Genomic DNA, 56,540 nt, shown 5'->3' with positions numbered 1-56,540 from the left:
CCGCCCGGTCCCCCGGACGCGCCGGGCCGGGTCCACCGCGTCGAGGCACTCGACGGGCAGGGTCGTCGGGTGGCGACGATCCCCGAGGAGCAGGACCGCCGGCGCACCCTGCTGCGCCGCAGCCCGGTCAGCAGGCGCGCGGCGCTGCGCGGCGCGACCGGTGCGGCGGCCGCGTTGGCGCTGACCGCGGGTCCCTGGGCGCAGCTGGCGCGGGCGCAGGAACGGGTGGGTGTCGTCGGGCGCCACCTCGCCTTCGGCGACGACCCGCGCACCACGATGGCGATCGCCGCGGAGCTGGTCGACCGGCCGGGGGGAGCGGTGGCCGTCGAGCTGGGGCTGGACCCGGCGTACGGCGCGACGCTCCCGGTGGACGTCCGCAACCTCGTGAACTCCGGGCACTCCGAGCAGTACTTCGCGCACGCCGCGGCCACCGGCTTGGCGCCCGGGACGGAGTACCACTACCGCTTCCGGCTGGCGGACGGCCGCACCACGCCCGACGCCACCTTCCGCACCGCCCCGGGCGCGGGCGACCGCAGCCCGTTCGTCTTCACCGCGTTCGCCGACCAGGGCGTGAACACCGGAGGCGGGGAGGGCGCCAACCGGTATCCGGGGGACCGCGGAGACGTCGGCAAGCCCGCCGACGCGCTGACCGCGCTGGTCGCGGAGACCAGACCCGCCTTCCACCTGCTGGCCGGGGACATCTGCTACGCCGACCGCCCGGCCGTGGGCTCGTTCGACCCGGGGCTGTGGACCGCCTACTTCACCGCCGTCGAGCGCAGCGCCGCGCAGACGCCCTGGATGTTCGCCACCGGCAACCACGACATGGAGCCGAGCTACGACGACGGCGACGCGGGCCACGGCTACGGCGGCCACGCCGCCCGGCTGGCCCTGCCGACGACGGGCCCGTCGGGCTGCCCGTCGGTCTACGTGTTCACCCACGGCTGCGTCGGGGTCGTGAGCGTCGACGCCAACGACCTCTCCGCCGAGATCGACGACAACGCGGGCTACAGCGACGGCGCCCAGGTGCGCTGGCTGGAAGGGACGCTGTCCGCGCTGCGGGCCGACCCGGCGATCACCTTCGTCGTGGTGTTCTTCCACCACTGCGCCTACTCCACCAGCGAGGCCCACGCCTCCGACGGCGGAGTGCGCGAGGCCCTGACCCCGCTGTTCGACCGCTTCCGCGTGGACCTGGCCGTACAGGGCCACAACCACCAGTACGAGCGCACGGACCCGATCCGCGGCGGCCGGGCGACCCGCGCCGCCCCGGACGGGGAGACCGTGCGGCCCGAGACCGACGGCACGACCTACCTGTGCGTCGGCTCGGGCGGGCGCAACAGCAACGGCTGGCTCGACGACGCGGGCGACAGCCACCGCGGCACCCCCGGGGAGGACCGGGAGATCCGCAGCCGGGTGCACGGCGGGGAGGACGAGTCCGTCACCTGGTCGCGGGTCCGCTACCGGGGCTACGCGTTCCTGCGGGTCGAGGTCACGCCCGGCACACCGGGCGGCACCGCCACGATGGCCGTGCACGCCGTCACCGACGGCGGCGAGGAGATCGACCGCGTGGACCTCGCGCGCCCGGTGCCCGCCCTCTGGACACCCGTCTGACCTGGTCAGCAGGTGGGTTCGGTCACCCCGGGTGGCGCAGGTCGATCAGTACCGGGCAGACTGGACGGGCACCGCAGGGGAGTATCCCGCTCGCGGTGGCGTCGTCAGCACGCGGAAGGGCCCGCCGCCCGGGATCCACAATCAGGCGGACCCGGAAACCGGCGCCACTGATCCGCAGTCGCGGAGGGGAGAGACCTCGGGGCAGTTCCATGCTGCCCTCGAGAACCCTGGAGCCCTCGTCGTGAACGTGCCCGTCTGGTTGTGGATCGCCACCATCGGTGGCCTCCTCGCCGTCATCCTGGCCGACCTGTTCCTGGTCGACCACAAGCCCCACGCGGTGACGATCAAGGAAGCCACCCGCTGGGTGCTCTTCTACGTCGCGCTCGCCGTGCTCTTCGGCCTCGGCATCTGGTACTTCGCGGGCGGCCAGTTCGCCGGCGAGTTCTTCGCCGGGTACATCACCGAGTACTCGCTCTCGGTGGACAACCTGTTCGTCTTCGTCCTGATCATGTCCAGCTTCGCCGTGCCCGCCATCCACCAGCACCGGGTGCTGTTGGTGGGCATCGTGATCGCGCTCGTCCTGCGCGGCGCATTCATCGCCGTCGGCGCCGCCGCGATCAACGCCCTGAGCTGGATCTTCTACCTGTTCGCCGCGTTCTTGATCTACACCGCGGTCAACATGGTCCGCCAGGGCATGGGCGGCGAGGACGAGGAGTGGTCCGAGCCCCGCGTCGTCGGCTGGGTGCGCAGGCTCTTCCCCGTCACCGACGAGTACCACGGCTCCCGCACCACCGTGAAGCTCGACGGCAAGCGCTGGGTCACCCCCATGCTGATCGTGATGATCGCGATCGGGCTCACCGACCTGCTCTTCGCGCTGGACTCCATCCCGGCCATCTTCGGGCTCACCCAGGAGCCCTACCTCGTCTTCACGGCGAACGCCTTCGCCCTGATGGGGCTGCGCCAGCTGTACTTCCTGCTCGGCGGGCTGCTGAAGAAGCTGATCTACCTGTCGTACGGCCTCGCCGTGATCCTCGCGTTCATCGGCGTGAAGCTGGTGCTGCACGCGCTGCACGAGAACGAGCTGCCCTTCCTCAACGGCGGCGAGCCCATCCCGGTGCCGGAGGTCGGCATCGCGCTGTCCCTCACGGTGATCGTCGCGGTGCTCGCGATCACCACGGTCGTCAGCCTGGTGGCGGTGCGGCGCAACCCGGCGCTCGCCGAGGGCCACGGCGGGACGGTCTCCGTCCCCGTCGCGCACGACGCGGCCGAGGCCGCCGAGATGGACCGGCACGACCGCGAGGTCGACGAGCGCCAGGCCGCCCTCGACGCCCGGCACGGGGGCTGAGATGGACATCCCCTTCTGGGTCTGGCTCGTCACCATCGGCGTGACGATCGCGTTCTTCGTCTTCGAGTTCGTCGCGCACGTCCGCACCCCGCACGAGCCGACGATGCGGGAGTCCGCCCTGTGGTCGGCCTTCTACATCGGCCTGGCCGTGGTGTTCGGCGTCGGGATCGGGCTGGTCAGCGGCTGGAACTTCGGCGGCGAGTACTTCGCCGGGTACCTCACCGAGAAGGCTCTCTCGGTGGACAACCTGTTCGTGTTCCTGCTGGTGATGAGCGGGTTCGCGGTGCCGAAGGCCTACCAGCAGAAGGTGCTGCTGATCGGCATCGTGATCGCGCTGGTCATGCGCGGCGGGTTCATCGCCGTGGGTGCGGCGCTGATCGAGAACTTCTCCTGGATCTTCTACCTGTTCGGCGCTCTGCTGCTGGTGCTGGCCTGGCGCCAGCTCCAGCACGACGACGGTGCGGACCCGGGCGACAACGCCATCACCCGCTGGTCGCGGCGCGTGTTCAACGTGACGGACGACTTCCGCGGGGATCGGCTGACGGTGAAGGAGGGCGGCAAGCGCTGGGTCACTCCGCTGTTCATCACGGTCGTCGCCATCGGCTTCGTGGACCTGATCTTCGCCGTCGACTCGATCCCGGCCATCTACGGCCTCACCGAGGAGGCGTACATCGTCTTCACAGCGAACGCCTTCGCCCTGATGGGCCTGCGCCAGCTGTACTTCCTGCTCGGCGGGGTGCTGGAGCGGCTGGTCTACCTCGCGCAGGGGCTGGCGTTCATCCTGGCCTTCATCGGCGTGAAGCTCATCTTCCACGCGCTGCACGTCAACGAGCTGCCGTTCATCAACGGCGGGGAGCCCGTGCTGTGGGTCCCGGAGATCCCGACGTGGCTCTCGCTCGTCGTCATCGCGGCCGCGATCGCCGTGGCGACGGTGGCCAGCCTGGCGAAGACCGGCGGAAAGCTGACGAGCGAGAAGTAGCCGTGCGCGGCGATCGTCGCCAGGGCGACGATCGCCGCTCACAGGTGGTGCAGGTCCACCCGGAGCTCGCCGTCGACCGCGGTCGCCGTCATCCACGTGTGCGTGGGTCGGCGGCGGCGGTCCGTGGGGGAGCCGGGGTTCAGCAGGCGCAGGCCGGTGGCCGCGGTCGACTCCCAGGGGATGTGGCTGTGGCCGAAGACCAGCACGTCCACGTCCGGGAAGCGGGCGGCCATCCGCCGCTCCCGGCCCTGCGCGGCGCCGGTCTCGTGGGTGACCGCGAAGCGGAGGCCGCCCGCCTCGAAGCGGGCGACCTCGGGGAGCCGCGCGCGCAGCTCGGGCCCGTCGTTGTTGCCCCAGACGCCGACGACCCGGGGTGCGCGCTCCTCGAGGGAGTCGAGCAGCCCCGGGTCCATCCAGTCACCCGCGTGGACCACCAGGTCGCACGCGTCGACGGCCTCCCACAGCCGGGCGGGCAGGTCCTTCGCCCGCACCGGCAGATGGGTGTCGGAGACGAGGACGAGCCTCACCGTACGGCGACGAGGTCCACCACGAAGATCAGCGTCTCGCCGCCCTTGATCACGCCGCCCGCGCCGCGGTCGCCGTAGCCCAGGTGCGGCGGGATCACGATGCGCCGGCGGCCGCCGACCTTCATGCCCTGCACGCCCTGGTCCCAGCCCTGGATGACCTGGCCGGCGCCGAGCCCGAAGTCCAGGGTCTGACCGCGGTTGTAGGAGGCGTCGAACTCCTCGCCGGTGGAGTGCGCGACCCCGACGTAGTGCACGGAGATCCGGTTGCCCGCCTTCGCCTCCGGGCCGTCGCCGACGGTGATGTCGGTGATCTCGAGGTCGGTGGGGGCGGGGCCGTCGATCGGGTCGACGTCGGGCTTCTGCGGGGCCACGGCGGGTCCTCCTGGAGTTCGTCCTGCGGTCGGCCGCCCACCCTGCCAGACCCGACCGTCCGGACGTGGCGCGCCCCCGCACCGACGGGGTAGGGAGGGGCATGCAGATCCGATCCCTCCACCGCTTCCCGGTCAAGTCGATGCAGGGCGAGGAGGTCGAGTCGCTCGCGCTGCTGCCGGGCGGGGCGCTCGGCGACCGCGCCTACGCCGTCGTCGACGCCGAGGACGGCACCGTCGCCAGCGCGAAGTACCCGCGCAAGTGGGGGGCGCTGCTCGGGTGCTCGGCCGCCTTCCTCGGCGACCCCACCCCGGACGGGCCCCCGCCGCCGGTCGCCGTCACGCTGCCGGACGGCCGGGTGCTCGAGTCCGGCGAGGCGCTCGACGCCGCCCTGTCCGACCTGCTCGGACGGCGGGTCGTGCTCTCCGCCGACCCGGTGGCGGGCGCGGAGTTCGAGGAGCAGTGGCCGCAGATCGAGGGCCTGGCACCGCAGAGGTTCATCGACGACACCACCGTGGAGCACAGCGACGGCGAGGCCGTCAGCCGGATCGCCACGGCGGGGCTGACGCCGTCGGACTCCTTCCTCGACCTCGGCGTCCTGCACCTGATGACGACCTCGACCCTGGCCGCGCTGTCCGCGGCGGCGCCCGAGTCCGTGTTCGACCTGCGCCGCTACCGGCCGAACCTGCTGCTGGACACCGGCACGGAGCCGGGGTTCGTCGAGGACGAGTGGGTCGGGCGCACGCTCGCCGCGGCGGACGCGCGCATCACCGTGACCATGCCGACCATGCGCTGCGTGATGACGACGCTCGCCCAGCCCGGCGTCCCCGAGGACCGGAACACGCTGCGCACCATCGCGAGGAGCAACCGCCGCGCGATCCCCGGCCTCGGCACGTGGGCCTGCGCGGGCGCCTACGCCGACGTCGACGCCCCGGGGACCGTGCGCGTGGGGGAGCGGCTGACCTGAGCCGGCGGTAGGTTCCCTCGTGCAATGACGAGCACCGAGACCTACACCCCCGACCCCCGCCGGTGGCGGGCGCTGAGCGTCACCCTCGCGGCGGGGTTCATGTCCCTGCTCGACGTCAGCATCGTGTCCGTGGCCCTGCCGTCGATCCAGCAGGGCCTCGGGACGAACCCGGCGGGTGCGCAGTGGGTCGTGTCGGGCTACGCGCTGACCTTCGGGCTGGCGCTCGTCCCGGCGGGCCGCCTCGGGGACGCGTTCGGCCGCCGTCGGATGTTCCTGATCGCGCTGACCGCGTTCGTGCTGTTCAGCGCCGCGTGCGGGGCCGCCCCGACGATCGGGCTGCTGGTCGTGGCGCGGCTGTTGCAGGGGCTGGCGGCGGGTTGTCTGGCCCCGCAGAACTCGGGGCTCATCCAGAACCTGTTCCGCGGCGCCGAGCGCGGCCGGGCGTTCGGGTTCTTCGGCGCCACCGTGGGGATCTCGACGGCCGCGGGCCCGATCGTCGGCGGCCTGCTGCTGGCCGCGTTCGGGGAGCCCGACGGCTGGCGCTGGATCTTCTACGTCAACGTCCCGATCGGTGTCCTCGCCGTGGTCCTGGCGGCGCGGCTGGTCCCGAGGGTCGGCACCGGCGGGGACCGCAAGCCGATCGACTGGACGGGCGCGGCGCTGCTCGGGGCGGCAGTGCTCGCGCTGCTGTTCCCGCTGGTCCAGGCCGAGTCCGGGGGAGTGGCGCGGTACTGGTGGCTGTTCCCGATCGGCGCGGTGCCGGCCGGGGCGTTCCTGTGGTGGGAGCGCCGGGAGCTGCAGCGACGGCAGGAGCCGCTGCTGGACCTGCGGCTGATCACCGAGACCTCCGGCTACGCCTCCGGGGCGTTGATCGGGATGGTCTACTTCACCGGCTTCTCGGGCGTGTGGATCGTGTTCGCGCAGTTCTTCCAGAGCGGGCTCGGGTACACGCCGCTGCAGTCGGGGCTCTCCGTCACGGCGTTCGCGGTCGGGTCGGCGGTGTCCGCGGTCGTGGCGGGCAAGCTCGTCGAGCGCTACGGGCGCAGGCTCACCGTGTTCGGGTTGTCCCTGGTCACCCTCGGGATCGCGGCCGCGGCGGTGATCCTGCTGCTCGTGCCCGGGGACGTCGCCGGGCTGTGCGTGGCGCCCGCGCTGCTGGTCGCCGGGATCGGCGGCGGGTTCGTGATCTCCCCGAACATCACCATGACCCTGCGGAACGTCCCGGTCCGCATGGCGGGCTCGGCGGGCGGCGCGCTGCAGACCGGCCAGCGGGTCGGCGCGGCGATCGGGACCGCGCTCGTCGCGGGCGTGTTCTACGGCGTCCTGGCCGCGGCCGGGAACTCCTACCCGGCCGCGATCGCGGGGGCGCTGGCCCTCGCGGTGCTGACGACGGTCGTCGCGCTCGCCGTCGCCGTCGCCGACCTGCGCCACGCGGGCGGCGGCACCGTCCCCGAGCCGAGCGAGCACCACGTCTCGCACGACTGATCCACCCGTCGGGAGCGGGGCGGTCGGAGATCGACCGCCCCACTCCTCAGACGTGGATCACGCCCCCAGCGACCGCTTGAGGAAGTCCACCTGCAGGAGCAGCAGGTTCTCCGCGACGACCTCCTGGGGCGTCATGTGCGTGACGCCGGAGAGCGGCAGCACCTCGTGCGCCCGGCCGGCGGCCAGCAGGGCACTCGACAGCTGGAGCGTGTGCGCCGCGACCACGTTGTCGTCCGCGAGGCCGTGGATCAGCATCAGCGGGCGGTGGGTGCCCTCGGCCGCCGCGTCGGGGAACAGCGAGGACCGGTCGTACGCGGTCGACGGCGGCAGCCCCAGGTACCGCTCGGTGTAGTGGGTGTCGTAGAGCGCCCAGTCCGTGACCGGGGCGCCCGCCACGGCGGCGTGGAAGACGTCCGGGCGGCGCAGCACGGCGAGCGCCGCCAGGTAGCCGCCGAAGGACCAGCCGCGGATGCCGACCCGGTCCAGATCGAGGTCCGGGTGCTCGACGGCCAGTGCCTGCAGTGCCTCGACCTGGTCGTCGAGCACGGGCTGGGCCAGGTCGAGGTGCACCGCGCGCTCGAACTCCGGCCCGCGCCCCGGCGTGCCCCGCCCGTCGACCACCACCACCGCGAAGCCCTGCTCGGCGAACCACTGGCTGGTCAGGTGGGCACCCCTGGCCTGGACCACGCGCTGGGCGTGCGGGCCGCCGTAGGGGTCCATCAGGACCGGCAGCGGGGTGCCGGGCTCCCACCAGCTCGGCAGCAGCAGCGCGGTGGCGAGCTCGCGGGAGCCCAGGCGGTGCAGGGTGATCCGCGGTTCCAGCTCCGGGACGATCGCGTGCGAGGTCAGCGGCCTGCCGGACACCGTCGTCCGGGTGGGGGTGGTGAGGTCGGTGGAGCTCAGCACGAGCGTGCCGCCCGCCCGGGTGCCGGAGTGCAGCCCGGTGGCGGGGGACAGGCGCTCCAGACCCTCCGCGGACCAGCTCCACACCGCGGTGGAGGTGGGCTCCTCCGAGGCGGTGAACAGCACGGCGTCGTCCACCCCGAGCACGGCCCGGACCAGGAGCGACGGCGGCGTCACCGGCTCGCCCGCGACGAGGAGCCTGCGCGCGTCGTCGACCTGCACGAGGCGTCCGTCGTCGGTCCGTGCGGGCACGCCCGGGACGATCTCCACCCAGACCGGGTCGGTGCGCTCGTCGAGCGGGGTCGTGGCGCCGGTGGCCGGGTCGACGGCGACGGTCCGCAGGGCCCGCTGGTCCCGCGGCTGGGTCTGGATCATCAGGCCGTGGGCGTCCCACACGACGTCGACCAGGTACTCGTCGGCGAACGGGACGGGGGTGCGGGTCCCGTCGAGCCCCACGATCTCGAGCGTGACGGCGGCGTTCGGGGTCCCCGCGGCGGGGTAGGCGACCTTTGTGGGCTCGCGGTCCGGGTGCGCCGGGTCGCTGATCCACCACGTCCGCACGGGCGACTCGTCCACCCGCGCGACGGCGAGCTGCTCGCCCGACGGCGACCACCAGAACCCGCGCATCCGGCCCATCTCCTCGGCCGCGGCGAAGTCCGCCAGACCGTGGGTGACCCCGGGCTCCGCGGCCACGGTGGTGGTGCGGCCCGTATCGATCTCGTGGACGTGCAGCGCGCCGCCCGCCACGTAGGCGATCCGCTCCCCGGTGGGGTCCAGCCGCGGGTCGACGACCGCGCCCTCGGTCTCGATCAGCCGCGGCGCGAGACCCCCGGCGAAGTCGGCGAGGAACAGCCTGCCGGACAGCGGGAACACGGCGCGGGTCAGCGCGCGGTCGGTGGCGTAGGACACGATCCCGCCCGCCTGCTCGCGGGCGCGTTCGCGGCGGGCCCGCTCCTCGGCGGGGAGGTCCTCGTCTCCTCCGTGGCCTGCGTCCAGCTCGTGGGGGTCGACGACGAGCCGCTCCTCCGCCGTCGCGACCTCGTAGGACCACAGGCGGGTCACCGGGTCGGTGCCGGAGCCGCTGCGCAGGAACGCGACCCGGCCGCCGTCGGGGGAGACGGTGGCCCCGCGCGGTGCGCCGAGGGTGAAGCGGCGGGTGCGGGCGTGCAGTCGGGGGAAGCTGTCCGTGCTCACGCGCGCAGTCTGCCGCAGGCGCGCCGGACCCGATCGCGGGACGGCGCCGAGCGGGCGGACGCACCCACGTGTCACCCGGGCGGAGGAACCGGCGTCCGCTCGTCCCACCGCCGCCACCACCCGCCCCACGACCCGTCGCCGCGGGGCCACCGATCCGTTGCCCACACATCCCCACCAACGGAGGTGTGAAGGATGATCAACGTGTCGTTGTCCGGACGGGCCCTCGCGGCCGCCCGCTCGGTGGACCCGCTCGTGTCGCCCGCGGCGGTGCACGCCGCGGTAGAGATCGCGGTGGCCGAGCAGCTGCGGGAGGTGGCCACCTGGCCCGCCGAGCGGATCCGTGCCAAGGCGGACGCCATCACGGCGCCCCAGTCGGGCTAGTGCCCCGTGCGACAAGGTTCGGCACCGAACTCGGCGGCCCAGCCGCACGCGGGCGGCGTTGCCGGCCCGCGCAGTACGCCCGGTACGGCCTGCGGACCGGCGGCCTTGCCCGCGAGCGGCTGGACCACCGATTCCGGCACCAACCTTCTCGCACGGGGCACTAGTTCACGCAGGGCACCCCGGCGGCGTCGAGCACCGGCCGGTTCGTCCACGGGTCGGCGGGCTGGGCCGTCGTCGTGGGCGCCGGGGCGGTGGTCTCGGTGGGTCCGCTCGCGCGGATCCGCGACGGGTCCGGGGTGGTCGGCGAGCCGGTCTCGCCCGCCCGCGCGTCGGAGTACAGGACGGTGTGGGTGAACTGGCGCACGGCCGCGTCGTCGACCTCGACGGCCACGCCGTCCGCGGGCGTGCGCAGGTCCGGACGCAGGGTGGGGATGGTGCGGAACACGACGTCCCCGCCCGCCACCGTGCCGAGCTGCCCGACCAGCTGCTGCAGGTCCCACCCGGTGTCGAGCACCACGTAGCGGGTGATCACGCCGATCAGGGCGGAGACCTGCGCCGGGTCGGTGAGCGTGCCGGTGCTGAGCACCTGGTGGGTCAGCCCGGCGAGGTAGGCCTGCTGGCGGGTGACCCGGTCGAGGTCCCCGCCGTCGAGCCCGTGGCGCTGGCGGACGAACGCGAGCGCGCTGTCCCCGGTCACCGTCTGCGGGCCCGCGGGCAGGTCGACGCCGGAGTAGGCCCGGTCGTCCACCGGGGCGTTCAGGCACACCGGCACCCCACCGAGGGTGTCGGTCAGCTCGACGAACCCGGCCAGGTTCACCTCGGCGTAGTGGTCGACGGTCACCCCCGAGACCTGCTCGACGGTCGCCACCAGCGCCGCCCGGCCCGCCTCGCGCCCGGCCCGGTCTAGCTCGGCACCGGCCACGCCCTGCGCCCGCAGCCGGGCCTCCGCGGCCCGGTAGGCACGCCCGTACGCCGAATTGATCTTGTGTCGCCCGCTGCCGTCCGCGAGCTCCACGTACGAGTCCCGGGGGAAGGACACCGAGACCACGGGCGCGCCCGCATCGGCGGGCACCCGGACCAGCATGATCGTGTCGGTGTGCAGCTCGCCCGCGTCGTCGCCCGCGTGGATGCGGGCCAGCAGCTCCGGGGGCAGCGGGTCGCCGTGGGCGTCGGTGCGGCTGTCCATGCCGACCAGCAGGGCGGTGTAGCTGCGCCGGGGCTGCGGGGTGGGGTCGGCCGGTCGCGTGGCGAGGACGTCGCTCGTGGTGCGATCGTCGTCCAGCGTGCGGGTCAGCGACCAGACGTAGCCGGTGCCGGCGAGGACGCCTGCGGCCAGGAGCGCGACGGCGGAGCGGCCGAGGGTCGACGCGACGCGGCGGACGCGGGATCGGTCCATCTGTCCTCTCAGGGGCGGGTGCACCGTGGATCCCGGTTCCTGATCCCGACGGTGCGACCCGACCGGAGGAGTCTGGTGTGTGCGGACCTTACGACGATTCGCGCCCCGCCGCCCCGCCGACCACCCGTCCGGAGCAGCAGCGGCGTCCGCACCGCCGACGCCGGTCGCCGCCGCACGGCGCCACTCGGGCCGTGCCGACGCGCGGGCAAACTCGTTCGGGTGAACACGCTCCCGCGGAGTAACCAACGGTCGCTGCGCCTACCAGACTGATGCCCGCACGCACGGATCGGGGTAGGGGGATGCGACGGGTGAGCACGCACAGGGCGTCGACGAGCACCAGCGGCGGGTTCCGGGCCGTCTCGAAGCCATCCTCGCCTCCCGTGCCCTCTCCGCGGGCAGGCTCCCCGGCCACGGTGGGGGAGCAGGCCGCGCGCCAGGGGTGGGCGCCCGCGCCGCGGTCGAGCCCCGCGCACACCCCGCCGCGCGGACAGCGGGCCGTGCCGGGCGGCGACGGCACCGCACTGCGGGTGCTGCGCGCGGTGACCTACGTCCTGGTCTCGGTCGCGAGCCTGCTGTTCATCCTGCTCGTGGCCTGGGGCGTGGTCTCCTACCTGCGGCTGAGCACGGAACTTCCTCGCCTGTTCGGCGGCTGAGCCGTACCCTCGACGTCATGAGACCAGGGGGTGTGCTGCTGCCCGCCACGCGGTCGACGCGCCACCCGGTGCCGCGTCCGACCCGCGGGGCGGCGCTGTCCCCGCGCCTGCGCGCCCTGCCCACCGTGAACGCCGCCGTCGCGCCCTCCGGGGGCCCGGAGCGGCCCAGCGAGCGGCAGCGCCGCCGCGTCGCGGAGCAGGCCGCCGTGGGCGAGGGCTGGACCCCGCCCACGGACCTCGAGCCGGTCGTCCCCGCCCAGGCCGTCGACCTGGACTGAGACCCCCGGGTCACCAGCCGCGCTCGCGCCATTCGGCGAGGTGGGGGCGCTGCTCGCCGAGGGTCGAGTCGTCACCGTGGCCGGGGTAGAACCACGTGTCGTCCGGGAGCTCGGCGAACACGCGGGACTCCAGGTCGTCCATCAGCTGGACGTGGTCCTCCACGGTCTGGGTGCGGCCGTGCCCGCCGGGGAACAGCGAGTCTCCGGTGAACAGGTGCGGGCGGTCGGGGCCGCGGTAGAGCAGCGCGATCGACCCGGGTGTGTGGCCGCGGAGGTGGATGACCTCCAGCTGGATCTCGCCGAACTCGACGACGTCTCCCTGGCCGACGAGCTCGTCCATCGGGATCGGGAGCTCGCCCGCGTCCTCCGGGTGGGCGATCTGGCGGGTCTGGAACATCCCGGCGACCGCGCCGAGCGCCTCCCAGTGGTCCTTGTGCCGGTGCGTGGTGACCAGGTGCCGCAGCTCGGGGCGGTCGTCCGCCGAGCCGACCAGGTCCGCGATCCGCTCCGGCTCGTTGGCCGCGTCGATGAGCAGCGCCTCGCGGGTGGCCGTGCAGACCAGCAGGTAGGCGTTGTTGTCCATCGGCCCGACCGACACCTTGTTCACCGTGAGCGGGCCGAGCGCGCGGCGCAGGGCCGGGCCGCCGGGGTCGGTGTGCCCGCTGTACTCGTCGAGGACGTCCACGCGGGCACCTTAGGGCGTGTCCCCCACTCCACCGCCACCGCTCCCGGCGCCCACGTCGCCGCCGGCGGCGTGCTCACCCGCCCCGTCGCTGCGCTCCGACCATCCCCCGGCGCCGGACCGCCCGAATACGCCCGGTATGAGGGCGGTCCGGCTGCCTTGCCGGCGGCGACGTGGATCACCGGGCCCGGCGGCGCCGGAGTGGGAGACACACCCTATCCGGACCCCGGGGACCTCGCGGTCGAACATGCGTGCGAGAGTGGAAGACGGAGGGGTCCCGGTGCGTTGAAGGACTCGCATGTCGGGGTTTCCGACCCTCGGCGCGGGGCATCCGGCGCGCGGGGTGGCCCATCCGCCGACGCCGTCTGTCGAGACACCGTTCCCGACGGTTTCTGTCGGTGCCCCCGCTTAGCATCGACAGTGCATCCGTCCGTTCTCCGAGGAGGCCCCCGAAGTGGCATCCGCCCGCACCCCGTACGAGGCTCCGCGACTCGTCGTCCGTGGCGCGCGTGAGCACAACCTGCGCGGGGTGGACCTCGACCTGCCGCGGGACAGCATGATCGTGTTCACCGGCCTGTCCGGGTCCGGGAAGTCGAGCCTGGCGTTCGACACGATCTTCGCGGAGGGCCAGCGGCGCTACGTGGAGTCGCTCTCGGCCTACGCCCGCCAGTTCCTCGGGCAGATGGACAAGCCGGACGTCGACTTCATCGAGGGCCTCTCCCCGGCGGTCTCGATCGACCAGAAGTCCACGAACCGCAACCCGCGGTCCACGGTCGGCACGATCACCGAGGTCTACGACTACCTGCGTCTGCTCTACGCGCGGGCGGGCGTCCCGCACTGCCCGGTCTGCGGCGAGATCATCGAGAAGCAGACCCCGCAGCAGATCGTCGACCAGGTGCTGGAGATGGCGGAGGGCAGCCGCTTCCAGGTGCTGGCGCCCGTCGTCCGCACCCGCAAGGGCGAGTTCGTCGACCTGTTCACCGGCCTGCAGTCGCAGGGCTACTCGCGCGTGCTGGTGGACGGCACCGTGCACCAGCTCTCCGACCCGCCGAAGCTGAAGAAGCAGGAGAAGCACGACATCTCGGTGATCGTCGACCGCCTGGCGGTCAAGGCGAGCGCCAAGCAGCGGCTGACCGACTCGGTGGAGACGGCGCTGCGCCTCGCGGACGGCATCGTCGTGCTGGACTTCGTGGACCTGGACGAGGCGGACCCGCACCGCGAGCGCAAGTTCTCCGAGCGGATGGCCTGCCCGAACGGGCACCCGCTCACGCTGGACGACCTGGAGCCCCGCACCTTCTCCTTCAACTCGCCCTACGGCGCGTGCCCCACCTGCTCGGGCATCGGCATCAAGAAGGAGGTCGACCCCGAGCTCGTCGTGCCGGACCCGGAGATGTCGCTGGGCGAGGGGGCGGTCGCGCCCTGGAACAACGGGCACACCGCGGAGTACTTCGGCAGGCTGCTCACCGGGCTGTCGAAGGCGATCGGGTTCTCGATGGACACCCCGTGGCGCACGCTGCCCGCGGAGGCGCAGAAGGCCGTGCTGCACGGGTCCGAGGACCAGGTGCACGTGCGCTACCGCAACCGCTACGGGCGTGAGCGCGCCTACTACGCCAACTTCGAGGGCGTGATCCCGTTCCTCGAGCGGCGGATGGAGCAGACCGAGTCCGAGTCGCAGCGGGAGCGGTACGAGGGCTACATGCGGGACGTGCCGTGCCCCGCGTGCAAGGGCGCGCGGCTCAAGCCGGAGGTCCTGGCCGTCACGCTGGGGGAGCGGTCGATCGCGGACGTGTCCGCGATGTCGGTCGCCGAGTGCTCGGTGTTCCTCAACGGGATGGAGCTCAACGAGCGCCAGTCCATGATCGCGGGCCGGGTGCTCAAGGAGGTGCAGGCCCGGCTCGGCTTCCTGCTGGACGTCGGGCTGGACTACCTCTCCCTCGACCGCGCGGCGGGCACCCTGTCCGGCGGCGAGGCCCAGCGCATCCGGCTGGCCACGCAGATCGGGTCCGGCCTGGTCGGCGTGCTCTACGTGCTGGACGAGCCGTCGATCGGCCTGCACCAGCGGGACAACCGGCGGCTGATCGACACGCTGACCCGGCTCAAGGAGCTGGGCAACACGCTGATCGTCGTCGAGCACGACGAGGACACCATCCGGGCGTCGGACTGGGCGGTGGACATCGGGCCCGGCGCGGGCGAGCACGGCGGCCTGGTGGTGCACTCCGGGCCGGTGGCGGAGCTGGAGTCCCACGACACGTCGCTGACCGGCGCGTACCTGTCCGGGCGGCGGAGCATCCCGGTGCCGGACGTGCGGCGCACGCTGGACCCGGCGCGCACGCTGACGATCGTGGGGGCCCGCGAGCACAACCTGCGCGGGATCGATGTGGACATCCCGCTGGGCGGCCTCGTGTCGATCACCGGCGTGTCCGGCTCCGGCAAGTCGACGCTGATCAACGACATCCTGGCCACGGTGCTCGCCAACAAGCTGAACGGCGCCCGCCAGGTGCCGGGCCGGCACACCCGGATCACGGGGGTCGACCAGCTGGACAAGCTCGTGCGGGTGGACCAGAGCCCGATCGGCCGCACCCCGCGGTCCAACCCGGCCACCTACACCGGCGTCTGGGACAAGATCCGCACCCTGTTCGCGGCCACGACCGAGGCCAAGGTCCGCGGCTACCAGCAGGGCCGCTTCTCGTTCAACGTCAAGGGCGGGCGCTGCGAGGCGTGCTCCGGGGACGGCACGATCAAGATCGAGATGAACTTCCTGCCGGACGTCTACGTCCCGTGCGAGGTCTGCAAGGGCGCCCGTTACAACCGGGAGACCCTCGAGGTCCACTACAAGGGCAAGACCGTGGCGGATGTGCTGGACATGCCGATCGAGGAGGCCGCGGAGTTCTTCGCGCCGATCACCTCGATCAGCCGGTACCTGACCACCCTGGTGGACGTCGGGCTCGGCTACGTGCGGCTCGGCCAGCCCGCCCCGACCTTGTCCGGCGGCGAGGCGCAGCGCGTCAAGCTGGCGTCGGAGCTGCAGAAGCGGTCCAACGGGCGCACGATCTACATCCTCGACGAGCCGACCACGGGCCTGCACTTCGAGGACATCCGCAAGCTGCTGCTGGTGATCAACGGCCTGGTGGAGAAGGGCAACACCGTCGTGGTCATCGAACACAACCTGGACGTGATCAAGACCTCGGACTGGGTGATCGACATGGGTCCGGAGGGCGGGTCCGGCGGCGGCACGGTCGTCGCGCAGGGCACCCCGGAGCAGGTCGCCGCGGTCCCGGAGAGCTACACGGGGAGGTTCCTCGCCGATCTCGTCACGCCCGCACCGGCGGCGCGCAGGAAGGCTCCGCGGCGGCGCAAGGCCGCCGTGTGACCCGGGCCGCCGGGCGGTCTCACTCACCGTTCCCGTCGGCTGGCGCTGTGTGAGCATCGGCCGGGGGTATGCGGAAGCGCGACCGTTCGGCATCACCGGCGTAACATTCCTGAAACCGCACTGATGCCGCCTTTTCCTAGATTCTGCGGGTCGGCGCGTCGGGGGACATCATGCCGAGCCTGACCGTCCGGCACCGGACGCCACCCGTACGTCGTAGGAGAACGCACACATGACGCTGCTCGTCCCGCCGCCGAACCAGCGCCCCTCGGGCCCGATCCACGACCGGCGGGGCTTCTTCCGCCTGGCAGGCCTCGGCCTGGGCGTCGGTGCCGCGGGGGTCGCCCTCGCCGCCTGCGGCGGTGGCAGCTCCAGCGGCGGCTCGTCCGCCTCGGGCGCCGCCTCGGCCGCACCCGGCGCCTACGGCACCCTCGCCCTCCAGCTGTCCTGGATCAAGAACATCGAGTTCGCGGGCGAGTACATGGCCGACTCGAAGGGCTACTACACCCAGGCGGGCTTCGAGAAGGTCGACCTCGTGACGGGCCCCGTGGACAGCGCGGACGCGCTGGTCCTGGCCAAGAACGTGGACGTCGGCCTCTCGGCGCCGGACGCCACCGCCCGCTTCATCACCGAGCAGGGCGCCCCGCTGAAGATCATCGGCAGCACGTTCCAGAAGAACCCCTTCTGCATCCTCTCCATCGAGGAGGGCAAGCCGATCCGCACGGTGCAGGACCTGATCGGCAAGCGCCTGGGCATCCAGGCGGGCACCAACCAGCAGATCTTCGCCGGCCTGCTCAAGGCCAACGGGATCGACCCGTCCCAGGTCGAGCAGGTCGTCGTGCAGTACGAGCCGACCCCGCTGACGGAGAAGTCGGTCGACGGGTTCATGGCCTACACGACCAACGAGCCGTTCATCGTCAAGGCGGACGGGTTCACCCCGGTCGTGCTGCCCTTCGCGGACAACGGGCTCCCGCTGACCGCGGAGACGTTCACCGTGCTGCAGGAGACCATCGACAACGACCGGGACAAGCTGAAGGCGTTCCTGAAGGCCGAGATCCAGGGCTGGAACGACGCGGTGGCGAACCCGGCCGAGTCCGCGCGGCTCGCCGCCGAGGTCTACGGCAAGGACCTGGGGCTGGACGTCCCGGGCCAGACCGAGCAGATGACGGCGCAGAACGATCTCGTGGTCAGCGCGGACACGAAGGCGAACGGGCTGTTCACCCTCACCGACGCCCTGCAGGGCGAGATCATCAAGGCCCTGGGCGACATCGGCATCTCGATCACCGCGGCCGACCTGTTCGACCTCTCGCTGCTGGACGAGGTCTACTCGGCGGACCCGAGCCTCATCAAGGCCTGACGCGGTACCCGGGACAGCGAGCGGACGCGAGGGAGGACACCGCGTGACGGAGACGACCGAGCAGGCAGCGGCGGCGGGGAAGTACTCGACCACCGATCCGGCGGCGGCCCCCGGGGTCGCCACGGGGATCAACATCCAGGGCCTGCAGAAGGTCTTCACCATGGGCAGGCGGTCCGTGCAGGCGCTGGCCGCCACGGACCTCGGGACCACGCAGAACTCGTTCCTCTCGCTGCTCGGTCCGTCCGGGTGCGGCAAGTCGACGATCCTGCGGATCCTCGCGGGGCTCGAGACCCCGACGGAGGGCACGGCGCTGATCAACGGCCGGTCCACCCGGGAGATCCAGCGCGACCACGAGCTCGGCATCGCCTTCCAGGAGGCGGCGCTGCTGCCGTGGCGGTCGGTCACGAGCAACATCCGGCTGCCCCTGGAGGTCGCCGGGATCACGCCGGAGCCGGGGCTGGTGGACGACCTCATCGAGCTGGTGGGGCTGAAGGGCTTCGAGAAGGCCAAGCCCTCCCAGCTCTCGGGCGGGATGCGGCAGCGCGTGGCGATCGCGCGCTGCCTCGCAGTGCAGCCCACCGTGATGCTGCTGGACGAGCCGTTCGGTGCGCTGGACGACATGACCCGCCAGCGGCTGAACGTCGAGCTGCTGCGGATCTGGACCGAGCGCCCGGCGACCACGCTGATGGTCACCCACGGCATCAGCGAGGCGGTCTTCCTGTCCGACGTGGTGGCCGTGATGTCGCCCCGTCCGGGGCGGATCGCGGAGGTGGTGGAGATCGACCTGCCGCGGCCGCGGCTGCCCGAGCTGCAGCGGACCCCGGAGTTCCACGCCTACGTGGACCGGCTGTCGGAGATCCTGTTCGGCCGCGGTGCCGGCGGGGAGCACTGATGGCCATCGCCGCGGCGCCCGCCGCGGAGGTGCGGCGGTTCGCCGGGCTGCGCGGCGTGCCGCCCTGGGTCGGTGGGGTGCTCGGGGTGGTCGTCATCGTCGTCGCGTGGTGGGTCGCGTCGCTGACCCTCTACCAGGGCAGCGGGGCCATCCCGACGCCGCCGAGCGTTGTCGCGAAGTTCTTCGACGGCGCACAGTGGTCGGCCACGCTGAACAACGCGTCGGGCACCGTGGGCTCCGCGGCCCTGGGGTACCTGTGGGGCAACCTCGGCGCGATCGTGCTGGCGATCCTCGTGCTGCTCGTGCCCGCACTGGAGCCGCTCGCGAACCAGATCGCGGTGGTCACCTACTGCATCCCGCTGGTGGCGATCGGGCCGGTGATCGTGATCGTCGCCGGACGGGACTGGCCGTCCGGTGCGTCGGTCGTCCTGGCGGCGTTGAGCTGCTTCTTCACCACGGCGGTCGGGGCGCTGCTCGGGCTGCGGGCGGCGCCGCGCGCCAGCATCGACCTGATCAAGGCCTACGGCGGCGGCACGTGGACGTCGCTGCGCAAGGTGCAGCTGATCTCCGCGCTGCCCGCGCTGTTCGCCGCCCTGAAGATCGCGGCTCCGGCCGCGTTCCTGGGCGCGATCCTCGCCGAGTACCTCGGCAGCGGCGGCGACTCCACCCTGGGGCGGGCGATCATCGCCGCCCAGACCCAGTCGGACGCGCCGCAGCTGTGGTACCTCGCCCTGGTCAGCGGGATCATCTCCGGCGTCGGGTTCGTGCTCGTCGGGCTGATCGCGCGGCTGGTCACGCCCTGGACGTCGACAGGCGACGTGCCTGCGGGAGGCAAGTGATGAGCGCGGTCGTGGAGAACGCCCCGACGACCGGCCAGGCGTCGGCGACGGTGAGCGGGGGGACCGCCTCGCGGGCCATCGCGCAGAAGGCGGGGCGCGCGGTCCTCACGATCGTCGTCGCGCTGATCGTGCTCGGCCTGCTGTGGCAGCTGCTCCTCACGGTGTTCGACGTGTCCGCGTTCGTGGGCAAGTCGCCGATCAACGTGTTCCAGTACCTGTTCTCCGCCGAACCGCCGCGCGGGATCCGGCCGGCGTCGATGAGCGCCGAGCAGGCCCGGGCGGAGTCGTTCGGCGCCTTGGGGAACACCCTGCTCAACGCCCTGATCGGGTTCGCCTCCGGCATGGTCCTCGCCACCCTGGTGGCCATCGCGTTCGTGCTCTGGAAGCCGGTGGAGTTCGCGTTCATGCCGATCGCGATGCTGCTGCGCTCGGTGCCGCTCGTCGCGATGGCGCCCCTGCTCCTGCTGATCTTCGGGCAGGGGAAGCTGGGCATCGCGGTGATCGCGGCGATCGTCGTGCTCTTCCCGGTTCTGGTGAACGTGGTCGTGGGCCTCAACTCGGCCTCGCCCCAGTCCCTGGACCTGATCGCGGTGAACGGCGGGTCGGCACTGACCGCGCTCGTCAAGGTGCGCATCCCCTCCGCCCTGCCCGAGTTCCTCGCGTCGATGCGGATCTCCGTGCCGGGCGCGTTCGTCGGCGCGATGCTGGCGGAGTGGCTCGTCGGGTTCAGCGGGATGGGCGGCGTGCTGTCCGGCTACCGCGGGGCGGGCAACTACGGCGGCGTCTGGACGATCGTGACGCTCTCGGTCGTCGCGAGCATCGTGCTGTACGAGGTGGCGACGGTCTTCGAGGCCTGGGTCCTGAGCCGGTGGGGCCCGAACGCGGGCGTCAGCGCAGGCTGAGCATCATGGAGCCACAACTGTCGTTTCGGGGCCCGACAACGACAGTTGTGGCTCCATGACGCCGTGGGTCAGAGCGGGAACTGTCGGTACGCGGGGCGGAGCAGGGCACGTACCTGGCGTCTCCGCACCGTGATCACCAGGTCGGGGACCTGGTCCAGGAGGGCGCCGGGCTCCGGGCTCGCTGGGACGAGCCTGCCGAGATCGATCTCGGGGGACTCGAAGAACGCGTGCAGCAGCTCACCGAGTGACGCCGCCTGCTGCTCGACGACGGGTTCGGGTGCCGAGCTCGACCCGCGGCGGCGCCGCAGGTTGGCCAGCAGGGTCTCGCGGTCGCGGCCGCGCAGGGCCAGCACCTCGAAGGGGTCCGCGTCGAACCGCTCCGCGAGCAGGTAGAACACCGCGGCCAGGTGCTTGCACGGCACCGTCGCGTCCGGGCAGGTGCAGTCCATCGTGAGGTCCCGCTGCGTGGCGGGGAACAGGCTCAGCCCGACGCCGGCGAACACCTCCTCGATCTCCGGCGGCATCCCGCCCGCCAGCAGCGCGGCGGCGTACCAGGCGTCCTCCGCCAGGGCCTGCTCCGCGCGGCCCCACTCCGCCTTGCCCCAGGCCGGGACCCCGATCCGCACCTTGTACGGCGTGGGCCGGGTGCCCTGCACGAGCGCGACGACGGACCCGGCGTCGACCTCGCAGGACACGATCTGGCCCGCCCGGGCGTAGGTCTTGCCGCGCGCCATCCGACCGCCGACGCCGATCTCCTCCAGCACGGCGACGAAGCGCCTCGACCACCAGGTGCGGGCCACCCCGTCCGCCCGGACCCCGTTCTCGACGGCGATCCGGCGCTTCGGGTGGTCCTCCTCGGCCCAGAAGGGCTGGTCACTCATCTCCCACCGCCTCCGCGCCCAGGGCGAACACGGTCCTCAGCTCGCTCGTGGACAGCTCGGTGAGCCACCCCTCGCCGTCGCTGATCACCATGTCCGACAACGCCTTCTTCGACTCGATCAGGGCGTCCACCCGCTCCTCGACGGTGCCCGGGCAGACGAACTTGCGCACCTGGACGTTCCGCTGCTGGCCGATCCGGAACGCCCGGTCGGTCGCCTGGTCCTCCACGGCCGGGTTCCACCACCGGTCGACGTGGATGACGTGGTTGGCGGCGGTGAGCGTGAGCCCGGTACCGCCCGCCTTGAGCGACAGCAGGAACACCGACGGCCCGTCCGCGGACTGGAAGCGCTCCACCATCGCGTCCCGCTGCTTCTTGGGCGTGCCGCCGTGCATGTGCAGGATCTCCTGGTCGAACCGGGCGGACAGGTGCGGCACCAGCATCGCGGCGAACTCGGTGAACTGGGAGAACAGCAGCACCTTGTCGCCCTCGGCGAGGATCTCGCCCAGGAGCTCCTCGAGCCGGGCGACCTTGCCGGAGCGCCTGCCGAGGGGCGAGCCGTCGTGCAGCAGGTGGGCGGGGTGGTTGCAGACCTGCTTGAGCTTGGTCATGGCCGCGAGGACGTTGCCCCGGCGCTGGATCCCCTGGCTGTCCTCGATCTTCTCCATCATGTCGTCGACGATCGTGCGGTAGAGCGAGGCCTGCTCCCGGGTGAGCCGGTACTCCTGCCGGATCTCGATCTTCTCGGGCAGGTCGTCGATGACGGTCGGATCGGTCTTGAGCCGGCGCAGCAGGTACGGGCGGGTCATGGCGCGCAACGTCTCCGCGGCCTCGGGGCTCCCGTGCCGCTCGATCGGCACGGCGAACCGCCTGCGGAACGCCTCCGGGGTGCCGAGCATGCCGGGGTTGAGGAAGTCCATCACCGACCACAGTTCGGCCAGCCGGTTCTCCATGGGCGTGCCGGTGAGGGCGATGCGGTGGCCTGCGACGATCCGGCGGGCCGCCTTCGACGGCGCGGCGTGGGCGTTCTTGATCGCCTGCGCCTCGTCCAGCACCAGGCGGTGCCAGGCGTGTGACTCCAGATCCTCGACGTCCCGCGCCGCCGTGCCGTAGGTGGTGACGACGATGTCGGTGTCCGCCAGGACCTCCGCCAGCCGCTCGCCCTTGGCCCGGCCCGCGCCGTGGTGGGCGTGGACCCGGAGGTCGGGGGCGAAGCGGGCCGCCTCCCGCTGCCAGGTCCCGACCAGGGACATCGGGCAGAGGATCAGGGTGGGGCCGCGCCGTTCGCCGGCGCGTTCGCGTGCCTCCAGGGCCAGGAGCTGGATCGTCTTGCCCAGGCCCATGTCGTCCGCGAGGCAGGCCCCGAGACCGAGGCTCGCGAGGAAGGACAGCCAGGACAGGCCGCGCTTCTGGTACGGCCGCAGGGTCGCGCGGAACGACGCCGGCGGATCGAGGGGCTCGAGGGTGCGGTCCGCGGTGCCGCGCAACAGGTCCCCGACCCAGCCCTCGGCCGTGACGGCGGTGACCGGCAGCGGCGTGTCCAGCCTGCCCTGCGCGATGCCCAGCGTCTCGGCGACGGTGTGCGCCCGGCGCGTGCTCTGCGTGCGCAGGAACTCCAGGCCGCGGGCGAGGGCCTGTTGGTCCACCGACACCCACTGGCCGCGGATCCGCACCAGCTTGGCCTTGGCGGCCACCAGCGCGGCGATCTCCTCCTCGTCGAGCTCCTCGTCCCCCGCGGCCATCGTCCAGCGGAACCGCGCGAGCTCCTCGCGGCCCAACCCGCCGCGCGTGACGACGCCGGGTGCGCCGGGGGAGGACACGGACAGCTTGAGCCCCAGCGGTTTCCGGCCGTTCCACCCGGCGGGCAGCTGGACCCCGAACCCGGCGGCGAGCAGCCGCGCGGCGTCCTCGGTGAGGAACCGGTGGGTCTCCTCGATGTCGAGGTCCAGCTCCTCGGGGCGGGCGCTGCGCAGGGCGGGGGTCAGCCCGGGAAAGACCAGCGCGGCGCGGCCCAGCTCGGCGAGCAGCAGCTCCTGGGCCGAGGTGATCAGAGGGTCGGCCCGGCCCGCCCACACGTCCTCCGCGGGCACGATCAGGCTCGGGTCCTCGGTCGACTGGAGCTGGAACTCCAGGACCCAGCGCGTGCCGTCCCCAGTCTGGTCCAGCGGGTCGTCCCCGGGGTCCGCGGGATCGTGCAGCGTGTCGATCTCGGCGAGCCGGAACGTGGCGCGCGCCGGGCCGGTCTCCTCGGTGGTGACCGCGTCCCACGGCTCGAGCGCGGCCGCCAGCGTGGCCAGCTCGCGCTCCGGCGCCTCGAAACGCGAGTCGGCTGCGCCGAGCGCGGCCAGCCAGGCCTCGGTGGCGGGCATCGACTTCGGGGCCCGGCCGGTGCGTGGCGGGACCAGGGAGACGATCTCGGACGCCCGGCCGAGCCGCTCCCGGACCGCCGCGTCGACGAACACCGCCAGCGCGTCGTCCACCAGCAGGTCCGGCGCATGGCCCGCCACGTCCCCTGCGCGGCGCTGCTCGGCACGCCCCACCGGTGGCAGCGCCTCGACGAGCGACCGGCGGGCCACCGCGTCGAGCCCCTGGACGACGGGCCGCCACCGCGCCTCCGGACCGGGCCGCAGCGTGGGCAGGACGCGGCCCCGGGTCACGAGGTCGTCCGCGAACTCGCGCAGCGCCCGTAGGTGGGCGACGGACCGCCCGTACCGCACGTCCTCCGCCGGATCGTCCAGCTCCGCCGGGTCGACGACGACGCCCGGGACCGACCAGGGCATCAGCGTGAGCTCGGCCGACCGGCGCCCGGAAGGCTTGGCGCGCACCAGCTCCGGGGAGTCCACCGGCCCGCCGGAGCGCGAGGGCAGGAGCAGGTTCACCGACGTCTGCTTGCCCGGGTGGATCCCCGCGAGCTGGGACGCGGGTGCGGCGAAGGGATGTGGTCGCGCCGAGCGCAGCGACCGACGCGCGGTGGTGGCGGGCCGCTGCCCGTCCTCGGCCCACAGCACGGCACCCCGACCGGGGGACCAGAACGCGTGGACGACCAACACCCGCCCAGGCTACGAGGACCCCCCGACACTTCCGCGCCGGCCCGCTCCGCACAGGCGAGCGCTCCCTTCCACCCGTGGAGCGATATCCAGGCCGACGAGTGTCACGGGAGCGCGGCGGCGGGAGCGCTCGTGTCACGTTCGGAATGATCACCGGGTGCGGGGGTCACGGGGGCGCGGTAGCGGCAGCGCTCGTGTCACGTTCGGAATGATCACTGGTGCGGGCGTCACGGGAGCGCGGTAGCGGCAGCGCTCGTGTCACGTTCGGAATGATCACTGGTGCGGGCGTTGCAGGAGCGTGGCGCGGGAGCGTTCGTGTCACGCTCGGAACGATCTTTGCGCAGGCGGGTGTGCGGGCGTGGCGGGAGCGCCGTGGGCGGAGCGCTCCCGTGACAGTCGCAGTGGGTGTGCAGCGAATGTGACAGGAGCGCGGTTGCACGAGCTCTCCAGCCACACTCGCGATCTCCGCACGCGAGTGTGACGTGAGTGCAGAGCTGCGAACAGTGGCGTCACGCTCGCAAGGATCTTGCGGGCGAGTGCGACGGGAGCGCAGCTGCGGGAGCGCTCTCGTCACGTTCGGAACGATCTGTGCGGCGAGCGGCGGGCGTGGCGGATCAGGAGCGGTGTCGCCGGTGCGCTCCCGTGACCGTTGGCGTGGGTCCGCGGCGAGTGTGACGAGAGCGCGGTTGCCAGAGCCCTCCCGTCGCACTCGGCGTGATCTCTCCAGGCGAGTGTGACCGGCGCGCAGTTGCGCGGGCGCTCCCGTCACCGTCGGAGTGATCACCGCTGCTGAGTGGCACGGAAGCGTTCTGATCACCTACACGGGGGAGCGCACGCCGTTCCGAGGTGGGGGACTCGCGGCTCCACGGGGCGGTGTGACGGGAGCGCGGTGCTGGGCGCGCTCCCGTCACGCCCGGAACGATCGCTGCGGCGAGTGTGTCGGGGCGGCGCTCCTCAGAGGCCGTAGAGCGGGCGGGCCTCCACCGGGACCAGGTCCTGGTAGTCCTCGTGCTTGGCGATCCAGCCGCGGATGAAGGGGCAGTCGGGGTAGACCGCCAGGCCCCTCGTGCGGGCGGCGTCGAGCGCGAAGCGCGCCAGCTTTCCGCCGAGGCCCTGGCCCTCGTAGGCCTCGTCGATCTCGGTGTGGATGAAGCGGATCGTGCCGGGTTCGGTGCGGTACTGGGCGAAGCCCGCCAACCTCCCGTCGACGTGGATCTCGAAGCGGGACCACTCGGGCACGTCCAGGACCATCGGCTCGCTCACGAGGTCGATCCTCCCAGGCCGCCGTGCGGGACGTACGTCGCGGGGATCACGCCGAGCCTGCCCTTCTGGTAGTCCTCGAACGCGGTCATGACCTCCTCGCGGGTGTTCATCACGAACGGGCCGCCCCACGCGACCGGCTCCCGGATGGGCCGCCCGCCCAGCACGACGACGTCGAGCGCGGGGGTGCGCGAGTCCTGCCCGACGTTGCCCGCCACGGTGATCAGGTCACCGGGGCCGAAGACGGCGAGCTGCCCCTCGCGGATCGGCCGGTCGTCCCGCCCGACGGTCCCCGCGCCCGAGAGCACGTAGACCAGCGCGTTGAAGTCCCGGCGCCAGGGGAGCCGCATGCGCGCGCCGGGGGAGACGGTCGCGTGCATCATCGCCATCGGGGTGTAGGTGGAGCCCGGGCCCTCCAGCCCGGCGAGCGAGCCCGCGATCACCCGGATCAGCGCGCCGCCGTCCGGTGTGGTGAGCAGGGCGGCCTCCGCGGCGCGCAGGTCCTGGTACTTCGGCTGCAACCACTTGTCGGCCTTGGGCAGGTTGACCCACAGCTGCAGCCCGTGGAAGAGCCCGCCGCTCGCGACCAGCGCCTCCGGGGGCTTTTCGATGTGCAGCAGGCCGCTGCCCGCCGTCATCCACTGGGTGTCGCCGTTGGTGATCGACCCGCCGCCGCCGTGGGAGTCCTGGTGCTCGAACTCGCCGTCGAGGATGTAGGTGACCGTCTCGAAGCCGCGGTGCGGGTGCCAGGCCGTGCCCTTCGGCTCGCCGGGCGCGTACTCGACCTCACCCATCTGGTCCATGTGCAGGAAGGGGTCCAGGTCGCGCAGCTCGACGCCCTGGAAGGCGCGCCGGACCGGGAAGCCCTCCCCCTCGTACCCGCGCGGCGCGGTGGTGATCGAGCGGACGCCGCGGTCGAGGTCGGTGGGGCCGGGTTCGGGGACGCGCGGCAGGACGGTCACGTCGGCGACGGTGACGGCGGGCATCGGGACCTCCGGGAGGAGTGGGCAGGTACTTGCACTCGCAACAACATGGGCGGGTCTCGCTCTGTTCCCCCGGGTACGTTCGCGCTGGGATCATCTCCGGCGCAAGGGAGCACCGCATGCAGACCGTTCTCGAGAAGCTGACCTTCCTCGAGGGGCCGCGCTGGCGCGACGGCCGGGTGTGGGTCAGCGACTTCTACACCCACCGGGTGCTGAGCGCGAACAAGGACGGCTCCGACCTGCGGGTGGAGGCCGCGGTGCCCGCCCAGCCGTCCGGCACCGGGGTGCTGCCGGACGGGCGGCTGCTCATCGTGTCCATGCGCGACCAGCGCATCCTGCGCCGCGAGCAGGACGGCACGCTGGTCACCCACGCCGACCTGAGCCCGCTGGCCACGGGGGTGCTCAACGACATGGCGGTCGACCCGCAGGGCCGCTGCTGGGTCGGCTGCTTCGGGTTCGACCTGATGAACGGCGCCCCGATGGAGTCGGCCGTGCTGATCCGGGTGGACCCGGACGGCTCGGCCGTGGTCGTCGCCGACGAGATGTTCTTCCCCAACGGCTCCGTCTGTGACGGACGCACGCTGGTGGTGGCGGAGAGCTTCGGCGAGCGGCTGACCGCGTTCGACGTCGGGGGCGACGGGGCCCTGTCGAACCGCCGGGACTGGGCCCGCTTCGGCGACCCCCCGACCTCGCGGGACATCTCCGAGGTGCTTCCGTCTCTCACCGTCGTCGCCGACGGCATCGCGGAGCCGGACGCCGAGGGTGCCATCTGGGTGGCCGACGCCGACCACCACCGCGCCCTGCGGGTGCGGGAGGGCGGCGAGATCGCGGCCGAGCTGGCCATCCCCGACGGGCTGAACACCTACGCGGTGGCGCTGGGCGGCGCGGACGGCAGGACCCTCTTCCTGGCCTGCGCCCCGAGCTTCCTCGAGCACGAGCGGGCGCACACCCGGGACGCGGTGCTGCTCGCCACGCGGGTCGAGGTCCCCGTGGGATCAGCGCCGGCATGACCGACTGGCTCGCACGGGCCGCGGCGCACCCGGTCGCCCGACTCGCCACGATCCGCCCCGACGGCACGCCCCGGCTCGTCCCCATCACGTTCGCGGTGGTGGACGGGCTGGTGTGCTCGGTGGTGGACGAGGTGAAACCCAAGCGCAGCACCCGGTTGGCGCGGCTCGCGGACGTCGAGCGCGACCCCCGGGTCGCCGTCCTGGTGGACCACTACGCCCCGGACTGGACCGAGCTGTGGTGGGTGCGGATCGACGGCACGGCACACGTCGTCGACTCGGGCGGGCTGTGGGAGCGGGCGCTGGGGGCGTTGCGCGCCAAGTACCCGCAGTACGCGGAGGCCGACCCCCGCGGCCCGGTCCTGGTCCTGACCCCCACGTCCGTCCGGGGCTGGTCCGGGTAGGTCGTGAGCGGCGATGGTCGCTCTGGCGACCATCGCCGCTCATGAGGCCTCGAGGAACCCGGCGATGGTGGACTCGACGAGGGCGGGGCGCTCCAGGTGCGGAACGTGCCCGCAGTGGGGGAACAGCAGGTCGACCGGGCCCCGGGCCAGATCCCGGACCGCCAGCACGTGGACGTCGCTGCCGTAGGGGTCCTCCGTGCCCTGGATCCCGAGGACCGGGCAGGTGATGCCGGGCAGCTCCGGTCGCAGGTCCCAACCCTCGAAGGCCGGGTCGAGCCAGACGTCGTTCCAGTTGCGGAAGGTGGTCGCGGCGTCCCGGTGGTGGCGGGCCATCCGACGCGCCAGGTCGCCCGCGTCGAAGGCCGCGCGGGCCGAACGGATCGTCTCCAGCGCGAACGGTTCCACCAGCACGTGCGGGGCCAGCACGACCAGGCCGGACACGGGCAGCGCCGCGGCGGCGAGCAGCGCGATCGAGCCACCGTCGCTGTGCCCCACCAGGACCGGTTCGCCGAGACCGAGCTCCGCGATCAGCATCGGGACGACCGTGGTCGCCTCCTCGTGCATGAACGACGGCGTGCGCGGTCCGGGTGGGAGCTCGGAGAACCCGTGGCCCAGCCGGGAGTACGCCACCACCCGACGCCCGGTCGCCGCGGCGAGCCGCTCCGGGAAGCCCTTCCACAGTCCCACGGACCCGAGCCCCTCGTGCAGGAACAGCAGCGCGGGACCCGCGCCGGGGACGTCGAGCACCTCGTGGCCGTGGATCACGGAAGGAGTGCTACCAGCTTCCTCGGCGCGACGCACCGGTAGGCCTCGGTGACGATCTCCTCGATCTCGGCCCAGTCCACCTCCACGTCCAGGTAGACGCCCAGCCAGCCGCGGTGCCCGACGTACGGCGGGCGGAAGAAGCGCGTGGGCTCCGCCGCGACCAGCTCCTCCTGTGTCCCGGGGGGCGCGGCGCACCAGAAGGCGAGCCGGTCGTCGTGGTGGTGGTCGGCGAAGGACACGAACACCTTGCGGCAGAACCAGGTCGGCTCGCCGTGGCTGATCCGCTCCGTCGCCTCCGGGAGCGCCAGGCACAGCGCCCGGAGCCGGTCGAGCGCCGAGGTGGGCCCCGTCACGGGCGGTACGTCCCGAAGCACCAGACGTTGCCCTCGGGGTCGGCCACCGCGAACTCGCGGGAGCCGTAGGGCTGGTCGACCGGCTCCTGGACGACCTCGGCGCCGCCGACCCGGGCGTAGAGCGCATCCGGGTCGGCCGCCGTGAGGTAGAGGACGGCGCGGCCGGTGTCGAAGCGGGGGTCGCCGCTGCGCGGTCCGAGCAGCAGCGTCGAGTCCTCCCACCGGACCTCGGCGTGCGCCACGGTCCCGTCGTCCGCCGTCGCCACCCGGCCCTCGGTGAGCCCCAGCGTGCCGACGAGGAAGTCGAGGGCGGCGCGCGGATCGTCGTAGCGGAGCGTCGCGTGGATTCCCATACCGGAAACCTAGGACGACCCGGCGGTCATGTCTTGAACGAATGCGCGCGGCGGCAGTCCGGCCAGGTCGCGGAACTCCCTGGTCAGGTGGGCCTGGTCGCTGTAGCCGCAGAGCGCGGCGACCGTCCCGGGCGCCTCGCCCCCCACGACCAGGCGCGCGGCGCGCTCGAACCGCAGCACGCGCGCGGCCGTCTTGGGCGCCACGCCGATCTGGGAGCGGAACCGCGTGAGCAGGTGGCGCCTGCTCCACCCGGTCTCGGCCGCGAGGGCGCTCACCGCGATCCCGCCCGCGTTGCGCCGCAACAGGTTCCAGGCGTGCGCAACCTCCGGGTCGGGGAGCCGACGGTCCTCGGCGAGCAGCCGCTCGGCCAGGAATCCTTCGAGCGCGGCGAAGCGCGTCGGCCAGTCGGGGAGGTCGGCGAGCCGGTGCGGAAGCGCCGCCAGCGCAGGGTCGAGCCGGTCGAGGGTCGGGACGAGGTCGGCCAGGTCGGAGCCGGGCCTGCGCAGCAGCACGAACGCGCCGATCGGCGTGAGGTCCACCTGCATGCCGTGCTGGTGGCCGGTGAACTCGGTGAGCACGGCCGCGGTGTGCAGGCCCGCGAGGAACGACCGCGGGGCGGAGGGGCCCGCCGGGCCGACCAGCCGCAGCTCGGGACCGAACCCCAGGATGAGCGTGCAGGACCCGACCGGCGCCTGACGGCGGCGTAGTGGGGCCGAGCTGTACTCCCGGTAGCCCTGGAGCCTGCGCACGAAGGGCCGCAACGCGGGCGGCGGTCGCCGCTCGACGTACTCTCCCTCCATCCGTGCAGTGTGCCGCGTATCGCCCATCCGGCGCCGGCACCCATAATGCGGCCATGGACGGGCTGGCGGCATCGGTCGTCGAGCAACTGCCCCTGGGACTGTTCGCCCTGGATCCCGCGGGTCGGGTGCTGCTGTGGAGCGCGGAGGCCGCGCGGCTGACGGGCTGGCCCGCGGACGAGGTGCTCGGCGAGATCCCGTTCGACCACGACCGGACCCCGGTGGACCGGGCGGGGGCGCAGGCCCTGTTCGACGCGGCCCGCGCGGGCCGGGTCTCGGTGCCGCTGCCCGCGAACGTCCCCACCGGGCGCACCCTGTTCGTCCACGCGGGGCCGGGCACGGGTGGGGTCGGGATCGTCGGCGCCCTGCAGGACGCCTCCGACGCGCGGGCGGGCACCGAGGCCTTCTCGCTGTTGGACGCGTTGTGGCAGAACGCCCCCGTCGGGTTGGCGTACTTCGACACGGACCTGCGGTACCGCAGGCTGAACACGGCGATCACCACGATGGACGGCGGCACGGAGGACGGGCGGAACGGGCGCACCGTCGAGGAGCTGCACGGCGAGACGGGCGTCCGGATCGGCGAGGTCATGCGCGAGGTGATCGCCACCGGCGTCCCGCGCACCGACTGGCCGCTCACCGGCAGGCTGTGGCAGGGACACGGCCCCGAGCAGTCCTGGATGATCAACTGCTATCCGGTGCGCGACCGCAACGGGTCCGTCCTCGGGGTGGGGCTCGTGGTCCTGGACGTCACGGAGTCCGAGCAGTCCCGCCGCGAGCTGGCCGAGCTCGCCGCGGCGCGCGAGCAGGTGCTGCGCCGCTACCGCAGCCTCGTCGACGCGACCGCTTCGGCGGTCTGGATCCGCGAGTCGGACGGCAGCGCGCGCGAGGACTCGCCGAGCTTCCGGGCGGTGTCGGGACAGAGCCGGGAGGAGTACCTGGGCTGGGGTTTCCTCGACGCCGTGCACCCGGCCGACCGGGCGGGCAAGCGGGCGGCGTGGGCGGCGGCCGTGGCGCGCGGCGCGGACTTCGAGCACGTCCACCGGCTGCGCGCCGGACGGGGCTGGCGCCGGTACCGGTCCCGCGCCGTGCCGGTGCTGGAGGACGGCGTGGTCGTCGAGTGGGTCGGCACCGAGACCGACATCGACGACGAGTGGCGCTCGCGGCACCGGCTCGACGTCCTGGCGGGCGCCACCCTCGCCGTGAACACCGCGCTGGACCCGGAGACCGAGCTGCTGGCCCTCGCCGACGCCGTCGTCCCCGAGTTCGCCGACCTCTGCCGCGTCTACCTCGTGGACGACACCGAGGCACCCGCGCCCGGCAGGCCCGTGCGCGGGCGGCGCTGGGTCACCCGGGCCGCGCCCGGGCTGCCCCCGGTGCCCGGCGCGGCCGACGGGACCACCGACGGGGCGGCGCGGTTCGTGTTCGGCCCCGACCACCCGCTGGCCAGGGCCGTGCGGACCCGGCGGCCGGAGCTGGAGCTGGACCCGATCGAGACCGACCACTGGGCGGGCACCCCGGAGATGTTCGAGTGGGCGCGCGCGGTCGGGATGAACTCCCGGCTCGTGGCGCCGGTCCTCTCCGGTGGCCGGGTCACGGCCGGGCTGCTGTTCGCGAGCTGCGGCGACCGGCCCGAGTACACCCCGGACGACCTGGCACTGGTCACCGAGCTCGCGGCGCGGGCGTCGGCGGCGGTGGAGCACGGTCGGCGGTTCCAGCAGACGCGCCAGGTGTCCCTGGCGCTGCAGGAGTCGATGCTGACCGAGCCGCCCGCCATGGCGGACATCGGCATCGGCGGGCTGGAGGTGGCCTGCCGCTACCGGCCCGCCGCGGCGGAGCTCGAGGTCGGCGGCGACTGGTACGACGTGTTCCGGCTCCCGTTCGGCGACCTCGCCCTCGCCGTCGGAGACGTCGCGGGGCACGATCTCGCCGCCGCGGCGACGATGGGGCAGCTGCGGAGCATGTTGCGCGCCTTGGCCTACGACACCGACGGGGCGCCGTCGGACGTGCTGCGCCGGTTGGACCGGGTGGCCTCGCGGCTCGACGTCACGCGGTTCACCACGCTCGTCCACGGGCGGATCCTGGTGCGCGGCGGGGGGATGGTGTTCCGCTGGTCGAACGCCGGGCACCCCGTCCCCCTGCTGATCGACGCCGACGGTGCGGTCGAGCACATCGGCGGCGCCGTGGACGTCGTGCTGGGGGTGGACCCGGAGCGGCTGCGCCACGACCAGGAGGTGCCACTGCCGCCCGGCTCGACCCTCGTGCTCTACACCGACGGCCTCGCGGAGCGCCGGGACGATCCCGACGACTGCGCGGACCGCGCCCTGCTCGCCCTGGCCCGGTCCGGCGCCGCGCTGGGCCTGGAGGAGCTCTGCGACCACCTGGTCGCGGGGACGCCCGCGGACACCGGTGACGACATCGTGGTGCTGGCGGTCCGGTGCACGAGCTGATCGCGCGGGCGCGCGGTCTCGCGGGCACCCCCGCGGTCCCCGTCGTCCTCGGCATCACCGGACCACCGGGCGCGGGCAAGACCACGCTCGCCCGTGCGGTCGTGGCGGCCGTGCCCGGCGCGGTGCACGTGCCGATGGACGGGTTCCACCTGGCGGACGTCGCGTTGGACGGGCTCGGCCTGCGGGACCGCAAGGGCGCACCGGAGACCTTCGACGCGGACGGGTACGTGGCGCTGCTGCGCCGGATCCGGGCGGGCGAGGCGGTGTGGGCGCCGATGTTCGAGCGGGACCTGGAACAGCCGCTGGCCGGGGCCATCCGGGTACCCGCCGGGGCGCCGCTGGTCGTGACCGAGGGGAACTACCTGCTGCTCTGGCCCGCGGTGGCCGCCGCGCTCACCGAGGTCTGGTACTGCGACCCGCCCGCGAGCGTGCGGCGCGAGCGCCTCGTCGCCCGGCACGTGGAGTTCGGGAAGAGCCCGGCCGACGCCGAGGCGTGGGTGGCGCGGGTGGACGAGCCGAACGCACGGCTCGTCGAGTCCACGAGAGAACAGGCGGACCTGCTGGTCCCGTGATCCCTCAGCCGCAGGGGGTGACGCTGCAGTCGGGGGCGGGCTGGTCGGGGGCGGTGCGGCCCTCGGGGGCGAGCAGCCCGCGCTCCCGCGGGTCCGCGGACTGCTGCTGCGGTGGCACGGGGCCGGTGCCGTCGGCGGGAGCGCCGGGCTGCGGCCCGGCCGGTGGCACGCCGTCGGGCGGGGGAGGGGCCGGGGTGTCGGCCGCGGGCGGGACCTCCGCCTGCGTGGTCGGCTCCGGGGTGGGGGTCGGCGTCGGCGTCTCGTTCGGCGGCAGCTCCGACGCCCGCTCGCCGATCGGGGTGTACCCGCCGAAGCTCTGCGGCGGCTGGTCCGCGACGGCCTCCTTCATGAAGGTCTGCCACACCTCGCCCGGCAGCGACTTCCCCTCGATCGGGGTGCCCGACGCCGTCCGGATGGGGGAGTTCATGTCGGTGCCGACCCAGACCGTCGTCGCGAGGCCGGGGGTGAAGCCGGAGAACCAGGCGTCGTTGTTCTCGCCCTCGAACCGCGACTGCACCGTGCCCGTCTTGGCCGCGACCGGCCTGCCGATCGAGCGGTCGTCCGCGGGCGCGACGTCCAGCATGGCCTCCACGGTGTTGCGGGCCACCCGCTCGCTGAACCGGCGCTCGCCGGTGGCGTCGGGCGCCTCGTAGAGCACCCGGCCGTCCGCGGTGACGACCTTGGAGATGAAGTGCGGCGCATGCCAGACCCCGCCCGCCGCGATCGTCGCGTACGCCGACGCCAGCTCGACGGGGGTGACCTCCTTGTTGCCCAGGGCGAGACGCGCGTCGGGGTCGTCGAGCGGGGAGGTGATGCCGGCGGCGCGGGCGGCCGCGGCGACGTTCTCCGGACCGACCTTCGCCGCGAGCGTCGTGAAGATGACGTTGTTGGACAACGTCATCGCCTGCTTCACGTCGCAGCGGGGGCAGTCCGCGCCGTCCGCGTTGCGGGGGCCGCCCTGCTCGTTGCCGTCGAACACGGTGCCGAGCCCGATCGGCGGGTCGTGCATCAGCGCGGCCAGCACCACGAACGGCTTGAACGTGGAGCCCGGCTGCTTGCTGACCCGCGCGTAGTCGAGGCCGACGCCGTTGTCCCCGCCGTAGTAGGCCTGGATGCCGCCGGTGTTCGGGTCGATGGCCACGACCGCGCTGCGCAGGTTGTCCGGCTGCCCGGCCAAGGCCTCCTGTGCCGCGTCCACCGCCTTCTCCTGCTGGGTGGGGTCGATCGTCGTGGTGATCGTGAGGCCCGCCTGCGACATCTCCTGGTCGGAGATCCCCAGGGAGTCCAGCTCGGCCTTCACCGCGTTCACGACGTGGCCGCGGCTGTCCGCGAACGAGCCCGTGCCGCCGACCTTGCGCTGCTGGGTGGCGGGGAAGGTGGCGGCGGCGCGGTCGCCGGGGGACAGCCAGCCCTCGCCGACCATGCCGTCCATCACGAAGTCCCAGCGCTGCACCGCCTTCTGCGGGTCGATCGCCGGGTCCCACCGCGACGGGGACTGGATGACACCCGCCAGCAGCGCCCCCTCCGCCGGGGTCAGCTGCCCGACGTCCTTCGCGAAGTACGCCTGCGCCGCGGACTGGATGCCGTAGGCGCCGCGTCCGAAGTAGATGGTGTTCAGGTAGTCGGTGAGGACCTCGTCCTTCGACTTCTCCTGGCTCACCTTCAGGCTGACGATCAGCTCCTTGTACTTGCGCCACAGCGTCGCCTGGTCGCCGACCAGGGCGTTCTTGACGTACTGCTGGGTGATCGTCGAGCCGCCGCCGGAGCCGCCGCGCAGCTGGTTCCACACCGCCCGGGCGATGCCGGTGACGTCGAACCCGGGGTTGGAGTAGAAGCTGCGGTCCTCGGCCGCGAGCACGGCCTCCCGGACGTGCGGCGGGATCTGGTCGAAGGACACCTTCGTGCGGTTGCCCGCCTCCGGGACGAGCCGGGTCAGGTCGGAGCCGTCGGCGTAGGAGATCGTCGCGACCTGGTTGTTGACCGCCTGGTCGGCGGTCGGCACGGCGAACGCCAGGTAGCCGATCCCGAGCAGCAGCAGCGGCACCCCGACGACGAGCCCGAGGCCGGCCGCGACCGACCACAGGATCGTGCGGCGGCGCCGCGCCGCACGCTGCGCGGGGGTCATCGCGGCGAGCCGGGCGCGGGCGCCGGGGCCGAAACGCCGCCGCAGCAGGTCCACGGGCGCGAACACACCCCGGCGGATCGGGTGCACCGGCTCGGACGCGGCCGGGATCCCGGTGCTCAGCCCGCCGCCGCCGGTGGGGCGGCGGCTGTCGGGGGTCTGCCACCAGCCCACCCCGGAGCGTTTGCCCGCCCGACGACGTCCGCTCGGCGCCGGGGCCGTGTGCCTGGTCGGCGCGTTCAGAGTGGTGTCGTCGGGGTCGGTGGTGGCGGCCGTGGTCGCCCGGGTGCGGGTGGTGCGCGTCGACGCCGTGCGGTCGGGGGTTGTGCGGTCGGGGGTCGTGCGGTCGGGAGTTGTGCGGTCCGGGGTCGTGCGGTCGGAGCTCAGCCCGCGGGGGGATCGGCCGGGTTCCTCGCGGTCCGCGGGGCGGATTGTGCGGCCAGAGTCCGGACGGCCGGGGTTCGCGCGGCCGGGGTTCGTGCGGCCGGGGTTCGTGCGGTCGGCACTCGGGCCGACGTCCCCGGTGTGCGGACGGCCCGCGTGCTCGGGGTCCGCCGGGCGGACCGTGCGGGCGGTGGTCGGACGGTCCGGGCCCGTGTCGTCGGTGCTCGGGCGGTCCGAGCGCGAGCGGGCGGGGCCGGGCGGGGCGGTGCGCTCGGGGTCCGAGGGGCGGCCCGTGCGGGCGGTGGTCGGACGGTCCGGGCCCGTGTCGTCGGTGCTCGGGCGGTCCGAGCGCGAGCGGGCGGCGCCGGGCGGGCCGGTGCGCTCGGAGTCCGAGGGGCGAACGGTGCGGTCGAGGCGCGGGCCCACGCCCGCGGAGCCGGCGGGGCCCGGTGTCATCGCGCCCGGAACGCCCGGTGCCGGACCGGATGATCTCGACCCGGCCGGCGGCGGGCCCGACGAGGCGGGACCCGCCGATGCCGGCCCGACCGGTCCCGACCCGGCCGCCGCCGGCCCGACCGGTCGCGATCCGGCCGACCCGGGACGGGCCGGTGCGGGAGCGGCGGATCCCGGCGCGGCCGAGCGGCCCGCGGGAGGGCGGACGGATCCCGGCGTGGCACTCCCCGCCGGACCCGCCTGCGGCACGTCGGCGCTGTTGCGTTGTTCCAAGGCCCGGCGGAGGAGCTCGGCATGCCGGGACCGCGGTCCCTGCGGTCCCCGCGGGCCGTCCGCGCCGTCGGGTCCGGAGGTGCCGGAGTCGGGCGCGGTGCGGGCCGCCGGCACCGACCGGCCCTCGGACGGGGGGACGGACGCACCGGGCCGAGCCGGGCCGTGGCCGCCTCCGCGCACGCTCGTCCTCCCTCGCCGTCCGGTGCACCCGGTCGGTGATGGACGGCCGGGCACGAAGAGGCCGTACGGCGCAACCCGAGGGATCCGTTCGGGTGTCTCGTACGACTGTCTGGAGGCTCAACGGCCCAGCCCAGGGCCGCGGTGCGGCACCAGATCGAACTCACCCGAATGACGGCACCCCGCGCCGGTCACCCCGGCGGTCCCGACGACGGTGCGTGACGGCGGCTGCTCCGGACGGATGTGAGCGTGGCCCCCCGCTGCGACCGCGGCGGTGCCGGGTGGCTCGGGTTCCTGACGTCAGGGGTTGCCGAGTGCCCCGGCGCCGGACGGTCGACCGCCCGGAACGACAGGTACCTGAGGGTCGCGCGGCTGGGCTCGTGACGAGTGCAGGGCGGGGCGGATAGGCGGGTTGCTGGATGGTCTGGAACCTGGGCTTCGTGCGGGGTGGCCCCTGTCGGGTTTCGGGTGGGCCGGATGGTCGGGGTGCCGGAGCGTCCGCAACCTGAGTTTCGTGCGGGGTGGGTCCCGTCGGGTTTCGGGTGGGCCGGATGGTCGGGGTGCCGGAGCGTCCGGAACCTGAGTTTCGTGCGGGGTGGCCCCCGTCGGTTGCTGGACCGGCCGGAGGGTCGGGGTGCCGGATCGTCGGGAACCTGAGGGTCGCGCGTCGTCAGCCGGTGCCCTGCTCGGCGAGGAGGGCGGCCATGCGGGCGCGGAGCTCGGTGGCCGCGGAGTAGGGCCGCACCATGACGGTGAGCTCGACCAGCCCGTCGGCGCCGTCGCGCAGGATGTCGACGCCGTCGAGGGCCCGCTCACCGACCCGGGTCCGGAACCAGAGCACGTGCCCGTCGGGGCCACTGAACTCGGCGTCGTAGCGGAAGTCCTCGAAGACCCGCACGACCGCGCGCAAGATCATGCGCAGCGACTCGCGGCCCTCGTAGGGCTTGTGCACGATCGGCGAGTGGAACACCGCGTCAGCGGTGAAGAGATCGGCCGCGGCGTCGGCGTCCCCGCGCTCGACCGCGGCCCGGAACCGGGCGAACCTGTCGCTGCTCATCCCGGCATCCGATCACGTGGGCGGGGCGGGCACCACCACCGTCCGGACGGCGGTGCGAGCCGGCGGCCGGATGCGCGTCCCGTCCCGCGCAGCGGTGCCGTGGCCGGGCACCCGGTCTTCGGGTGCCATCCGCCAGGGCCGAAGGTCCCCTTTCCCGAGGGTCGTTCGACGCGGCATCCGGGGGGTCGCACGCTCGACCGAGTGGGCCAGCAGACTCGTTTCTCCGGCCCTGGAATTCGTCGGCCGAAAAGGTCGAGAATGAGGTCACCGGAGGAGTGTGAGAGGGTTTCTCGTGCCCGATCGAAAATCGTTCGCCGACACCCTGGGAAAACTGCCCGGGGTGTCGTACGCGTGCGTTCTCGACGCGCACGACGGGTCGATCGTCGAGGCCGTCGGCGCCGGTGGGCCGCCGGTGCCGGTGGGGGAGATCCTCGACGCCTTCGTCGGCGTCGCGGGCCTCGCGGGCGGACGTGCCGGGGCGCTGCAGAGCGTCGTCGTGACCGGGCCACGGACCGTGCAGGTCCTCGCTCCGGCGCCCCGCATCGAGGTCGGCCGGGCCGCCGGCGGAGGCGCCCCGGATGCCGGCGGTGTCCTGTACGTGCGGCTCACCCGGGCCCGCGCTAACGTGGCCGGCACGCTGCGCGAGATCCAGGTGCTCGCGGGGCCGCTGCCCCGTCCGGGCACCGGCTCGTCCTCCGCAGCCCGCCCCGCGGTCCCGCCGACCGCGCTCCCCGCGGCCCCCGTCCGCCTCCCCGGGGCCGGCATGCGGCCGCCGGTCGCGCCCGACTCCGGCACCTCCGTCCCCGCGACGACGCAGCCCACGGCGTCCGCCCCGACGTCCGCCCCGACGTCCGCCACAGCGCCCGCCACAGCGCCCGCCACAGCGCCCGCCCCGACGCCCGCCCCGACGCCCGCAGGGGTCGACGCGCCCGGGGTCGCGGTGCTCCGCGGAGCCGACGTGCCCCCCGGGACCGACGTGCCCGGTGCGGCCCCGGTGCCCCTCGGGGCCGACGGGCCGGGGGCGGGCCTCGCACCGCGCGGGGCCCCCCGGGTCGTCGCGACCGAGGGACGACGGCACGCCCCCAGTCGGGGGGACCCCGCTCCGACCAGCGAGAATCGGCTCCTTCGGGAGCCCGCGGCCCGGGCCGCCTCCGTCGCCGAGTTCTTCGCCGCGGCCCACCGGGCGCGCCCCCCGCTGCCCGCGCCCACGCCTGCGCCCGCCGAGCGGGACACCGCCCGCTCCGCCCCCGTTCCCGCCGTCCCCGTTCCCGCCGCCCCCGTTCCGGCCGCGCCCCCGGCTGCCCTTCGCCCCGACCCGATCCGCTCCGTCCCCGCCCGGCCCGCTCGCCCGGTCCCCGCGCCGCGCCCCTCGCCCACGGCTCCCGGGCCGGCGCGCCGCGCACCGGACGGTGGGGACCCGGACCCGACGGCACCGGGCCCGACGGCACCGGGCCCGACGGCGCCGGGCCCGACGGCGCCGGGCCCGATGGCGCCGGGCCCGACGGCGCCGGGCCCGACGGCACAGGATCCGGAGGTGCCGGCCGCGGCAGCGCCCCGCGCACCGGTGTCGGAGGCCGCGGCCGCCCGTACCGCTCGCGCCCCGGATCCGCCGGGGGAGACCTCGGAGGGCGCCCCGCCGTCGTCGGCCGCCGGCCCGGAGCCGGCTGCGGACGCCGCGCGGGAGTCCTCCGGTGCGGCCGCCCGCAGCGCCCCGCTCGACACGGCCCCCGCGCCGCGCCCGCCCGCCCCGCTGCCCCGACGGACGGGGCGTGCCGTGGTGCCACCGCCGCGCACACCCCCCGACGGCACGGACGAACGGCGGTGGTCCACCGATCTCTCGACCCTGCGCAGGCTCGCCGACGGGTTGCGCCGGAGGCTGTCGTGACGCGCGCTGCCGGAAAATCGCCGATATCGCCGACGGTGCGATCCTCGACGCACCCCGAAAACGTCCTCGTGACGATTCTGCGCTACCGTTCCCGTTCCCCGTCCCCGCAATGGAAGATCATCCCGCAACGGATGATCGAAAGGCACACCGATGAGCTCGATCGAGCATTCTCTGGACATGGCCGCCAACATCAAGGGCGCGTTCGCCGTGGCCCTCGTGGACTACGAGAGCGGCATGACACTCGGCTCCCGCGGCGGCAGCGCCGAGTTCGACCTGGAGGTGGCGGCCCCGGGCAACAGCGACGTGGTCCGCACCAAGATCGAGGTGACCCAGAAGCTGGGCCTGCGCGAGAACATCGAGGACATCCTGATCACCCTCGACAACCAGTACCACCTGATCCGGCTGATCCGCGGCCTGCCGGACGAGAAGCTGTTCCTCTACCTGGTGCTCAACCGCGCGCAGGCCAACCTGGCGATGGCCCGGCGCGACCTCAAGATCATCGAGCAGGAGTTCTACATGTCCCACCCGAACGCGGGCGCCCGTGCCCCGCAGGGCGGCGACAGCCAGTACTTCCAGGCGCCCGCCCCGCGCTGACCCCTCTCATCCCGACCCACCCGCGAGGACGTCCGTGCCGAGTCGAGCCGGAACCGCAGGCGCTCCCGGACCGCTGCGCAGCGCCGCCCACGAGGTGCTGCGCAGACCGGAGGTGCTGGCGGCCGCGCTGGTGGACGTCGAGAGCGGGCTGGCGCTCGACGTCGCGCTGTCCGAGGGGCTCCGCCTGGACCCCGAGATCGATCCCGACGCCGTGGCCGCGGCCCAGGTGGAGGTCCTGCGGTCGACCGCGGACCTCGCCCGGGTACTGGGGCGGTCGACCGCGGAGGTCGTCGTCCGGCAGGGCGAGGCGGTGTTCCACCTCGTGCGTCCGCTGCCGGATCCCGTCGGCGGGGGCGTCGCGGTCGCCGTGCTCGTCGCGGCGCCCGAGCGGAACCTGCGGCGGGTGCGCAGGCTGCTGGACCGGATCGACCCCCGGGCGCTCGTGCCCTCGGGGCCGCCGGTCCGGCCCGCACCGCCGCGCCCGGTCGTCGACCCCCCTGCGGTCGCGGTCCCCACACCGGTCCCCGCTCCGCGCACGCCGGAGCCCGGCGAGCCGAGCCCGGGTGGGCACACCGTGCCGATCCCGGTGACGGCGCCGTTCGCGGTCGTCCGCGCGCCGGCCGGACCCGAGCGCACGATCCGTCCGACTCGCGTGTCCGAGGTGGGGGACTCGCGGGGCGGGAGCGGGGGACTCGCGGGGACGCACTCGGGCGACCGGCACGAGCCCGGACCCGCACCCGAGCCGGAGGCCGCGTCGGCGGCCTCGGACTGGTTCGACCCCGTGGTGCCCGGCGAGCCGCCGCCGCTGCGGCGCACGCTGCGGACCCGCCCCGACACCGACCATCTGGTGCTGCGCCGCCGGTCCTGACCCGCGAGAACCGGGTGGCGGCGCCGCACTAGCATCGGGGGGACCGTTCGTTCGATTCCTCGAGGAGCCCCCTGTGTCCGCAGCACCCGCCCCGCCCGCGTCCGCGCCGATCACGGTGCCCGCGGGGACGACCGCGGGGGCCCGGATCCGGGAGGCGGGCCTGCCGACGAGCGGGCCACAGGCGATCGTCGTGGTGAAGGACGGGCAGGGGAACCTCAAGGACCTCGCGTGGGCACCCGAGGCGGACGCCGAGGTCCTGCCGGTCACCGCGGACTCCGACGAGGGCCGCAGCGTGATCCGGCACTCCGCCGCGCACGTCCTGGCCCAGGCGGTGCAGCAGCTGTACCCGGAGGCCAAGCTCGGCATCGGCCCGCCCGTCACGGACGGCTTCTACTACGACTTCGACGTCGAGAAGCCCTTCACCCCGGACGACCTGCGCACGCTCGAGTCGGCGATGAAGAAGATCATCAAGTCCGGGCAGCGGTTCTCCCGGCGGCTGTTCGCGTCGAAGGACGAGGCCCGCGCCGAGCTCAAGGACGAGCCGTACAAGCTGGAGCTGATCGACCTCAAGGGCCCCGAGGAGGACGTGGTCGAGATCGACTCCTCCGGCGAGCTCACGATCTACGACAACGTCCACGCGCACACCGGCGCCACCGTCTGGTCGGACCTGTGCCGCGGCCCGCACCTGCCGACCACGAAGTACATCCCGGCGTTCGCGCTGACCAGGACCGCCGCGGCGTACTGGCGGGGGTCGGAGAAGAACCCGCAGCTGCAGCGCATCTACGGCACCGCGTGGGAGTCGCAGGAGGCGCTCGACGCCTACCTGGAGCGCGTGGCCGAGGCCGAGCGCCGCGACCACCGCCGCCTCGGCGCCGAGCTGGACCTGTTCTCCTTCCCGGACCAGATCGGCTCGGGCCTGCCGGTGTTCCACCCCAAGGGCGGTGTGATCCGCAAGGAGCTGGAGGACTACTCCCGGCGCAAGCACGAGCGGGCCGGGTACGAGTTCGTCAACACCCCGCACATCACCAAGGGGCAGCTGTTCCGGACCTCCGGCCACCTCGAGTGGTACGAGGAGGGCATGTACCCGGGGATGATCCTCGACGAGGAGCGCAACGCGGACGGGACCGTCCGCAAGCCAGGCCAGGACTACTACCTCAAGCCCATGAACTGCCCGATGCACAACCTGATCTTCGACGCGCGCGGCCGCAGCTACCGCGAGCTGCCGCTGCGCCTGTTCGAGTTCGGGACGGTGTACCGGTACGAGAAGTCCGGCGTGGTGCACGGCCTGACCCGCGCCCGCGGCTTCACCCAGGACGACGCGCACATCTACTGCACCGAGGAGCAGATGGAGGGCGAGATCGCCTCCCTGCTGGACTTCGTGCTCAACCTGCTGCGGGACTACGGCCTGGACGACTTCTACCTGGAGATCTCCACCCGCAACCCGGAGAAGTCCATCGGCTCGGACGAGGAGTGGGAGCGCGCCACCGCGGTGCTGCGCAAGGTCGCCGAGGAGACCGGGCTCACGCTCACCGAGGACCCGGGCGGCGCCGCCTTCTACGCGCCGAAGATCAGCGTGCAGGTGAAGGACGCGATCGGCCGCAGCTGGCAGATGTCCACCATCCAGGTCGACCTCATGCTGCCGGAGCGCTTCGACCTGCAGTACACGGCGTCGGACGGGAGCAGGCAGCGGCCGGTCATGATCCACCGTGCGCTGTTCGGCTCCATCGAGCGGTTCTTCGGCGTGCTCCTGGAGCACTACGCGGGCGCGTTCCCGGCCTGGCTGGCGCCGACCCAGGTCGTCGCGATCCCGGTCACCGACGAGCAGGTGCCCGCCGTGGAGGAGGTCGTCGGCCTGCTGCGCGAGCGCGGCGTGCGCGTGGAGCTCGACTCGGGGGACGACCGGATGCAGAAGAAGATCCGCACCCACACCCTGGCGAAGGTGCCGTTCCTGCTGCTCGCGGGCGCGCGGGACGTGGAGGCGGGTGCGGTCAGCTTCCGCTTCCGGGACGGGTCGCAGGTCAACGGGATCCCGGTGGCGCAGGCCGTGGAGGCGGTCGTCGCGTGGATCGCGAGCCGCAGCAACGTGAACCCGACCGCCGAGACCTTCACCGTCTAGGCTCGCGGACGTGCCCGATCTGGAACCGATGGACGGTGTCGGCACGCCGGACGGGTTCCGCAGGCTGTGGACGCCGCACCGGCTCGCCTACATCAAGGAGGCGGGCGAGGGCAGTTGCCCGTTCTGCCGGATCCCGTCCCTGCCGGACGCCGACGGGCTGGTCGTGGCGCGCGGCGAGACCGTGTTCGCCCTGCTCAACCTGCACCCGTACAACCCCGGGCACCTGATGGTCCTGCCGTACCGGCACGTCGCGGAGCTCGAGGACCTCACCGCGGCGGAGTCGGCGGAGCTGATGCTGTTCACCCAGCGCGCGATCCGGGCGATGAAGAAGGTGTCGGCGCCGCACGCCTTCAACACCGGGCTCAACCTGGGCACGGTCGCGGGCGGGTCGCTGGCCGACCACCTGCACCAGCACGTCGTGCCGCGGTGGGGTGGGGACGCCAACTTCATCGCGGTCGTCGGGCAGACGAAGGTCATCCCGCAGCTGCTCTCCGAGACCCGCGAGCTGTTGGCGGGCGCGTGGGAGCCCACCTGGAGCCCCGACTAGTCTGAACGACCCGGGACGTCCGGACCGGTGCACGGCGGAACCATGCGAGGAGTCGGCGCGACCCGATGCTCAACCTTCACGCCCGCGAGTACGTCAACCGGGTGACCGACCCGATCGGCCGCGCGCTGGTCGAGCGGGGGTTGACCCCGAACACCGTCACGGTGGTCGGGACCGTCGGCGCGTCGGCCGCCGCGCTCTGGTTCTTCCCGCGGGGCGAGCTCGCGATCGGCCCGTGGGTGATCACGTTCTTCGTCCTGCTGGACCTCGTCGACGGCGCCATGGCCCGCGCGGGCGGCAAGGGAACCGCGTTCGGCGCGGTGCTCGACTCGACCTGCGACCGGATCGCCGACGGCGCGCTGCTCGCCGGCCTGACCTGGTGGTGCCTGGGTGTCGGCGAGGAGCGGGTGCTCGGCATCGCCGCGATGATCTGCCTGGTCAGCAGCCAGCTGATCTCGTACGTGAAGGCTCGCGCGGAGGGCATGGGGCTCGACGCGGACGGCGGGCTGGTCGAGCGCGCCGAGCGCCTGATCGTCGTCCTGCTGGGCACGTTCCTGCACGGCGTCGGGGTGCCGTACGCGCTGCACGTGGCCCTGTGGGGGCTCGCGGCGGCCTCGGTGTACACGGTGCTGCAGCGCCTCGTCCTGGTGCACGGCAGCGCCCGGGACCAAGCCCGGTGAACCCCGCCGAGCTCGGCTACGGCGCCGCGTGGCGCGTGCTCCGGCACGTGCCGCGCCCGGTGGCGGGGCTCGGGTTCGAGGCGGGCGGCGACCTGGCGGCCCGCCGCGGGGGCGCCGGCGTCGCGCGGCTGCGGGCGAACCTCGCCCGCGTCGTCCCCGGTCTCGCGGGCGCCGAGCTCGACCGGCTGGTCCGGGCGGCCATGCGCAGCTACGCGCGGTACTGGAACGAGGCGTTCCGGCTGCCCGCCCTGCCCCCCGGCACGATCCACAGCGGGATGCACGGCGCCGCGACCGGCATCGGGCCCGGGATCGCGGCCATGCAGGCGGGCCGCGGCGTGGTCTACGCGCTGCCGCACGCGGGGAACTGGGACGTCGCCGGGGTCTACATCCTCGAGGAGATGCGCAGGCACGGGCTGCCCGCGGAGATGACCACCGTCGTCGAGCGGCTGGAGCCGGAGTCGGTGTTCCGGCGGTTCGTCTCCTACCGCGAGTCGCTGGGGTTCGAGGTCGTGGCGCAGGACGAGGGGCGGGCGGCCCACCTCGCGCTCACCCGGCGGCTGCGGGCCGGGGGACTGGTGTGCCTGGTCAGCGACCGGGACCTGACCGGCGGCGGAGTGGAGGTCGGCTTCTTCGGCGAGTCGGTCCGGTTCCCCTCCGGCCCCGCGTCCCTGGCCGCGCTGACCGGTGCCGCCCTGTACCCGGTGGGCCCCTACTTCCTGCCGCGCGGGCGGTGGGGGGTCACGGTCCTGCCGGAGATCCCGGTGCCGGACCGGGCCGCCGTGCGCAAGGCGACCCAGGAGCTGGCGTCGGCGTTCGAGGAGCTCATCGCCGCGCACCCGGCCGACTGGCACATGCTGCAGGAGCTGACGCGGTGAGGATCGGGATCGTCTGTCCCTACTCGCTCGACGTCCCGGGCGGGGTCCAGAGCCACGTCGTCGACCTGGCGCGGGCGCTGCGCGCGCTGGGGCACGACGTCTCGGTGCTCGCCCCCGCCGAGGAGGGCGCCGACCTGCCGGACTTCGTGACCCCGGCCGGGAAGGCGCTCGGGGTGCCCTACAACGGGTCCGTGGCACGTGTGACGTTCGGGCCGGTCACCTACGCGCGGGCCCGCCGGTGGCTCGCCGACCACGAGTTCGACGTCCTGCACCTGCACGAACCCACCACCTTCTCCGTCTCGGTGCTCGCGCTGCTGGCGGCGGAGGGGCCGATCGTGGCGACCTTCCACACGTCCACGGAGCGGTCGCGCACCCTGCACGCGTTCGGCGGGGTGCTGCGGCCGCTGATGGAGAAGGTCACGGCGCGGATCGCGGTGTCGGCCACGGCGCGGCGGGTGCAGGTCGAGCACCTCGGCGGGGACGCGACGGAGATCCCGAACGGTGTGGACGTGGCGCGGTTCGCCCACGGGCCGCGGCTCCCGCTCGAGGGTCCGACGGTCGGGTTCGTCGGGCGCTTCTCCGAACCGCGCAAGGGCTTCTCGGTGCTCGTGGAGGCGCTCGACGGGCTCGGCGCCCGCCTGGTGGTGGTCGGGCGCGGGGACGCGGCCGAGCTGCCCGCGGGCGTGCAGTACCTCGGCGCGGTGGACGACGACACGAAGGCCGCCATGCTCCGCTCCGTGGACGTCTTCTGCGCCCCCAACCTGGGCGGCGAGAGCTTCGGCATGGTGCTCACCGAGGCGATGGCGGCGGGCGCCCCGGTCGTCGCGAGCGATCTGGAGTCCTTCCGCCGGGTGCTCGACGGCGCCGGCGTGCTGGTGCCGACGGGGTCCGTCGCCGGGCTGCGGGCCGCCCTGGGCGCGGTGCTCGCCGACCCCGCGCGGCGGGCGGCGATGTCCGCCGCGGGGCGGGCGCGGGCCGCCCGGTTCGACTGGCCGGTCGTGGCGGGCCAGGTGCTGCAGGTCTACCAGGCGGCGATCGCCGCCGATCCGCGTCAGGTGCCCGCGTCGTGAACGGGGCCACGACGTGGGTCGTCCTCGGCGTCGCCGTGCTGGTGCTCGTCTGGGTCACCGTGCTGTGCGTCGCGCGGTCGAGGCGGCTGGACCGGCTGCACCAGCGCACGGACGCCGCCCGGGTCGGCCTGGAGTCCGCGCTGGCCCGGCGGGCGTCCGTCGCGGTCGCCGTCGCGGAGGGGTTGGACGCGGCGCGGGCCCCGGAGGGCAGCCCGGTCGCCGCGCTCGGGCACGCCGCACGCGCCGCGGGCGCGGGCCTGGTCCGGGACCTGCCGCGCGAGTGGGACCAGGGCGTCGAGGCCCGGGAGCTGGTCGAGAACGCGCTCTCGCGCGCCCTGGGGGCGGTGGACCGGGAGCTGCTGCCCACCGCCGTGCTGGCCGAGCTGGTGGACGCCGAACAGCTCGTCGTGCTGGCCCGCCGCGTCCACAACGACGCCGTCCGGGACACCCGTGGCCTGCGGTCGAGGCGGCTCGTCCGGTGGCTGCGGCTCTACGGCACGGCACCGCTGCCGGAGTACTTCGAGATCGCCGAGTCGGCACCGCGCGGTGGACGCGTAGCATCTACGGACGGCCCGGTCTCCCGGGAGTAACCGTCGAGAAGGAGCGCCACAGCAATGTCCGCGTCGTCGTCCGAGCAGGTCCCCGCCGGTCAGGAGTTGGGCACCGCCCGCGTCAAGCGTGGCATGGCGGAGATGCTCAAGGGCGGTGTGATCATGGACGTGGTCACGCCCGAGCAGGCGAAGATCGCCGAGGACGCGGGCGCCGTCGCCGTCATGGCCCTCGAGCGCGTCCCCGCGGACATCCGGGCGCAGGGCGGCGTGGCGCGGATGAGCGACCCGGACATGATCCAGGGCATCATCGAGGCCGTCTCGATCCCGGTCATGGCCAAGGCCCGGATCGGGCACTTCGTCGAGGCGCAGGTCCTGCAGTCCCTCGGCGTGGACTACGTCGACGAGTCCGAGGTCCTCACCCCGGCCGACGAGGCGCACCACATCGACAAGTGGGCCTTCACCGTGCCCTTCGTCTGCGGCGCGACCAACCTGGGGGAGGCGCTGCGGCGGATCTCCGAGGGCGCGGCGATGATCCGCTCGAAGGGCGAGGCCGGCACCGGGAACGTCGTCGAGGCGACCCGGCACATGCGCGCGATGCGGTCGGAGATCAAGCGGCTCGGCACCCTGGACGAGGCGGAGCTGTTCATCGCGGCCAAGGAGCTGCGGGCGCCGGTGCAGCTCGTCGCCGAGGTCGCGGCGGCCGGGAAGCTGCCGGTCACGCTGTTCACCGCGGGCGGCATCGCCACCCCGGCGGACGCGGCGATGATGATGCAGCTCGGCGCCGAGGGCGTGTTCGTGGGCTCGGGCATCTTCAAGTCCGGCGACCCGGCGCAGCGCGCCGCGGCGATCGTCAAGGCCACCACGATGTTCGACGACGCGGACGTGATCGCCAAGGTCTCGCGCGGGCTCGGCGAGGCGATGGTCGGCATCGACATCCCGGATCTGCCCGACGCGCAGCGGTACGCCCAGCGCGGCTGGTAACGCCTTCGGGTGGCACCGCGGTGCGTGACGACGTCGGGTGGTCGAGACGTCGTCCGCCCGCCCGGCGCGGGGTGCGACCTGGGAGTCGGGCTCGGCACCACTCGGTTGCGCTGCGTGATCGAGGTGGCACGTTCCGGACACCGCGGTGCACTCCACGCCCACTCGAACGGGTGGCTGCTCCGATCGCGATCACTCTGAGGCTCTTACTGTCCGCTGTGACAGTTGGGGTTCGAGTGGTGGAGGCGACGGATGAGGTTCGTGCGTTCGGGCGTGCTCGGCGGTGTCGTCTGCTCGATCGTGGCCACGGCGATGATCACGGGGTCGGCGGTCGCGGACCCCGGCGCACCGGCCGGGTGTGCGCCCGCGGACACCAGCGCGGCCACCGCGTTCGGATGGGGCCGGCCGAACCGGGACGACGAGTTCGACGGCACCGCGCTGAGCGGCGAGTGGGAGCCCTACGACGGCCCCGGCCACAACGGCGCGGGCCGCCGCTCACCGGGCGCGTTCGCGGTGCAGGACGGGGTGCTCACCGTGAACGGCGGCGCCGACGGCACCACGGGCGGCATGGCGTGGGCTCCCGGCCAGCGGTACGGCCGGTGGGAGGCGCGGGTGCGCTCGCCCGCCGCGGACCCGAGCTACCATGCCGTCCTGCTGCTCTGGCCGGACGCCGAGAACTGGCCGAAGGGCGGCGAGGTCGACTTCATGGAGGACTCCGACCCGTCCCGCCAGAACACGGACATGTTCCTGCACTACGGCGCGGACAACAGCCAGCTCCACGGCGACGTCCGGATCGACGCGACCCAGTGGCACGACTGGGCCGTCGAATGGACGCCCGACCACATCACCGCGTTCGTCGACGGGAAGCAGTGGTGGACCACCGACGACACGAGCGCCCTCCCTCCCGGCCCGATGCACCTCACCGTGCAGCTCGACTGGTTCCCCGAAGGAAAGGGGCAGGTCAAGGCCTCGGAGATGCAGGTCGACTGGGTCAGGCAGTACCCCCTCGACCCCGTGAGCGACCGCTGAGCGCGGCTCGGCTCAGACGTACTCCATGATCAGCACGGCGGCCGTGCCCGGGGCGAGGGCCTGGTAGGAGTGGGGGAGGTCGCCGGGGAAGCGGGCGTAGTCGCCCGGGCCGAGCTCCACCTCCTCGCCCTGCGGCCCCGCGACCCAGCGCCCCGCCGTCACGACCAGGTGTTCGGTGGTGCCCGGGATGTGGGCGTGGGCGGCCCGGGCCTCGCCGGGCTCCGCGGTGATCACGTGCAGGTCGCGCCGGGCGCCGGGTGGGCAGGCGGCGAGCAGGGTGCCGGTGAACGGCGAGTGGTCGGACGGGATCACCACGCCCTGCCCGGCCCGGACGACGGTCGTCCCGCGGTCGGGGGGATCGACGAGCCGGGAGAACGGGACGTCGAGCACGACGGCGATCGCCCACAGCGTCTCGACGCTCGGGTTGCCCGCCCCCGCCTCCAGCTGCGAGACGGTGGACTTGGACAGCCCCGCCCGCCGCGCCAGCTCGCCGAGCGAGAGCTCCTGCCGGGTCCGTTCGCGGCGGACGGCCAGGGCGATGCCGTCGAGCGGTGTTCGGCTCATCGAACACTCAAACCGGTTTGACGAACGCCTGCCATGCCGGTCACTCTAGCGGACATGCGTTCGGCAGAGCGAACAGTCGACCTTCGGGACGTCGCCGCGTTGGCGGCGGCGGTGGGGATCGTCGGCATGTCGTACGGGGCCCTCGCGGCGTCGGCGGGCATCCCGTGGCCCCTGGTGGTCGGGATGTCGCTGCTGGTGTTCGCGGGCGGATCGCAGTTCCTGGCGGTCGCGGTGGTGGTCGCGGGCGGTGCGCCGGTGGCCGCGGTGGCCGCCGGACTGCTGATCAACCTGCGGCACCTTCCGTTCGGGCTGGCGATCGGCGAGGTCGTCGGCCGGTCGTGGCCCGCGCGGCTGGTCGGGGCGCACCTGCTGATCGACGAGAACGTGGCGCTGACCCGCTCGCGCGGCACCGGGCCCCGCGGCACCCGCGTGTACTGGCTCTGCGGGGCGAGCCTGTTCGTCGCGTGGAACCTCGGCTCGGTGGTCGGGCTGCTGGCGGGCGGGCGGATCCCCGATCCCGCGGTCTTCGGCGTGGACGCGGCCTTCCCGGCGGCGCTGCTCGCGCTGCTGCTCCCGTCGCTGAGGCAGGCGGACGCGCGGCGGGTCGGGATCGCCGCGGCCGTGCTCGCGCTGGCCGCGACGCCCTTCCTGCCCGCCGGGGTGCCCGTGCTCGTAGGGCTGGCGGGGCTGCTGGTGGCCCTGCGCCCGGCGCAGGAGGTGCGGTCGTGAGCTGGCCCGCGCTGCTGGCGCTCGCCGTGGGCACGTACGGGATCCGGCTGGCCGGGATCCTGTTGCGGGACCGGCTGCGGCTCCCGGAGCGGGCGACCCGGCTCCTCGACCTGGGCGCGACGGCCCTGCTGATCGCCCTCGTCGCCACCGCGGCGCTCACCGAGGACGGCGGTTTCGCGGGCTGGGCCCGCCCCGCCGGCGTGGTGGCGGGCGCGGCGGCGGCGCTGCTGAAGGCCCCGTTCGTGCTGGTCGTGGTGCTGGCGGCGGGCGTCGCGGCCGGTCTGCGGGCGCTCGGGATCCCTTAGGGCGGGTCTGTCTTACGGCGCGAAGTCCACCGTCACGCAGCCCACACGGTCGCCCGCGGTGCCCGCCTTGCCGGCCTCGGTGGCCGTCGCCTTCTCGTGCACCACGACGGACTGCGCCGCGCGATCGGGGGTGAAGGCCCACTCCGCCTGGGTGGCGGTGACCGAACCCGCGCCCGAGGCGTCGGTCGTGAAGTCCAGCCACACCTCGTTGGCCGGGTTGGCGAACGCCGGGTCGACGCTGGGGGTGACCGGGTCGGCGGCGTGCTGGAAGTGCGGCCCGGAGTCCGCCGCGGCCGGGCCGCAGGCCTTCTGGTGGGCGTGCGCGCCGTAGGTCCGGTTCGGCGCCAGGCCGGTCACGGCGAGCGTGATGGTGCTGGTGGCGTCGGTCGTCTCGCCGGTCACCCGGGCGGTGGCCCCCTCGGGGACCAGCTCGGGATCGTAGGTCAGGGCGACGCCCTGCGTCCCGAACGTGCCGGTCACGTCGACCGCGGAGGAGGCGGACGAGGACGCGGACGGGGACGACGGGGCGGCGGGGGAGGAGCCGCAGCCTGCGAGAAGGGCGGTGGCGGCGAGAACGGGGAGCACGAGCAGGCGCGTGGAGAGCATCGCCCAGAGATACCCCGCGGGGGTGTACCGGGCCGCGCCGACGGGCCCGGCGTCCCCCGATCGTGGCGCCGAGGGCTCGCCGCGCGGGGACGAGCGGTTCGCGCGACGATCGGGGTGTGCGTGCTCTCGTGATCGGTGCGACCGGCTATGTCGGCGCGCGGCTGGTGCCGCGGCTCCTCGGGGCGGACGCGACCGTCCGGTGCCTGGTCCGGTCCCCGGAGAAGCTGGCCCGGACGGGGTTCGCCGACCGGGTGGAGGTGGTCCGCGGGGACGTCCTGGAGGCGGTCGCGGAGGCCTGCGCCGACGTCGACGTCCTCTACCACCTCGTCCACTCGATGGACGGCCCCGGGTTCGCGGAGCGGGACCGGGAGATCGCGGAGGCCGTCGCGGACGCCGCCGCCCGCGCGGGGGTGCGGCGGATCGTCTACCTGGGAGGACTCCAGCCCGCCGACGGCGGCAACTCGGCGCACCTGCGCTCGCGCGGCGAGGTGGGAGAGGTGCTCCTGGCGGGCCCGGTGCCCGCCGTCGTGCTGCAGGCCGGGATCGTCGTGGGGCGCGGGTCGGCGAGCTTCGAGATGATCCGGCACGTCGCGGAGACGGTCTTCGGGGGCCCGCTCGCGCTCCCGCTGCCGGACCAGGCCTGGAACCGTGTGCAGCCCATCGCGATCGACGACGTCCTGTACTGGCTGACCGCCGCGCTGCGGCTCCCGGCCGGGACGAACCGCACGTTCGACGTCGGCGGCCCGGACGCCCCCACCTACGTCGAGCTGCTCCGGGGGTACGCGCGCGAGGCCGGTCTGGCCCGGGCGGTGACCGTGCCGGTGCCGGTCGCGGCGCCCCGGCTCGGCGCCCGCGCCGTCGGGCTGCTGACCCCGGTCGACCGCGAGCTCGCCGCGCCGCTGCTGGAGTCGATGGCCCACGAGCTGGTCTGCCGCGAGGACGACCTGGCCGGGCTGGTCGGGGAGCCGCCCGGCGGCCGGACCTCCTACCCCGAGGCGGTCCGGCGGGCCCTGGCCGATCCCGGGACGCCGGGCGACCTGCCCGGCTCCGGGCCGCCCGAGATCACCGGCAGGCACGTGGTCGAGGTGGACGCCCCGGTCGAGGACCTCTGGGCGGTCGTCGCCGGGATCGGTGGCGACGAGGGCTGGCACACGCTCCCGGGGGTGTGGGCCGTGCGACAGCGGCTCGATGGTCTGATCGGCGGCGTCGGGCTGCGCCGCGGCAGGCCTCGGCGACTGGAGCCGGGCGCGGCGCTCGACTGGTGGCGGGTCGAGGAGGTCGAGCCGGGACGCTCGCTCCTGCTGCGGGCGGAGACCCGCATGCCGGGCACCGCTCGGCTGCGCATGACCGCCGAACCCACCGGCCCGGGCACGAGCCGCTACACCCAGACCGTCACGTTCCGTCCCCGGGGCCTCGCAGGGCGCATCTACTGGTACGCCCAGAAGCCGGCGCACGATCTGGTGTTCGGGGTGACGGCGCGGATGGTCGCCTACCACGCGCAGGGCCGAACGGAGTAGCGGCAGGGCCTGCTCGGTGGTCCCGGACTCTCAGGAACGGCGTTACCCGCCGAGGATCGTTGCGCCTGCACCTTTCGTTACCGAGTCGATCGGTGATCCTCCTCCCGTTGACCCGCCGGTTCGTCACCGAGAGCATTCGCCGCAGCCGTCCGCTCCCCGCACGGCCGCACCCGCACCCCCGCGGGTCGCCACGTTCCGCCGCGTTCCGGCCCGCCTCCCCCGAGGGCCGGGGCGCGGCGGTCGGCATTCGGGGGAGACCGCCGCCTCACGCGATCGGCCGAGAGCGACGCCCCGTTACCGATACCCACCGTGATGCCGTCCACCTTGACGGGTGAACGGATCGCCGACAGCATCGACGATGCTGCCGACGCTCCCCGCTTCCGGCGGCCTCGCCCGGGTCGCCGACGTCCCGGGCGCCGAGTCTCCACCCCGAGAGCCCCGGAGCTGCCCCGTCGTGCCCGTCCGACATACCGACCCGCCCCCCGCCCCGTCGCGCGCCCCGTCGTCCGTACCGGAGACGCCCGCCCGGACCCGCAGCCAGAAGGTCGCGGACTCGCCCTCGCTGATGGCGATCGTCGCCATCGCGGCGGTCGGGGTGCTGCTCTACACCGTGTTCCTGTTCGACTTCGGCCATCGCGGCGACTGGCCCGCCTACCTGCTGGTCGTGGTCGCCGAGTCGTTCATCGTGGTGCAGGCGCTGATCTCGCTGTGGACCATCCTGTCCAGCGGCCACGACCCGCGCGACTACACGTTCAACGAGGCGCAGCGCGCGCTCTACGGCAACCAGGTCGAGCAGACCATGGCCATCGGCATCGGCATGCGGCACGCCGAGATGCAGCTCAACGACTTCCCGATCACGGTGGACGTCTTCATCACCACCTACGGCGAGGCGCTCGCGGACATCCGCAAGACCGTCGAGGCGGCCGTCGCGATGGACGGCGCGCACACGACCTACGTGCTCGACGACGGCAAGTCGGCCGCGGTCCGGGACCTCGCGCGCGAGCTCGGGGCCGAGTACGTGGCCCGGGAGGGCAACGCCCACGCCAAGGCGGGCAACGTCAACCACGCCCTGTCGATCACCACGGGCGACCTGTTCGTGATCCTCGACGCGGACTTCGTCGCGCGCCCGGACTTCCTCCACGAGACCGTCCCGTTCTTCGCGGACCCCACGGTCGCGTTCGTCCAGACCCCGCAGACCTACGGCAACCTGCGCGGGCTCATCTCGCGCGGCGCCGGGTACATGCAGACGGTCTTCTACAAGTTCACCCAGCCCGGCAAGAACCGCTTCAACGCGGCCTTCTGCGTCGGCACGAACGTGGTGTTCCGGCGGACCGCGGTCATGGAGATCGGCGGCATCTGGCAGGAGTCGAAGTCCGAGGACGTCTGGACGTCGATGAAACTCCACGAGCGCGGCTGGCGGTCGATCTTCATCGGCACCGAGCTCGCCGTCGGGCACACCCCGGAGACAATCGAGACCTACACCAAGCAGCAGCTGCGGTGGGCCACCGGCGGCTTCGAGATCCTGTTCCGGGCCAACCCGATGGGCCGCGGCCGGGCGCTCACGCTGGACCAGCGCCTGCAGTACTTCGGCACGGCGACCTTCTACCTGGTCGGCATCGCGCCGGGGCTGCTGCTGCTCGTCCCGCCGCTGCAGATCTACTTCGGGATCGCCCCCATCAGCCAGGACGTCCCCGGCCTGACGTGGTTCTTCTACTACGCCGGCTTCTACTTCATGCAGATCGTGGTCGCGCTGTTCACCATCGGCTCGTTCCGGTGGGAGACGCTGCTGCTGGCCACGGCCTCGTTCCCGATCTACGTCAAGGCCTTCGCGAACGCGCTGCTGCGCCGCGACCAGGCCTGGAGCGTGACCGGGCAGAAGGGCGTGCGGAACTCGCCGTTCACGTTCATCGTGCCGCAGGTCCTGGCGTTCGTCTTCCTGCTCGCGACGTCCGTGGTGGGGGTCTGGCAGGCCCAGCTCGACCGGGCGTTCTCCCTGGCCGTGTTCTGGAACATCCTCAACACCCTCGTGCTGGGGGCGTTCGTGGTCACGGCGCTCAAGGAGTCCCGCGAGATCGCCCGCGCCTCCCGCGAGCTGCGCGCGCTGCGCCGCGCCGGGCGCGAGCCGGTCGGGGAGCACGACGAGAAGGTGGTCACCCCGGTGCTGCCCGAGCCGCGCGAGGAGCGTCGCGCGGTGGCGATCAAGCCGGTCACGCCCGTCCCGCCCCCGCGTCCCGCGATCGCCGCCACCCAGGCCGTCGCGGCGGTGCCGCGGCGCCACCGCGCCGTGGCCGTCCGCGGACCGGCACCCCGGCCCGCGACCCGGCCCACACCGCTGCCCCCTCTCCGGCCCGCGGCTCCGCGCCCGCCCGCGCCGGTGCTGCCCAGCCAGTCCGGGCCGCCGTCGATCAGCGGCCCGCTGCCCGGCCTGCCGATCGGGGGCGGGCCCGGGCGTGCCCGGCGGTCCGCAGGCGGTCCGCGGGCCGCGGAGGAGCCCGAACCCCGGACGGCCCCCGTCCCGGTCGTCCCGTCCCCGCGCCGCCGCAGCGCGAGCGGCGCCGACCTGGCCGCGGAGGTCCTCTCCTTCAGCGGCGACTCCTTCAGCGGCGACGCCCCCGCCCGCCGCCGCGACCGGAGGTCCCGATGACGCTCGTGCGCCGCGTGCGGCTGCTGATCGGCATCATCGTGGTGCTGCTGGTCGCCGCCTACCTGACCATGCTGGTCAACGCCCGCAAGGGCGAGGTCGAGAGCGCCTCGGCGTCGCTGGCCGCGGAGAGCTACCCGGTCGGGACGGACTACTCCGGCACGCTCAGTGCCCAGCTGGTGCAGGTCGGTGACGAGGTGCAGGTCGGACAGCCCCTGTTCGAGCTGCAGAGCGCCACCCTCGCCCGCGACCTCGCCCAGGGCCTGGTCGACCCGGCCAAGGTGCCGTACCAGATCAAGGACGGCTCCACGATGGTCCTGACGGCGACGGACCAGGGCCGCGTCGAAGGCGTCTCCTTCGCGGTGGGGTCCTTCGTGACCGCGAACTCCGAGCTCGCGACGGTGCAGCGGGCGGGCTCGCTCTACGTCGATGCCGAGTTCGTGCTGACCGCCCCGGACTACGCGCGGCTGCCGCCGAACGCCACCATCGACGTCCTGCTGCCGAACAACGAGACGGTCCGCGCCCAGGCCGGGCGGATCCAGGTCCGGACCGAGAACGGCGAGGCCCGGACCGTGGTGCAGGCCTTCAGCCCCGAGCTGGGGGACGCGACCGCGGACGGCCTGTTCGCCGTCGGGTCGCCGGTGCAGGCCACGCTGCACCTGCGCAACGAGGGCGTGGTCACCGACGTCACGCAGTGGTTCACCGACCTGACCGGGTTCACCCCGTGAGGCGGGTGGGCCTGCTGCTGCTCACCCTCCTGCTCACGGGCTGCACCGTGCAGATCGAGGGGACCCCGGTGGCCGAGGGCGGCAGCGACCCCGAGCTCGCCGCCGCGGTCGCCGCGCTGCCGCAGCGCAGCATCGGCACCGCCCCGGCGATGCGACTGGCCGCGGGCCTGGTCCCGCCGACCAACCGCTGGTTCTCCGGGCTGGTGTTCCCGCCCGAGCCGCAGCCGGTCTTCCCGCTGCCGCTCTCGGTCGGGCTCAAGCCCGGCGGGCTCACGATCGGGGTCCCGCAGGTCCGGGCCGAGGACAAGACGGTGTTCGGCTCGCACACCCCCGCCCTGGACGTCCCGATCGACGGCACGGACCTGCAGGTCGCGGCCTACGACGACCTGACGGTGACCGTCGCCTACCTCGACCGCGGCGCCGAGGTGGGCCGGGTCGTCCTCACCCGCGGCTCGCCGTTCGTGCACTACACCGCGACCCGCGCCCAGTCCCTCACGGTCGGGCCGCAGCCGCTGCGCGCGGACGGCACGGTCGACATCCGCGGCGGCACCTACGGGGTGGCGACCGACGGGTCGTTGCGCGGGTCCGTCCTCGACCTGCCCGCGGGCGGGGCCGCCACCTTCTACGCCGTCCCGGCGGACGGGGACCCGGCCGAGTTCGCCGCCGCCGCGCGGGTCGCGGTGACCGGCGGCTCGGTCGTCGAGCAGGTCGACGGGGACACCGTCGCGACCACGCTGACCTACCGGACCTCCGGCGGCGACACGATCGTCGGCGCGATGCCCGGCCAGGGTGCGGCGGGGTGCC

At 73.8% G+C, this 56,540-nt stretch carries 51 protein-coding genes (1 of these 51 cut by a window edge); 34 read left to right on the top strand and 17 right to left on the bottom strand.

The window, feature by feature from the left end:
• The first annotated feature begins 69 nt into the window (after positions 1 to 69).
• The 3 genes from BLS43_RS06825 to BLS43_RS06815 all read left to right on the top strand — a co-directional run bounded on the left by BLS43_RS06825 (position 70) and on the right by BLS43_RS06815 (position 3,932).
• On the top strand, positions 70 to 1,608 hold the full coding sequence (locus BLS43_RS06825; RefSeq protein WP_093078374.1) for a metallophosphoesterase: 1,539 nt from the start codon (positions 70 to 72) through the stop codon (positions 1,606 to 1,608).
• 241 nt (positions 1,609 to 1,849) lie between these two features.
• The gene (locus tag BLS43_RS06820) at positions 1,850 to 2,953 is read left to right on the top strand and encodes a TerC family protein (protein ID WP_093078371.1); all 1,104 of its coding nucleotides are present in this window, start codon (positions 1,850 to 1,852) and stop codon (positions 2,951 to 2,953) included.
• A gap of 1 nt (position 2,954) precedes the next feature.
• On the top strand, positions 2,955 to 3,932 hold the full coding sequence (locus tag BLS43_RS06815; protein ID WP_093078369.1) for a TerC family protein: 978 nt from the start codon (positions 2,955 to 2,957) through the stop codon (positions 3,930 to 3,932).
• Between the two features lie 38 nt (positions 3,933 to 3,970).
• Here the strand turns inward: BLS43_RS06815 and BLS43_RS06810 are convergent, their stop codons facing one another.
• Complete coding sequence (locus tag BLS43_RS06810) at positions 3,971 to 4,459, bottom strand: metallophosphoesterase family protein (RefSeq protein WP_093078366.1); 489 nt, start codon at positions 4,457 to 4,459, stop codon at positions 3,971 to 3,973.
• Complete coding sequence (locus BLS43_RS06805; protein ID WP_093078363.1) at positions 4,456 to 4,830, bottom strand: FKBP-type peptidyl-prolyl cis-trans isomerase; 375 nt, start codon at positions 4,828 to 4,830, stop codon at positions 4,456 to 4,458. Before BLS43_RS06805 ends, BLS43_RS06810 begins: the two co-directional genes overlap by 4 nt.
• Positions 4,831 to 4,931: 101 nt before the next feature.
• Between BLS43_RS06805 and BLS43_RS06800 the strand changes: the two genes are divergently transcribed.
• Together BLS43_RS06800 and BLS43_RS06795 are read left to right on the top strand one after the other, a co-directional pair.
• Positions 4,932 to 5,795, top strand: coding sequence for an MOSC domain-containing protein (locus BLS43_RS06800; protein WP_093078360.1), 864 nt, complete (start codon positions 4,932 to 4,934; stop codon positions 5,793 to 5,795).
• A gap of 24 nt (positions 5,796 to 5,819) precedes the next feature.
• On the top strand, positions 5,820 to 7,280 hold the full coding sequence (locus tag BLS43_RS06795; RefSeq protein WP_093078357.1) for an MFS transporter: 1,461 nt from the start codon (positions 5,820 to 5,822) through the stop codon (positions 7,278 to 7,280).
• Between the two features lie 57 nt (positions 7,281 to 7,337).
• Here BLS43_RS06795 and BLS43_RS06790 read toward each other — a convergent pair whose 3' ends face one another.
• On the bottom strand, positions 7,338 to 9,377 hold the full coding sequence (locus BLS43_RS06790) for a S9 family peptidase (protein ID WP_093078354.1): 2,040 nt from the start codon (positions 9,375 to 9,377) through the stop codon (positions 7,338 to 7,340).
• A gap of 192 nt (positions 9,378 to 9,569) precedes the next feature.
• Here BLS43_RS06790 and BLS43_RS06785 point away from each other — a divergent pair, with 192 nt between their 5' ends.
• On the top strand, positions 9,570 to 9,758 hold the full coding sequence (locus BLS43_RS06785) for a hypothetical protein (RefSeq protein ID WP_093078351.1): 189 nt from the start codon (positions 9,570 to 9,572) through the stop codon (positions 9,756 to 9,758).
• A 160-nt stretch (positions 9,759 to 9,918) separates the two neighbouring features.
• Here the strand turns inward: BLS43_RS06785 and BLS43_RS06780 are convergent, their stop codons facing one another.
• Complete coding sequence (locus tag BLS43_RS06780) at positions 9,919 to 11,154, bottom strand: LCP family protein (RefSeq protein WP_093078347.1); 1,236 nt, start codon at positions 11,152 to 11,154, stop codon at positions 9,919 to 9,921.
• Between the two features lie 380 nt (positions 11,155 to 11,534).
• On the opposite strand from BLS43_RS06780, the gene BLS43_RS29270 reads away from it, so the two are divergent.
• On the top strand, positions 11,535 to 11,807 hold the full coding sequence (locus BLS43_RS29270; protein ID WP_143029957.1) for a hypothetical protein: 273 nt from the start codon (positions 11,535 to 11,537) through the stop codon (positions 11,805 to 11,807).
• 17 nt (positions 11,808 to 11,824) lie between these two features.
• Entirely contained in the window at positions 11,825 to 12,085 is a 261-nt protein-coding gene (locus BLS43_RS06775) for a hypothetical protein (RefSeq protein ID WP_143029956.1), read from the top strand.
• A 10-nt stretch (positions 12,086 to 12,095) separates the two neighbouring features.
• Here BLS43_RS06775 and BLS43_RS06770 read toward each other — a convergent pair whose 3' ends face one another.
• Positions 12,096 to 12,770: an MBL fold metallo-hydrolase gene (locus BLS43_RS06770; RefSeq protein WP_093078339.1), complete on the bottom strand. Its 675-nt coding sequence runs from the start codon at positions 12,768 to 12,770 to the stop codon at positions 12,096 to 12,098.
• A 451-nt stretch (positions 12,771 to 13,221) separates the two neighbouring features.
• On the opposite strand from BLS43_RS06770, the gene uvrA reads away from it, so the two are divergent.
• From uvrA to BLS43_RS06745, 5 genes are all read left to right on the top strand, one after another.
• Complete coding sequence (gene uvrA / locus BLS43_RS06765) at positions 13,222 to 16,137, top strand: excinuclease ABC subunit UvrA (protein WP_093078336.1); 2,916 nt, start codon at positions 13,222 to 13,224, stop codon at positions 16,135 to 16,137.
• 229 nt (positions 16,138 to 16,366) lie between these two features.
• Positions 16,367 to 17,491: an ABC transporter substrate-binding protein gene (locus BLS43_RS06760; RefSeq protein ID WP_093078333.1), complete on the top strand. Its 1,125-nt coding sequence runs from the start codon at positions 16,367 to 16,369 to the stop codon at positions 17,489 to 17,491.
• A 43-nt stretch (positions 17,492 to 17,534) separates the two neighbouring features.
• Positions 17,535 to 18,383: an ABC transporter ATP-binding protein gene (locus BLS43_RS06755; RefSeq protein ID WP_237192103.1), complete on the top strand. Its 849-nt coding sequence runs from the start codon at positions 17,535 to 17,537 to the stop codon at positions 18,381 to 18,383.
• Positions 18,383 to 19,222, top strand: coding sequence for an ABC transporter permease (locus BLS43_RS06750; RefSeq protein ID WP_093078330.1), 840 nt, complete (start codon positions 18,383 to 18,385; stop codon positions 19,220 to 19,222). Before BLS43_RS06755 ends, BLS43_RS06750 begins: the two co-directional genes overlap by 1 nt.
• A complete protein-coding gene (locus tag BLS43_RS06745) occupies positions 19,222 to 20,124 on the top strand; it encodes an ABC transporter permease (protein WP_093078327.1) in 903 nt (300 codons plus the stop codon). The genes BLS43_RS06750 and BLS43_RS06745 overlap by 1 nt, the downstream gene beginning before the upstream one ends.
• A 68-nt stretch (positions 20,125 to 20,192) precedes the next feature.
• Here the strand turns inward: BLS43_RS06745 and BLS43_RS06740 are convergent, their stop codons facing one another.
• From BLS43_RS06740 to BLS43_RS06725, 4 genes are all read right to left on the bottom strand, one after another.
• The gene (locus BLS43_RS06740) at positions 20,193 to 21,005 is read right to left on the bottom strand and encodes an SWIM zinc finger family protein (protein WP_143029955.1); all 813 of its coding nucleotides are present in this window, start codon (positions 21,003 to 21,005) and stop codon (positions 20,193 to 20,195) included.
• Positions 20,998 to 24,051 carry a DEAD/DEAH box helicase gene (locus BLS43_RS06735; protein ID WP_093078324.1) on the bottom strand — a complete coding sequence of 1,018 codons (3,054 nt, stop codon included), beginning with the start codon at positions 24,049 to 24,051 and terminating at the stop codon, positions 20,998 to 21,000. The genes BLS43_RS06740 and BLS43_RS06735 overlap by 8 nt, the downstream gene beginning before the upstream one ends.
• Positions 24,052 to 25,002: 951 nt before the next feature.
• On the bottom strand, positions 25,003 to 25,311 hold the full coding sequence (locus BLS43_RS06730) for a GNAT family N-acetyltransferase (RefSeq protein WP_245707335.1): 309 nt from the start codon (positions 25,309 to 25,311) through the stop codon (positions 25,003 to 25,005).
• The gene (locus BLS43_RS06725; RefSeq protein WP_093078321.1) at positions 25,308 to 26,294 is read right to left on the bottom strand and encodes a pirin family protein; all 987 of its coding nucleotides are present in this window, start codon (positions 26,292 to 26,294) and stop codon (positions 25,308 to 25,310) included. The genes BLS43_RS06730 and BLS43_RS06725 overlap by 4 nt, the downstream gene beginning before the upstream one ends.
• Before the next feature lie 116 nt (positions 26,295 to 26,410).
• Between BLS43_RS06725 and BLS43_RS06720 the strand changes: the two genes are divergently transcribed.
• Positions 26,411 to 27,301 carry an SMP-30/gluconolactonase/LRE family protein gene (locus tag BLS43_RS06720; RefSeq protein ID WP_093078318.1) on the top strand — a complete coding sequence of 297 codons (891 nt, stop codon included), beginning with the start codon at positions 26,411 to 26,413 and terminating at the stop codon, positions 27,299 to 27,301.
• Positions 27,298 to 27,702, top strand: a complete 405-nt coding sequence (locus BLS43_RS06715) for a TIGR03668 family PPOX class F420-dependent oxidoreductase (protein WP_093078315.1) — start codon at positions 27,298 to 27,300, stop codon at positions 27,700 to 27,702. Before BLS43_RS06720 ends, BLS43_RS06715 begins: the two co-directional genes overlap by 4 nt.
• 39 nt (positions 27,703 to 27,741) lie before the next feature.
• On the opposite strand, the gene BLS43_RS06710 is transcribed toward BLS43_RS06715, so the two are convergent.
• Genes BLS43_RS06710 through BLS43_RS06695 form a run of 4 tightly spaced genes read right to left on the bottom strand, consistent with a single transcriptional unit; the run spans position 27,742 to position 29,974 of the window.
• A complete protein-coding gene (locus BLS43_RS06710; protein WP_093078312.1) occupies positions 27,742 to 28,467 on the bottom strand; it encodes an alpha/beta fold hydrolase in 726 nt (241 codons plus the stop codon).
• Positions 28,464 to 28,820 (bottom strand): MmcQ/YjbR family DNA-binding protein, encoded by a 357-nt coding sequence (locus tag BLS43_RS06705; RefSeq protein WP_093078309.1) that lies wholly within the window; start codon positions 28,818 to 28,820, stop codon positions 28,464 to 28,466. The genes BLS43_RS06710 and BLS43_RS06705 overlap by 4 nt, the downstream gene beginning before the upstream one ends.
• Complete coding sequence (locus tag BLS43_RS06700; protein WP_093078307.1) at positions 28,817 to 29,173, bottom strand: VOC family protein; 357 nt, start codon at positions 29,171 to 29,173, stop codon at positions 28,817 to 28,819. Before BLS43_RS06700 ends, BLS43_RS06705 begins: the two co-directional genes overlap by 4 nt.
• 9 nt (positions 29,174 to 29,182) lie before the next feature.
• Positions 29,183 to 29,974: a helix-turn-helix domain-containing protein gene (locus tag BLS43_RS06695; RefSeq protein ID WP_176921201.1), complete on the bottom strand. Its 792-nt coding sequence runs from the start codon at positions 29,972 to 29,974 to the stop codon at positions 29,183 to 29,185.
• Between the two features lie 53 nt (positions 29,975 to 30,027).
• Here BLS43_RS06695 and BLS43_RS06690 point away from each other — a divergent pair, with 53 nt between their 5' ends.
• Together BLS43_RS06690 and BLS43_RS06685 are read left to right on the top strand one after the other, a co-directional pair.
• Positions 30,028 to 32,418, top strand: coding sequence for a SpoIIE family protein phosphatase (locus BLS43_RS06690; protein ID WP_093078301.1), 2,391 nt, complete (start codon positions 30,028 to 30,030; stop codon positions 32,416 to 32,418).
• Positions 32,406 to 32,990: a nucleoside/nucleotide kinase family protein gene (locus tag BLS43_RS06685; RefSeq protein WP_093078299.1), complete on the top strand. Its 585-nt coding sequence runs from the start codon at positions 32,406 to 32,408 to the stop codon at positions 32,988 to 32,990. Before BLS43_RS06690 ends, BLS43_RS06685 begins: the two co-directional genes overlap by 13 nt.
• 4 nt (positions 32,991 to 32,994) lie before the next feature.
• On the opposite strand, the gene BLS43_RS06680 is transcribed toward BLS43_RS06685, so the two are convergent.
• Together BLS43_RS06680 and BLS43_RS06675 are read right to left on the bottom strand one after the other, a co-directional pair.
• The gene (locus BLS43_RS06680) at positions 32,995 to 35,952 is read right to left on the bottom strand and encodes a transglycosylase domain-containing protein (protein WP_245707334.1); all 2,958 of its coding nucleotides are present in this window, start codon (positions 35,950 to 35,952) and stop codon (positions 32,995 to 32,997) included.
• A 1,117-nt stretch (positions 35,953 to 37,069) separates the two neighbouring features.
• On the bottom strand, positions 37,070 to 37,456 hold the full coding sequence (locus tag BLS43_RS06675) for a nuclear transport factor 2 family protein (RefSeq protein WP_093078297.1): 387 nt from the start codon (positions 37,454 to 37,456) through the stop codon (positions 37,070 to 37,072).
• A gap of 292 nt (positions 37,457 to 37,748) precedes the next feature.
• Between BLS43_RS06675 and BLS43_RS06670 the strand changes: the two genes are divergently transcribed.
• From BLS43_RS06670 to BLS43_RS06620, 11 genes are all read left to right on the top strand, one after another.
• Positions 37,749 to 39,341 carry a hypothetical protein gene (locus BLS43_RS06670; RefSeq protein WP_176921200.1) on the top strand — a complete coding sequence of 531 codons (1,593 nt, stop codon included), beginning with the start codon at positions 37,749 to 37,751 and terminating at the stop codon, positions 39,339 to 39,341.
• A gap of 150 nt (positions 39,342 to 39,491) precedes the next feature.
• The gene (locus BLS43_RS06665; protein WP_093078292.1) at positions 39,492 to 39,935 is read left to right on the top strand and encodes a hypothetical protein; all 444 of its coding nucleotides are present in this window, start codon (positions 39,492 to 39,494) and stop codon (positions 39,933 to 39,935) included.
• Between the two features lie 34 nt (positions 39,936 to 39,969).
• Complete coding sequence (locus BLS43_RS06660) at positions 39,970 to 40,803, top strand: hypothetical protein (protein ID WP_143029952.1); 834 nt, start codon at positions 39,970 to 39,972, stop codon at positions 40,801 to 40,803.
• Positions 40,804 to 40,876: 73 nt separating this feature from the next.
• Positions 40,877 to 42,919, top strand: coding sequence for a threonine--tRNA ligase (gene thrS, locus BLS43_RS06655; RefSeq protein WP_093078286.1), 2,043 nt, complete (start codon positions 40,877 to 40,879; stop codon positions 42,917 to 42,919).
• Between the two features lie 28 nt (positions 42,920 to 42,947).
• A complete protein-coding gene (locus BLS43_RS06650; RefSeq protein ID WP_093078585.1) occupies positions 42,948 to 43,466 on the top strand; it encodes an HIT family protein in 519 nt (172 codons plus the stop codon).
• Between the two features lie 65 nt (positions 43,467 to 43,531).
• Positions 43,532 to 44,143: a phosphatidylinositol phosphate synthase gene (gene pgsA / locus BLS43_RS06645; protein ID WP_093078283.1), complete on the top strand. Its 612-nt coding sequence runs from the start codon at positions 43,532 to 43,534 to the stop codon at positions 44,141 to 44,143.
• Positions 44,140 to 45,018 carry a phosphatidylinositol mannoside acyltransferase gene (locus BLS43_RS06640; RefSeq protein ID WP_093078281.1) on the top strand — a complete coding sequence of 293 codons (879 nt, stop codon included), beginning with the start codon at positions 44,140 to 44,142 and terminating at the stop codon, positions 45,016 to 45,018. The genes pgsA and BLS43_RS06640 overlap by 4 nt, the downstream gene beginning before the upstream one ends.
• Positions 45,015 to 46,088 carry a glycosyltransferase family 4 protein gene (locus BLS43_RS06635; RefSeq protein WP_093078278.1) on the top strand — a complete coding sequence of 358 codons (1,074 nt, stop codon included), beginning with the start codon at positions 45,015 to 45,017 and terminating at the stop codon, positions 46,086 to 46,088. Before BLS43_RS06640 ends, BLS43_RS06635 begins: the two co-directional genes overlap by 4 nt.
• On the top strand, positions 46,085 to 46,678 hold the full coding sequence (locus tag BLS43_RS06630) for a hypothetical protein (RefSeq protein WP_093078276.1): 594 nt from the start codon (positions 46,085 to 46,087) through the stop codon (positions 46,676 to 46,678). Before BLS43_RS06635 ends, BLS43_RS06630 begins: the two co-directional genes overlap by 4 nt.
• A gap of 24 nt (positions 46,679 to 46,702) precedes the next feature.
• Positions 46,703 to 47,620 (top strand): pyridoxal 5'-phosphate synthase lyase subunit PdxS, encoded by a 918-nt coding sequence (gene pdxS / locus BLS43_RS06625; protein ID WP_093078273.1) that lies wholly within the window; start codon positions 46,703 to 46,705, stop codon positions 47,618 to 47,620.
• Between the two features lie 249 nt (positions 47,621 to 47,869).
• Positions 47,870 to 48,646 carry a glycoside hydrolase family 16 protein gene (locus BLS43_RS06620; RefSeq protein WP_093078271.1) on the top strand — a complete coding sequence of 259 codons (777 nt, stop codon included), beginning with the start codon at positions 47,870 to 47,872 and terminating at the stop codon, positions 48,644 to 48,646.
• Between the two features lie 12 nt (positions 48,647 to 48,658).
• Here BLS43_RS06620 and BLS43_RS06615 read toward each other — a convergent pair whose 3' ends face one another.
• Positions 48,659 to 49,210: a helix-turn-helix domain-containing protein gene (locus tag BLS43_RS06615; protein WP_093078269.1), complete on the bottom strand. Its 552-nt coding sequence runs from the start codon at positions 49,208 to 49,210 to the stop codon at positions 48,659 to 48,661.
• Between the two features lie 54 nt (positions 49,211 to 49,264).
• On the opposite strand from BLS43_RS06615, the gene BLS43_RS06610 reads away from it, so the two are divergent.
• Together BLS43_RS06610 and BLS43_RS06605 are read left to right on the top strand one after the other, a co-directional pair.
• Positions 49,265 to 49,939 carry an AzlC family ABC transporter permease gene (locus BLS43_RS06610; protein ID WP_093078266.1) on the top strand — a complete coding sequence of 225 codons (675 nt, stop codon included), beginning with the start codon at positions 49,265 to 49,267 and terminating at the stop codon, positions 49,937 to 49,939.
• Positions 49,936 to 50,244 carry an AzlD domain-containing protein gene (locus tag BLS43_RS06605; protein ID WP_093078264.1) on the top strand — a complete coding sequence of 103 codons (309 nt, stop codon included), beginning with the start codon at positions 49,936 to 49,938 and terminating at the stop codon, positions 50,242 to 50,244. Before BLS43_RS06610 ends, BLS43_RS06605 begins: the two co-directional genes overlap by 4 nt.
• A gap of 12 nt (positions 50,245 to 50,256) precedes the next feature.
• On the opposite strand, the gene BLS43_RS06600 is transcribed toward BLS43_RS06605, so the two are convergent.
• Positions 50,257 to 50,850 carry a superoxide dismutase family protein gene (locus BLS43_RS06600; protein ID WP_093078262.1) on the bottom strand — a complete coding sequence of 198 codons (594 nt, stop codon included), beginning with the start codon at positions 50,848 to 50,850 and terminating at the stop codon, positions 50,257 to 50,259.
• A gap of 116 nt (positions 50,851 to 50,966) precedes the next feature.
• Here BLS43_RS06600 and BLS43_RS06595 point away from each other — a divergent pair, with 116 nt between their 5' ends.
• The 4 genes from BLS43_RS06595 to BLS43_RS06580 all read left to right on the top strand — a co-directional run.
• Positions 50,967 to 52,367 carry a DUF2867 domain-containing protein gene (locus BLS43_RS06595; protein WP_093078260.1) on the top strand — a complete coding sequence of 467 codons (1,401 nt, stop codon included), beginning with the start codon at positions 50,967 to 50,969 and terminating at the stop codon, positions 52,365 to 52,367.
• A gap of 454 nt (positions 52,368 to 52,821) precedes the next feature.
• Positions 52,822 to 55,011 carry a glycosyltransferase family 2 protein gene (locus BLS43_RS06590; protein ID WP_218129727.1) on the top strand — a complete coding sequence of 730 codons (2,190 nt, stop codon included), beginning with the start codon at positions 52,822 to 52,824 and terminating at the stop codon, positions 55,009 to 55,011.
• Positions 55,008 to 55,736 (top strand): hypothetical protein, encoded by a 729-nt coding sequence (locus BLS43_RS06585; RefSeq protein WP_093078256.1) that lies wholly within the window; start codon positions 55,008 to 55,010, stop codon positions 55,734 to 55,736. Before BLS43_RS06590 ends, BLS43_RS06585 begins: the two co-directional genes overlap by 4 nt.
• Positions 55,733 to 56,540, top strand: partial view of a glycosyl hydrolase gene (locus BLS43_RS06580; RefSeq protein WP_143029951.1) — the 5' end (the start) only. The gene runs 1,130 nt beyond the window's last position; only the first 808 of its 1,938 coding nucleotides appear in the window; the start codon lies at positions 55,733 to 55,735; the stop codon falls past the right edge of the window. The genes BLS43_RS06585 and BLS43_RS06580 overlap by 4 nt, the downstream gene beginning before the upstream one ends.

This window comes from Pseudonocardia oroxyli (assembly GCF_900102195.1).
In the GTDB taxonomy this organism is placed as follows: Bacteria; Actinomycetota; Actinomycetes; order Mycobacteriales; family Pseudonocardiaceae; genus Pseudonocardia; species Pseudonocardia oroxyli.
The sequence above is the reverse complement of the archived record's forward strand: the minus strand, read 5'-3'. Positions and strand labels throughout refer to the sequence as shown.

What these genes read in the sequence shown, in the direction of transcription:
- pdxS (WP_093078273.1), top strand. Translation starts at nt 46,703, where the DNA reads ATGTCCGCGTCGTCGTCCGAGCAGGTCCCCGCCGGTCAGGAGTTGGGC.
- BLS43_RS06695 (WP_176921201.1), bottom strand. Translation starts at nt 29,974, where the DNA reads ATGGAGGGAGAGTACGTCGAGCGGCGACCGCCGCCCGCGTTGCGGCCC.
- BLS43_RS06680 (WP_245707334.1), bottom strand. Translation starts at nt 35,952, where the DNA reads ATGACACCGGGCCCCGCCGGCTCCGCGGGCGTGGGCCCGCGCCTCGAC.
- BLS43_RS06815 (WP_093078369.1), top strand. Translation starts at nt 2,955, where the DNA reads ATGGACATCCCCTTCTGGGTCTGGCTCGTCACCATCGGCGTGACGATC.
- BLS43_RS06720 (WP_093078318.1), top strand. Translation starts at nt 26,411, where the DNA reads ATGCAGACCGTTCTCGAGAAGCTGACCTTCCTCGAGGGGCCGCGCTGG.
- BLS43_RS06675 (WP_093078297.1), bottom strand. Translation starts at nt 37,456, where the DNA reads ATGAGCAGCGACAGGTTCGCCCGGTTCCGGGCCGCGGTCGAGCGCGGG.
- BLS43_RS06690 (WP_093078301.1), top strand. Translation starts at nt 30,028, where the DNA reads ATGGACGGGCTGGCGGCATCGGTCGTCGAGCAACTGCCCCTGGGACTG.
- BLS43_RS06750 (WP_093078330.1), top strand. Translation starts at nt 18,383, where the DNA reads ATGGCCATCGCCGCGGCGCCCGCCGCGGAGGTGCGGCGGTTCGCCGGG.
- BLS43_RS06700 (WP_093078307.1), bottom strand. Translation starts at nt 29,173, where the DNA reads ATGGGAATCCACGCGACGCTCCGCTACGACGATCCGCGCGCCGCCCTC.
- BLS43_RS06600 (WP_093078262.1), bottom strand. Translation starts at nt 50,850, where the DNA reads ATGCTCTCCACGCGCCTGCTCGTGCTCCCCGTTCTCGCCGCCACCGCC.
- pgsA (WP_093078283.1), top strand. Translation starts at nt 43,532, where the DNA reads ATGCTCAACCTTCACGCCCGCGAGTACGTCAACCGGGTGACCGACCCG.
- BLS43_RS06800 (WP_093078360.1), top strand. Translation starts at nt 4,932, where the DNA reads ATGCAGATCCGATCCCTCCACCGCTTCCCGGTCAAGTCGATGCAGGGC.
- BLS43_RS06650 (WP_093078585.1), top strand. Translation starts at nt 42,948, where the DNA reads ATGGACGGTGTCGGCACGCCGGACGGGTTCCGCAGGCTGTGGACGCCG.
- BLS43_RS06615 (WP_093078269.1), bottom strand. Translation starts at nt 49,210, where the DNA reads ATGAGCCGAACACCGCTCGACGGCATCGCCCTGGCCGTCCGCCGCGAA.
- BLS43_RS06775 (WP_143029956.1), top strand. Translation starts at nt 11,825, where the DNA reads ATGAGACCAGGGGGTGTGCTGCTGCCCGCCACGCGGTCGACGCGCCAC.
- BLS43_RS06715 (WP_093078315.1), top strand. Translation starts at nt 27,298, where the DNA reads ATGACCGACTGGCTCGCACGGGCCGCGGCGCACCCGGTCGCCCGACTC.
- BLS43_RS06740 (WP_143029955.1), bottom strand. Translation starts at nt 21,005, where the DNA reads ATGAGTGACCAGCCCTTCTGGGCCGAGGAGGACCACCCGAAGCGCCGG.
- BLS43_RS06780 (WP_093078347.1), bottom strand. Translation starts at nt 11,154, where the DNA reads ATGGACCGATCCCGCGTCCGCCGCGTCGCGTCGACCCTCGGCCGCTCC.
- BLS43_RS06725 (WP_093078321.1), bottom strand. Translation starts at nt 26,294, where the DNA reads ATGCCCGCCGTCACCGTCGCCGACGTGACCGTCCTGCCGCGCGTCCCC.
- BLS43_RS06665 (WP_093078292.1), top strand. Translation starts at nt 39,492, where the DNA reads ATGAGCTCGATCGAGCATTCTCTGGACATGGCCGCCAACATCAAGGGC.
- BLS43_RS06745 (WP_093078327.1), top strand. Translation starts at nt 19,222, where the DNA reads ATGAGCGCGGTCGTGGAGAACGCCCCGACGACCGGCCAGGCGTCGGCG.
- BLS43_RS06610 (WP_093078266.1), top strand. Translation starts at nt 49,265, where the DNA reads ATGCGTTCGGCAGAGCGAACAGTCGACCTTCGGGACGTCGCCGCGTTG.
- BLS43_RS06620 (WP_093078271.1), top strand. Translation starts at nt 47,870, where the DNA reads ATGAGGTTCGTGCGTTCGGGCGTGCTCGGCGGTGTCGTCTGCTCGATC.
- BLS43_RS06760 (WP_093078333.1), top strand. Translation starts at nt 16,367, where the DNA reads ATGACGCTGCTCGTCCCGCCGCCGAACCAGCGCCCCTCGGGCCCGATC.
- BLS43_RS06795 (WP_093078357.1), top strand. Translation starts at nt 5,820, where the DNA reads ATGACGAGCACCGAGACCTACACCCCCGACCCCCGCCGGTGGCGGGCG.
- BLS43_RS06785 (WP_093078351.1), top strand. Translation starts at nt 9,570, where the DNA reads ATGATCAACGTGTCGTTGTCCGGACGGGCCCTCGCGGCCGCCCGCTCG.
- BLS43_RS06585 (WP_093078256.1), top strand. Translation starts at nt 55,008, where the DNA reads ATGACGCTCGTGCGCCGCGTGCGGCTGCTGATCGGCATCATCGTGGTG.